The 57671-nt window shown below is 44.1% G+C and carries 47 protein-coding genes, 6 tRNA genes, 1 rRNA gene and 1 pseudogene (2 of these 55 running past the window's edge); 48 read left to right on the forward strand and 7 right to left on the reverse strand.

Translation table 11 applies throughout. From position 1 onward, the window contains the following. The 14 genes from BO18_RS10690 to BO18_RS10755 form a co-directional block, all read left to right on the forward strand. Positions 1-35, forward strand: a tRNA-Ala gene (locus BO18_RS10690) (it extends 38 nt beyond the left edge of the window). 267 nt (positions 36-302) lie between these two features. After that, a 23S ribosomal RNA gene (locus tag BO18_RS10695) occupies positions 303-3166 on the forward strand. 68 nt (positions 3167-3234) lie between these two features. Continuing rightward, a tRNA-Asn gene (locus tag BO18_RS10700) sits at positions 3235-3307 on the forward strand. Between the two features lie 184 nt (positions 3308-3491). After that, positions 3492-3563: transfer RNA gene (locus BO18_RS10705), tRNA-Glu, on the forward strand. 7 nt (positions 3564-3570) lie between these two features. Continuing rightward, positions 3571-3644: transfer RNA gene (locus tag BO18_RS10710), tRNA-Ile, on the forward strand. Between the two features lie 59 nt (positions 3645-3703). After that, positions 3704-3776 (forward strand) — tRNA-Val (locus BO18_RS10715). 53 nt (positions 3777-3829) lie between these two features. After that, positions 3830-3915 (forward strand) — tRNA-Leu (locus BO18_RS10720). Between the two features lie 100 nt (positions 3916-4015). Beyond that, complete coding sequence (locus BO18_RS10725; protein WP_026499344.1) at positions 4016-4408, forward strand: nucleotidyltransferase domain-containing protein; 393 nt, start codon at positions 4016-4018, stop codon at positions 4406-4408. Then, positions 4408-4770, forward strand: coding sequence for a HEPN domain-containing protein (locus BO18_RS10730; RefSeq protein WP_026514176.1), 363 nt, complete (start codon positions 4408-4410; stop codon positions 4768-4770). Before BO18_RS10725 ends, BO18_RS10730 begins: the two co-directional genes overlap by 1 nt. Before the next feature lie 70 nt (positions 4771-4840). Continuing rightward, a complete protein-coding gene (locus tag BO18_RS10735) occupies positions 4841-5860 on the forward strand; it encodes a TOTE conflict system archaeo-eukaryotic primase domain-containing protein (RefSeq protein WP_034446105.1) in 1020 nt (339 codons plus the stop codon). Between the two features lie 94 nt (positions 5861-5954). After that, positions 5955-7088, forward strand: a complete 1134-nt coding sequence (locus BO18_RS10740) for an IS110 family transposase (RefSeq protein WP_034445420.1) — start codon at positions 5955-5957, stop codon at positions 7086-7088. Positions 7089-7552: 464 nt separating this feature from the next. Next, positions 7553-9493, forward strand: a complete 1941-nt coding sequence (locus tag BO18_RS10745; RefSeq protein WP_081860986.1) for a DEAD/DEAH box helicase family protein — start codon at positions 7553-7555, stop codon at positions 9491-9493. Between the two features lie 285 nt (positions 9494-9778). Then, a complete protein-coding gene (locus BO18_RS10750) occupies positions 9779-10258 on the forward strand; it encodes a DNA-deoxyinosine glycosylase (RefSeq protein WP_034446107.1) in 480 nt (159 codons plus the stop codon). Positions 10259-10382: 124 nt separating this feature from the next. Beyond that, positions 10383-11231 carry an LD-carboxypeptidase gene (locus BO18_RS10755; RefSeq protein WP_034446110.1) on the forward strand — a complete coding sequence of 283 codons (849 nt, stop codon included), beginning with the start codon at positions 10383-10385 and terminating at the stop codon, positions 11229-11231. 163 nt (positions 11232-11394) lie between these two features. On the opposite strand, the gene BO18_RS34325 is transcribed toward BO18_RS10755, so the two are convergent. Then, positions 11395-11736, reverse strand: coding sequence for a helix-turn-helix domain-containing protein (locus BO18_RS34325; protein WP_034446112.1), 342 nt, complete (start codon positions 11734-11736; stop codon positions 11395-11397). A 105-nt stretch (positions 11737-11841) separates the two neighbouring features. On the opposite strand from BO18_RS34325, the gene BO18_RS10765 reads away from it, so the two are divergent. From BO18_RS10765 to BO18_RS10790, 6 genes are all read left to right on the forward strand, one after another. Continuing rightward, positions 11842-12213 (forward strand): hypothetical protein, encoded by a 372-nt coding sequence (locus BO18_RS10765; protein WP_034446115.1) that lies wholly within the window; start codon positions 11842-11844, stop codon positions 12211-12213. A gap of 256 nt (positions 12214-12469) precedes the next feature. Beyond that, positions 12470-13084 carry a PBECR4 domain-containing protein gene (locus BO18_RS10770; RefSeq protein ID WP_034446118.1) on the forward strand — a complete coding sequence of 205 codons (615 nt, stop codon included), beginning with the start codon at positions 12470-12472 and terminating at the stop codon, positions 13082-13084. Positions 13085-13311: 227 nt separating this feature from the next. Continuing rightward, positions 13312-13791 (forward strand): DNA-deoxyinosine glycosylase, encoded by a 480-nt coding sequence (locus BO18_RS10775; RefSeq protein ID WP_034446120.1) that lies wholly within the window; start codon positions 13312-13314, stop codon positions 13789-13791. Positions 13792-13904: 113 nt separating this feature from the next. After that, entirely contained in the window at positions 13905-15095 is a 1191-nt protein-coding gene (locus BO18_RS10780) for a MerR family transcriptional regulator (protein ID WP_242856553.1), read from the forward strand. A 2-nt stretch (positions 15096-15097) separates the two neighbouring features. Next, positions 15098-15646 carry an NUDIX hydrolase gene (locus BO18_RS10785; RefSeq protein ID WP_034446125.1) on the forward strand — a complete coding sequence of 183 codons (549 nt, stop codon included), beginning with the start codon at positions 15098-15100 and terminating at the stop codon, positions 15644-15646. A gap of 203 nt (positions 15647-15849) precedes the next feature. Beyond that, positions 15850-16872 carry a LacI family DNA-binding transcriptional regulator gene (locus BO18_RS10790; protein WP_034446127.1) on the forward strand — a complete coding sequence of 341 codons (1023 nt, stop codon included), beginning with the start codon at positions 15850-15852 and terminating at the stop codon, positions 16870-16872. Positions 16873-16874: 2 nt separating this feature from the next. Here BO18_RS10790 and BO18_RS32680 read toward each other — a convergent pair whose 3' ends face one another. Next, a complete protein-coding gene (locus BO18_RS32680) occupies positions 16875-17783 on the reverse strand; it encodes a helix-turn-helix domain-containing protein (protein ID WP_051688654.1) in 909 nt (302 codons plus the stop codon). 251 nt (positions 17784-18034) lie between these two features. Between BO18_RS32680 and BO18_RS10800 the strand changes: the two genes are divergently transcribed. The 15 genes from BO18_RS10800 to BO18_RS10870 all read left to right on the forward strand — a co-directional run bounded on the left by BO18_RS10800 (position 18035) and on the right by BO18_RS10870 (position 34220). Next, the gene (locus BO18_RS10800; RefSeq protein WP_034446129.1) at positions 18035-19480 is read left to right on the forward strand and encodes an ABC transporter substrate-binding protein; all 1446 of its coding nucleotides are present in this window, start codon (positions 18035-18037) and stop codon (positions 19478-19480) included. An 89-nt stretch (positions 19481-19569) separates the two neighbouring features. Next, a complete protein-coding gene (locus BO18_RS10805; protein ID WP_034447276.1) occupies positions 19570-20469 on the forward strand; it encodes a carbohydrate ABC transporter permease in 900 nt (299 codons plus the stop codon). Continuing rightward, the gene (locus BO18_RS10810; RefSeq protein ID WP_034446132.1) at positions 20466-21299 is read left to right on the forward strand and encodes a carbohydrate ABC transporter permease; all 834 of its coding nucleotides are present in this window, start codon (positions 20466-20468) and stop codon (positions 21297-21299) included. Before BO18_RS10805 ends, BO18_RS10810 begins: the two co-directional genes overlap by 4 nt. Before the next feature lie 22 nt (positions 21300-21321). Continuing rightward, positions 21322-22545 (forward strand): AGE family epimerase/isomerase, encoded by a 1224-nt coding sequence (locus BO18_RS10815; RefSeq protein WP_051688655.1) that lies wholly within the window; start codon positions 21322-21324, stop codon positions 22543-22545. After that, positions 22514-23689 (forward strand): glycoside hydrolase family 130 protein, encoded by a 1176-nt coding sequence (locus BO18_RS10820; RefSeq protein WP_034446134.1) that lies wholly within the window; start codon positions 22514-22516, stop codon positions 23687-23689. The genes BO18_RS10815 and BO18_RS10820 overlap by 32 nt, the downstream gene beginning before the upstream one ends. Further along, positions 23689-24708 (forward strand): glycoside hydrolase family 130 protein, encoded by a 1020-nt coding sequence (locus BO18_RS10825; RefSeq protein WP_034446137.1) that lies wholly within the window; start codon positions 23689-23691, stop codon positions 24706-24708. The genes BO18_RS10820 and BO18_RS10825 overlap by 1 nt, the downstream gene beginning before the upstream one ends. A gap of 8 nt (positions 24709-24716) precedes the next feature. Next, entirely contained in the window at positions 24717-25925 is a 1209-nt protein-coding gene (locus BO18_RS10830; RefSeq protein WP_034446139.1) for a hypothetical protein, read from the forward strand. Between the two features lie 71 nt (positions 25926-25996). Beyond that, positions 25997-26977, forward strand: coding sequence for a type I phosphomannose isomerase catalytic subunit (locus BO18_RS10835; protein ID WP_034446141.1), 981 nt, complete (start codon positions 25997-25999; stop codon positions 26975-26977). Continuing rightward, entirely contained in the window at positions 26974-28653 is a 1680-nt protein-coding gene (locus BO18_RS10840; RefSeq protein WP_034446144.1) for a phospho-sugar mutase, read from the forward strand. Before BO18_RS10835 ends, BO18_RS10840 begins: the two co-directional genes overlap by 4 nt. Before the next feature lie 86 nt (positions 28654-28739). Then, complete coding sequence (locus BO18_RS10845; RefSeq protein WP_034446146.1) at positions 28740-29366, forward strand: GDSL-type esterase/lipase family protein; 627 nt, start codon at positions 28740-28742, stop codon at positions 29364-29366. Between the two features lie 18 nt (positions 29367-29384). Beyond that, positions 29385-30767 carry an MATE family efflux transporter gene (locus tag BO18_RS10850; RefSeq protein ID WP_034446149.1) on the forward strand — a complete coding sequence of 461 codons (1383 nt, stop codon included), beginning with the start codon at positions 29385-29387 and terminating at the stop codon, positions 30765-30767. 122 nt (positions 30768-30889) lie between these two features. Continuing rightward, positions 30890-31561 (forward strand): helix-turn-helix domain-containing protein, encoded by a 672-nt coding sequence (locus BO18_RS10855; protein ID WP_066738233.1) that lies wholly within the window; start codon positions 30890-30892, stop codon positions 31559-31561. A gap of 38 nt (positions 31562-31599) precedes the next feature. Then, positions 31600-32781 (forward strand): CapA family protein, encoded by a 1182-nt coding sequence (locus BO18_RS10860; protein ID WP_051688656.1) that lies wholly within the window; start codon positions 31600-31602, stop codon positions 32779-32781. A 46-nt stretch (positions 32782-32827) separates the two neighbouring features. Beyond that, positions 32828-33262, forward strand: a complete 435-nt coding sequence (locus tag BO18_RS10865; protein WP_034446151.1) for a hypothetical protein — start codon at positions 32828-32830, stop codon at positions 33260-33262. 82 nt (positions 33263-33344) lie between these two features. After that, on the forward strand, positions 33345-34220 hold the full coding sequence (locus tag BO18_RS10870; RefSeq protein ID WP_034446153.1) for an SPL family radical SAM protein: 876 nt from the start codon (positions 33345-33347) through the stop codon (positions 34218-34220). A 48-nt stretch (positions 34221-34268) separates the two neighbouring features. Here BO18_RS10870 and BO18_RS10875 read toward each other — a convergent pair whose 3' ends face one another. Together BO18_RS10875 and BO18_RS10880 are read right to left on the reverse strand one after the other, a co-directional pair. Continuing rightward, a complete protein-coding gene (locus BO18_RS10875; protein WP_034446155.1) occupies positions 34269-35414 on the reverse strand; it encodes a pyruvate kinase in 1146 nt (381 codons plus the stop codon). Between the two features lie 5 nt (positions 35415-35419). Beyond that, complete coding sequence (locus tag BO18_RS10880) at positions 35420-36367, reverse strand: TrmH family RNA methyltransferase (RefSeq protein WP_034447280.1); 948 nt, start codon at positions 36365-36367, stop codon at positions 35420-35422. Positions 36368-36526: 159 nt separating this feature from the next. Between BO18_RS10880 and BO18_RS10885 the strand changes: the two genes are divergently transcribed. Continuing rightward, positions 36527-38827, forward strand: coding sequence for a hydratase (locus BO18_RS10885; protein ID WP_034446158.1), 2301 nt, complete (start codon positions 36527-36529; stop codon positions 38825-38827). Further along, entirely contained in the window at positions 38828-39850 is a 1023-nt protein-coding gene (locus BO18_RS32685) for a glycosyltransferase family 2 protein (RefSeq protein WP_051688657.1), read from the forward strand. Positions 39851-39918: 68 nt separating this feature from the next. Here BO18_RS32685 and BO18_RS10895 read toward each other — a convergent pair whose 3' ends face one another. Then, complete coding sequence (locus tag BO18_RS10895) at positions 39919-40425, reverse strand: acyl-CoA thioesterase (RefSeq protein ID WP_051688658.1); 507 nt, start codon at positions 40423-40425, stop codon at positions 39919-39921. 107 nt (positions 40426-40532) lie between these two features. Between BO18_RS10895 and BO18_RS10900 the strand changes: the two are divergent. The 11 genes and pseudogenes from BO18_RS10900 to BO18_RS10945 form a co-directional block, all read left to right on the forward strand. Further along, positions 40533-42652: pseudogene (locus BO18_RS10900) on the forward strand (TIM-barrel domain-containing protein); the annotation flags it as partial. A gap of 81 nt (positions 42653-42733) precedes the next feature. After that, on the forward strand, positions 42734-43213 hold the full coding sequence (locus BO18_RS36495; protein ID WP_242856575.1) for a DUF5110 domain-containing protein: 480 nt from the start codon (positions 42734-42736) through the stop codon (positions 43211-43213). Positions 43214-43318: 105 nt separating this feature from the next. After that, positions 43319-44239: a phosphate butyryltransferase gene (gene ptb / locus BO18_RS10905; protein WP_034446161.1), complete on the forward strand. Its 921-nt coding sequence runs from the start codon at positions 43319-43321 to the stop codon at positions 44237-44239. 2 nt (positions 44240-44241) lie between these two features. Continuing rightward, entirely contained in the window at positions 44242-45306 is a 1065-nt protein-coding gene (gene buk, locus BO18_RS10910; RefSeq protein ID WP_034446165.1) for a butyrate kinase, read from the forward strand. 915 nt (positions 45307-46221) lie between these two features. Then, on the forward strand, positions 46222-48786 hold the full coding sequence (gene secA, locus BO18_RS10915) for a preprotein translocase subunit SecA (RefSeq protein WP_034446167.1): 2565 nt from the start codon (positions 46222-46224) through the stop codon (positions 48784-48786). Positions 48787-48824: 38 nt separating this feature from the next. After that, entirely contained in the window at positions 48825-49967 is a 1143-nt protein-coding gene (gene prfB / locus BO18_RS10920) for a peptide chain release factor 2 (RefSeq protein ID WP_051688659.1), read from the forward strand. Positions 49968-50026: 59 nt separating this feature from the next. After that, positions 50027-51115 carry a GGDEF domain-containing protein gene (locus tag BO18_RS32690; RefSeq protein ID WP_051688660.1) on the forward strand — a complete coding sequence of 363 codons (1089 nt, stop codon included), beginning with the start codon at positions 50027-50029 and terminating at the stop codon, positions 51113-51115. 81 nt (positions 51116-51196) lie between these two features. Then, complete coding sequence (locus BO18_RS10930; RefSeq protein WP_034446169.1) at positions 51197-52216, forward strand: glycosyltransferase; 1020 nt, start codon at positions 51197-51199, stop codon at positions 52214-52216. Between the two features lie 100 nt (positions 52217-52316). Next, on the forward strand, positions 52317-53678 hold the full coding sequence (gene trkA, locus BO18_RS10935; protein ID WP_034446172.1) for a Trk system potassium transporter TrkA: 1362 nt from the start codon (positions 52317-52319) through the stop codon (positions 53676-53678). 140 nt (positions 53679-53818) lie between these two features. Further along, positions 53819-55270: a TrkH family potassium uptake protein gene (locus BO18_RS10940; protein WP_034446175.1), complete on the forward strand. Its 1452-nt coding sequence runs from the start codon at positions 53819-53821 to the stop codon at positions 55268-55270. Positions 55271-55397: 127 nt separating this feature from the next. After that, entirely contained in the window at positions 55398-55970 is a 573-nt protein-coding gene (locus tag BO18_RS10945) for a hypothetical protein (protein WP_034446177.1), read from the forward strand. Here the strand turns inward: BO18_RS10945 and BO18_RS10950 are convergent. Then, on the reverse strand, positions 55967-56776 hold the full coding sequence (locus tag BO18_RS10950) for a TraX family protein (RefSeq protein ID WP_034446179.1): 810 nt from the start codon (positions 56774-56776) through the stop codon (positions 55967-55969). The genes BO18_RS10945 and BO18_RS10950 overlap by 4 nt on opposite strands. A 21-nt stretch (positions 56777-56797) precedes the next feature. Further along, positions 56798-57671, reverse strand: the 3' portion of a protein-coding gene (locus BO18_RS10955) for a DUF3048 domain-containing protein (protein ID WP_034446182.1). Its footprint extends 281 nt past the window's final position; 874 of the gene's 1155 nt are visible here — the last part of the coding sequence; the start codon falls outside the window, past its right edge; its stop codon occupies positions 56798-56800.

The following is a 57671-nucleotide window of genomic DNA, read 5'->3' on the forward strand; positions in this document are numbered from 1 at the left end:
GCAGGGGGTCAAGAGTTCGAATCTCTCCATCTCCACTCGCCAACGAAAGTTGGCACTTTGTACCTTGAAAACCGAATACTGAAATGAAAGATTTCTAATCTAGATATAATCTACGATTAAGAATCGACATCGAAGATCCAGAATTAACAATCGAAAGATTAAAAAAATATCTCATAGATATAACGCTATATAGATATGAGATGAGAACGAAAGTTATCGAAAGATAATGGACAGTTTCTATATTGCTTGAACGAGGAAACAGACAGATTTTGATTTTAATATTGTCTGCGCAATCCTCAAATGGTTAAGCTATATAGGGCGCAGGGCGGATGCCTTGGCACTAAGAGCCGAAGAAAGACGTGATAAGCTGCGAAAAGCTGCGGTGAGCTGCAAATAAGCCTTGACCCGCAGATATCTGAATGGGGCAACCCGGCGGAGAAGACCTCCGTCATCCTTAACTGAATCCATAGGTTAAGGAAGGGAACCCGGTGAACTGAAACATCTAAGTAGCCGGAGGAAGAGAAAACAAAAGTGATTCCGTAAGTAGCGGCGAGCGAACGCGGAAGAGCCCAAACCAGGGAGCTTGCTTCTTGGGGTTCGGACTGTATAATCGATGGAACCTGTTAGTAGAATGCGAATGGAAAGTCGCAGCCAGAGAGCGTGAAAGCCGCGTATACGAAAACGGGCGAAGCGAGACAGTATCCAGAGTAGGACGAGACACGTGAAACCTTGTCTGAATGAGCGGGGACCACCCCGTAAGGCTAAATACTACTTAGTGACCGATAGCGTAGAGTACCGTGAGGGAAAGGTGAAAAGGACCCCGGGAGGGGAGTGAAAGAGAACCTGAAACCCTGTGCCTGCAAGCTGCGAAAGCCCCATACGCGGGTGATCGCGTACTTTTTGTAGAACGGTCCGGCGAGTTATGTATGGAGGCGAGGTTAAGTACTTAAGGTAAATAGCCGAAGGGAGACCGAGTCTGAATAGGGCGAGTAGTCTTTATACATAGACCCGAAACCGGGTGATCTATCCATGGACAGGATGAAGCGGCCGTAAAAGGCTGTGGAGGTCCGAACACACATCCGTTGAAAAGGGTGGTGATGAGCTGTGGATAGGGGAGAAATTCCAATCGAACTCGGAGATAGCTGGTTCTCCCCGAAATAGCTTTAGGGCTAGCCCTGTAGCATTCCTTTTGGAGGTAGAGCACTGAATATCCGCGGGGGCTTCACCGCTTACCAAAGATTATCAAACTGCGAATGCCAATAAGGATAAGCACAGGAGTCAGACTGCACGAGATAAGTTGGGTAGTCAAAAGGGAAAGAGCCCAGATCCACGGCTAAGGTCCCAAAGTGCGTGTTAAGTGGAAAAGGATGTGGGATTTCATAGACAGCTAGGATGTTGGCTCAGAAGCAGCCACACATTCAAAGAGTGCGTAATAGCTCACTAGCCGAGAGGTCCTGCGCCGAAAATTACCGGGGCTGAAACACGACACCGAAGCCTGGGGATGGTATGTATCTACGGGTACATATGATCGGTAGGGGAGCATTCTAAGCGGCGTAGAAACCGTACCGAAAGGAGCGGCGGAGCGTTTAGAAGAGAGAATGCCGGAATGAGTAGCGAGATGGAGGTGAGAATCCTCCAGGCCGAATATCCAAGGATTCCAGGGTAAAGCTGATCTGCCCTGGGGAAGTCGGGACCTAAGGCGAGGCCGAAAGGCGTAGTCGATGGACAGCAGGTTGATATTCCTGCACTTATGTATATCAGAACTGTGGGGACGCAGGCAAAAGGGATGAGCCGGAAAAGGAAAATCCGGTCCCGCAAGGGGGAGCGAAGATTAGTAGCGAAGCATCAGATATGACTGCCAAGAAAAGCCACTATTGCGTATGCATAACCCGTACCGTAAACCGACACAGGTGGATGAGGAGAGAATCCTAAGGCCGACGGGAGAAGCATTGTTAAGGAACTCGGCAAAATGTCCCCGTAACTTCGGGATAAGGGGAGCCCACCTAAGACGTGGGCCGCAGAGAAGAGGCTCAAGCAACTGTTTAGCAAAAACACAGGTCTATGCGAAACCGAAAGGTGAAGTATATGGGCTGACGCCTGCCCGGTGCTGGAAGGTTAAGAGGAGAGGTTAGCTAAGGCGAAGCTTTGAATTTAAGCCCCAGTAAACGGCGGCCGTAACTATAACGGTCCTAAGGTAGCGAAATTCCTTGTCGGGTAAGTTCCGACCCGCACGAAAGGCGTAATGATTTGAGCACTGTCTCGGCAATGCACCCGGTGAAATTGAAGTACCAGTGAAGATGCTGGTTACCCGCGCCAGGACGGAAAGACCCCATGGAGCTTTACTCCAGGTTGATACTGGGAGCCGGTATTATATGTACAGGATAGGTGGGAGACTAAGAAGCAGGGACGTCAGCCTCTGTGGAGTCGCTGTTGGGATACCACCCTTATGATGCTGGTTTTCTAACCAAGGATCCTGAATCGGGTCCGGGGACAATGTCTGCCGGGGAGTTTGACTGGGGCGGTCGCCTCCGAAAGGGTATCGGAGGCGCTCAAAGGTTCCTTCAGAATGGACGGAAACCATTCGTAGAGTGCAAAGGCATAAGGGAGCCTGACTGTGACACCGACGGGTGGAACAGATACGAAAGTAGGACTTAGTGATCCGGTGGTATGAAAGTGGGATTGCCATCGCTCAACGGATAAAAGCTACCCTGGGGATAACAGGCTTATCACTCCCAAGAGTTCACATCGACGGAGTGGTTTGGCACCTCGATGTCGGCTCATCGCATCCTGGGGCTGTAGCAGGTCCCAAGGGTTGGGCTGTTCGCCCATTAAAGCGGTACGCGAGCTGGGTTCAGAACGTCGTGAGACAGTTCGGTCCCTATCCGGCGCGGGCGTAGGATATCTGAGAGGAGCTGTCCTTAGTACGAGAGGACCGGGATGGACGGACCGCTGGTGTATCAGCTGCATCGCCAGATGCATAAGGCTGGGTAGCCACGTCCGGAAGGGATAAACGCTGAAGGCATCTAAGCGTGAAGCCCCCCTCAAGATGAGATATCCCTGCTTCGGCAGTAAGACCCCTTGGAGAGTACGAGGTTAGATAGGCACAAGGTGTAAGCACGGTAACGTGTTCAGCTGATGTGTACTAATAGGTCGAGGGCTTATCCAAAAAGCAAGATAGGTAAGGATCAAGAGATTTCAGTGTTCGGTTTTGAAGGTACAAAGATTTTTTTATAATCCTCCTTAGCTCAGTCGGTAGAGCATTCGGCTGTTAACCGAAGTGTCGTTGGTTCGAGTCCGACAGGGGGAGCGATAGTACCTAGCGAGGTATTTCACGAGCTTGGTACGTAGCCTGCACAGATACTTGGCGAGGTTCTTTTGAGTCTAGTAGAGTGGGCAGAGCGGAAGTACGGTATACTACTTACTTGATCGGTGTGGTCGGCTGAAGGCATAGGGCCTTAGAGTTTCGACCGCAACGCGGTCGCTAACTCTAAGGCTCCGTGGTCAAGCGGTCAAGACATCGCCCTTTCACGGCGGTAACACGAGTTCGATTCTCGTCGGAGTCATTTATCAGGAGCTTTAGCTCAGTTGGTTAGAGCAACCGGCTCATAACCGGTCGGTCCCGGGTTCAAGTCCCTGAAGCTCCACTTTGGTTTTTTAATATTATATTGAAAGACCGCGTAATACCCAGTATAATTTGTAAAGAGGGGTCTTAGCTCAGCTGGGAGAGCATCTGCCTTACAAGCAGAGGGTCACAGGTTCGAGCCCTGTAGGCCCCATCAACGCGATATGTACCAAATGCATATCGCGTATTTTTTACCAATATGGTAATGCCGGCGTGGCGGAACTGGCAGACGCCCGGGACTTAAAATCCCGTGGGTAGTAATACCCGTACCGGTTCGATCCCGGTCGCCGGCAGTAAGAGAGAAGCGTAAGATGCTTCTCTTTTTTTTACGATGTTTGTAAGGTATAATAAGGCTATAAATCATAGTTATTGATGGATAGGTGGTGATCATTTATGTGCAAACTTATCAAAGTTAATACAAATTATGATTCATCCGTAATGGTTGCGGATTATAAAGCTGAGATTATCAGGCACATCATTAGTACAGCAAAAAAGTGCCCGGATATTGATGCTATTATGCTGTTTGGATCCGTGTTGGAAGAGAGATGTAAAGAAAAATCTGACATAGATATTGTTATCATCAGTAAGAAAACAGTCAATGCGCTTAGTGATAGAAAATCCTTTAACGAATTTATGAAGGACTTGTATCTTTTGGATTTTGCCCAGGAATATGATTTCCTATATTTTAAATCTATTGATGAAATTTATCAGAAAAAAGAAAAAGCTCCTATCTGCAAGGAATTAGCGGAGAAGGGACAGATTATTTATAAAAGGCAGGCTGCGTAATGGGGAATACTTTGTTATCAATTGCAAAAGCTGATATAAAAACTGCTAAGAACCTTGTTAACAGTGATGATAAGTATCAAAAGCATCAGGCAGCCTATTTGACTCAGCAGGGTGTAGAGAAAACTTTAAAGTATGCTATTTCTCTAAAAACGGGAGGACAGCCTTGGGGACATGATATTACAAAACTTGTAATTTTAGCCCAACAAAATGGCGTTGATGTACCTGATTTTATTTGTAAAAAGGCTAAGATGATTACATCCTGGGAAGTGGTGTCCAGATATTATCCAACAAGCGTTATCAGGAGAGATACTATAGCGCATGTCATTAGGGTCGCTGATGAATGGCAAAAGAAATTAAAATGATATTTTGTGGGTATGGCTTATGCCGTACCCATTTTTGACAAATGGAAGGATACTTGAAGAGATTACGTATATGAACGAAGATCAATATATTTCACGAATCAATCAACTTGAAAAAGAGATAGGTTATTTGCATAGTTTGCTCGATGAGGCTGGTATTACTTATAGAAAAGAAGCAAAGAATATTGAAGATCTATCTCCTGACAAGAACATTCTATTTGACGATAATCAAGGTGCCAGAGTCAGACCTTTGGAAATAACCAAGCATCGAATAAAATTCTTCCGCAACTTGTTTAACGGACGAAACGATGTTTATAGTCTGCGTTATGGAAAGGTTAATAAGAAAACCGGAAAGCACAGCTACTATACTCAGTGTTGGTATTTTTGGAAAGATGGATTGTGTCCAAAGAGAAATAATCCCAAGTTTTCTTGTGGTGAATGTAGAAATCCGAATTATAAGGAATTGACGGATGAAGTGGTTTATGAGCATCTGAGAGGAAAGAAGGAAGATGCTTCGGATGTATTAGGGGTATACCCACTTCTTCTTGATGAAACTATAAACTTTCTTGTATTTGACTTTGATTGCCATAATGACGATGTTTGCGGCGATGACTGGGCAAATCCTGATTCTGAATGGATGACTGAAGTAAATACATTTAGAAAGATATGTGAAGACAATGATGTGCCTGTTTTGGTTGAGCGCTCAAGGTCGGGGAAGGGAGCCCATTTTTGGATATTCTTTGAAAAGCCGATCCCCGCATCTACAGCAAGAAGATTTGGAACAGCTTTGCTAACCAAAGGTGCCGAATCTGTTAATATGAAAAAATTCACATATTACGACAGAATGCTCCCAGCTCAGGACCATATTCCGATTAATGCAAAGACTGGGAGATCTGGATTAGGAAATCTGATAGCGCTGCCATTACAGGGACTGGCTTTACAGGCTGGGAATAGTGCTTTCATAGATGAAAACTGGAATGCATATCCTGATCAATGGGAGTGCCTCAAGAATGTTAAAAGAATCTCTAAAGAGATTGTTGAAGAAAAGATAAAGGCCTGGGGAGCAGATGGCTTATTAGATAATATGAAGTGACCTCACATTTGTAGCAACGTGGATTTACCTGTAAACTAATGATTTGACGAAAATCTAAGGTAACAGGAATTACCACATACAAAGGGAGGTCACCATGAATAGAATAATAAAAATCGGTATGGATGTCCATAGTTCAAACTACACACTATGTGCTATGGAGCCAGTAATAGGAGCGGAGGATCGTGTTTTTGCAAATATCCAGGTAACACCGGATTACAAGAATATCCTCATGTTTATAGAGAATCTTAAACACAAGCTGGGAGCTAAAGATACTTATGATATTGAGTGTGGATATGAGGCTGGCTGTTTGGGCTATTCACTATGTAACCAGCTTACATCTGCAGGAGTGAAATGCGTTATTCTTGCTCCAACGACAATGCTTACTCAACAGGGACAGCGTATTAAAACTGACAGCAGAGACGCGCTTATGATTGCTCAATGCTTATCATATGGCGGATACCATGCAGTATATATTCCAACAGAAGATGATGATTCAGTAAAAGAATATCTGAGAATGCGTGATGATCATAAGCAGGCATTAAAGAAAGTAAAACAGCAGATCAACGCTTTTTGCTTGCGCCATGGATATCAATACGAAGGAACAAAATGGACGATAGCTCATATCAAATGGCTTAAAAAACTTGAACTGTCATCAATGTATCAGGAAACCTTGAACGAGTATATGGCATCTTATGACGAACAGACAGCTAAGATAGAAAGGTTTGATGCAAGGATTGAAGAAATAGCATCTCAAGCCAGATATTCAGAGAAAGTTAAAAAGTTGGAATGTTTTCTTGGAATACAGACTCATACAGCGCTTTCGCTAATAGTTGAAACCGGAGACTTTAAAAGATTTGCAAAGGGAAATATTTATGCTGCATATCTTGGATTAGCACCTGGAGAATTCTCCAGTGCAGAAAAAATTAACCGATTAGGAATTACAAAAGCTGGTAACAGTCACCTGAGAAAACTGCTTGTAGAAGCATCAGGAGGCATTTGCAAAGGGGCTATAGGACATAAGTCTAAAGTGCTAAAGCAGAGACAACAGGGAAATAGTGCAGAAACTATCGCATATGCTGATAAGGCTAATACACGGCTGAGGAGTAAATACTATAGGTTGATACGGCATGGTAAAAAGAGAAATGTTGCCGTGGCAGCTATTGCACGTGAACTTGCATGCTTTGTGTGGGGAATGATGACTGATAACATAGGTGTAACAGTGGAATAAAGAATCATTCTTCTGCATGCCTGTCAAGGGTGCTACGCACCGCTTCGCGGCTAAAGCCCTGGACAGACATCCATCCGAATGATATAGGTAGTCAAGCAGAAATCAGCAACAGAGTGCAGATTTCTGCCCGATATAACAAATGAATAAGCTGATAGCATCTGGAAGGAGCCAATAAACATGACGGTTCGAGTTAATTGCGAACCCCCTATGTGCGCACAGGAAACTGTGATCCACGATTTTAGATAGCAAGACTCTCGGCGAACCATTAGCCTGTTGGTAACCAATCCACGAATAACAGAGTGGCTACATGCCGGAGACTGTTAAAATGGCTCTTTCCAGATGCTATCAGACAATAACAAATGTGGCTAGCCAAGGAGAAAAGTTAGAAATGTTTCCCTCTTGACAACGGTCACTTCATAACAGGGGGCCTATGTAATGATTTTGATGAAGATGCAGATGATACCATGGCGAGAAAACAGAAGCCTTGGGAAAAAGTGAAACTTTCTTTTTGTAAGGAAGATGCACCTTCCGTAGTAGAAATCATCATTTCTGATAAGATATACATTAATTCAAAAGGAATGCAATATAAAATGCAGAATGCTATAAGGAGAATGGCTGCATTTAGCAATTCGGAGTTCTATAAGACTGCAGGTATGGGCTTTTCAACGCAAGGTATGTCAAGAATCATTTCTTGTGGTTATGATGATGGAGATTATATTTGTATTCCGAGAGCTCTTTTAGATTCACTAATTGAAAAATTAAATGCATCTGGAATTCCATTTTCTCTTACTGATAACAGATGTAAGGGAACTCCTTTAGATGTTTCTTTCAATGGTGCTTTATATGAGGAACAGATGAGAGGTGCACAAGCAATTTTGGAGCACGACAACGGTGTACTAGCAGCCACGACATCTTTTGGGAAAACGGTTGTAGGTGCATATTTAATTGCCCAAAGAAAGGTGAATACACTAATTCTTGTTCATAACACAGAAATTCAGAAGAACTGGATTGAAGATTTAAGCAGATTCTTAGATATTAAAGCTGAATTACCTGAATATAAAACAAAAACAGGAAGAATTAAAAAGAGAAAAAACTTGATCGGAAAACTGTATGCCGGGCATGACTCGATGACTGGAATAGTTGATGTTGCTATTTTTTCTTCTCTTGGGAAAGGTGATGAAATCAATCCAATTATCGAAAACTACGGAATGGTAATTATGGATGAGTGCCATCATGGAGCAGCGCAGACGGTTGAAGATGTAATTGGGGCAGCAAAAGCAAAGTATGTATATGGATTAACAGCTACTCCTAAACGGGAAGATGGACTTGAAAAGAAAGTGTTTATGCAGTTTGGACCTATTCGGTTCAGATATACTGCTAAAGAGAGAGCGCAGAAACAAGGCATAGCGCATTTTGTATATCCTCGATTTACGAGGCTTGTAAGTTCTACAGATCTGAAGATAACAGACGCAAACCGGGCTGTAATTGAGTGTGATTCTAGGAATGATCAGATAATATCTGATGTGGAAGACTGTATTAAGGATGGTAGAACTCCGCTGGTATTAACCAAATACAAAGAACATGCGGAGCTGATTTATCAGAGATTGCAGGGAAAAGCAGATCATGTATACCTTCTGCAAGGCGGAGGAAGTAGAAAAGCTAAAGATGAAATGAGATTGCAGATGCGAGCTGCTTCTGATGATGAATCTGTAATACTCGTGGCAATTGATAAATATGTTGGTGAAGGGTTTAATTTTCCAAGACTTGATACATTGATGCTGGCAATGCCTGCAGCAGCTGAAGGCAATATTGAGCAATTTGCCGGGAGGTTACATAGAGATTATAAGACAAAGACGGAAGTAATAATATATGATTACGTAGATTCGCATATCCGAGTTCTTGAAAAAATGTACCACAAGCGCCTTAGAGCTTATAAGAAGATAGGGTATGAAATTTGGAATAATGCGATTATAGACAAGCAGGATGCAAATTCTATCTTTGACATGGATTCATATGAAAGTGTTTATGAGAAGGATCTTTTGGAAGCAAATAAGGAAATTGTTATTTCAAGTCCAGGCTTAAATCATTCTAAAGTTGAATCTTTTATTAGGCTTGTAAAGAAAAAACAGGAAGATGGGATCAGAATAACTGTTGTCACCCTTAACCCAGAAGGTTATCCGGAGGAAAGGATTAAAGATACCAAAGGAATTGTGCAGTTATTAAAGGACAACGGAGTAAACGTCAGAATACAGGATCACATGCATGAACACTATGCAATTATTGACAATGAGATTGTGTGGTATGGAAGTATGAATCTACTATCCAGAGCTAAGCCTGATGACAATCTGATTCGAGTTAAGAGTAAAGAAGCAGCGCTTGAACTATTGGAGCTTACTTTTGGATAATCAAAGATACAGATATGTTTTAAAGATTGATATCGCTGCTGTAAATATTGTTTGTTATTCAATAAATATGAATATCCTTTATCATACGAAAGTGGGTCAGAAAATGGACCAAAAAAGAAGGTGAGTCCGCAAGGCTCCTTTCCATGCGGGTTCCAAGACGTCACAAAAGTTCGATCCCGGTCGTCGGCAGTAAGAGAGAAGCAGTGATGCTTCTCTTTTTTGTTGCCATCTTGTACTATAAAAGAGTGTACATATATGTTGGATGGGTGAAGGGGAGACTTAATCATGGTTATACATCCAATTGAACCAATATATGATAAGAGTTCAAAAATACTTGTTCTGGGAAGTTTTCCCTCTGTTAAATCAAGAGAAGAAGGTTTTTTCTATGGGCATAAGCAGAATAGATTTTGGAAGGTGGTTTCCGGAGTGTTTGAAGAGGAAGAGCCAGGGACAATTGAGGAGAAGAAAGCTCTTTTGATAAGGAACAGGATTGCAGTATGGGATGTGATACAATCCTGCGATATTGAAGGATCATCGGACTCCAGCATCACTAATGTAGTACCGAACGATCTAAGCGTTATCTTAAATACAGCAGATATCAAGGCAATATATGTCAATGGTAAAACGGCACTTAAGTATTATGAAAAGTACACAGAGCCTGTGACCAAAAGACCTGCAATATGCCTTCCGTCTACAAGTCCCGCCAATGCTGCCTGGAATATGGAAAAGCTTCTGAGTGCTTGGAAGATTATAAAAAAGTATTGACCTTGCCCTTGGGGCAGCCTTTACCATTAAGTAAGTTGTAGAGGTCGCAGGAATGATAAGAGATTATTTTAAAAGGAAGGGATTCTAAAAATGGATAATAAGTTTTTTCCGGAGGGAAAAGATAATGAAAATTGGTATTTCAGCCTGTTCAAACGGACATTTGCCGGAGTGGCAGAATCAGATAACAGAACTTGAACAGGTTCTTAACAACATGAATATTGAGACAGTTCTTTCACCGCATATTATGAGAACTACAGACGAATACAGCGGGACTGATAAGGAAAGAGCTGAAGATCTAATGAAGTTTTATTCTGATGATGCGATAGATGCAATCTACGACATTTCAGGCGGAGACCTGGCTAATGGAGTGTTAAGATATTTAGACTATGATACCATAGCCAAGACCGATAAGGCTTTCTGGGGATATAGCGACCTGACTACGGTTATAAACGCGATATACACAATGACAGGCAAGCCGGGAGTTCTTTATCAGGTAAAAAACATGATCTGGTCATGCAGAGATGTTCAAAAGCAGAGATTTTCAGATTATGTCTCCGGAAAAAATAATGACCTGTTTGATATAGAATACAACTTTTTGCAGGGAACAGCTATGCAAGGCGTGGTTGTAGGTGGCAATATCCGCTGCTTTACCAAACTTGCAGGAACAAGGTACTGGCCTGATATGAATGGGAAGATATTGCTTCTTGAGGCACTTGGTGGAGAATCCGGACAGATAGGGACTCTTTTTAGCCAATTGGACGATATTGGTGTGTTTGACCAAATATCAGGTGTGTTGCTTGGGACTTTCACTAATTACGAAAAAGCAGGACTATCGCTTACTGTATATGATCTTTTGAAAATGCATATCTCAGAGGTGCTTCCCGTAGCATATACAAGAGATATAGGACATGGCCATGATGCTAAGGCTATCATGATTGGAAAAGAATACAGTATTCATGCGGTTACAACATAATGGGGAAACATTTGATGTATATCAATAACTAGGTTCAGAAGTGGGGTTAGTATATTAAGTGAAACCGCCAACCTCCTTTCCATCAGTGTTTGAGTGGCGCAGGAAAGTTCGATCCCGGTCGCCGGCATGAAGAGAGAAGCAGTGATGCTTCTCTTTTTTGTGATCATTTATCTTGCTGAGTCAGTTTATGAAAGTATTCTAATAACCTTTTTTCTAAGGATTTATCCTTCTGAAGAGAGTTTACAAATGAAAAGAGTTCTGGGTCTTCAGATGAAGAAATTGTTATTGAACTGGGAGATGGATCATCTGTTAAGCCATAAAGATAGTCAGAAGTAGTGTTGAACGTTGACGCTATGAAACATACTGTTTGGAATGATGGTTCCCTTTGCCCATTTTCATAACGCCCGTAACCCATTGCGGACATGTTGAGTTTTCTTGCTGCTTCAGCTTTGCTCATACCTAATTGTTCACGAATTTGGATTATTCTTTCAGATTTGAATTTCATGTGTACCCCATTTTACTATTGACAAATAACCATTGGTTATGTATCATACAATAACCGATGGTTATATTATAACCTAAATTATTCATTTATCAAGGAGGAATAAAAATGGGATGTTGGATGATTGGGGCAGGTGACTTAGAGATAATTCCTGCGCCAGATGAGACATTGATCAAGGAGTACATAAAGTTTTCAAATAGGATCAATCCATATGAAAAAATGGATGAAAACTTTCCAAATCCATGGTTTTTTAATGAGGATAATCGATTAGAGTCGATAGCTGGTAAATTTGCGGAACCTTCTGTCTGGTATGACTATATAAAGAACTTTTTTGAGGCGCTAGGTTATAAATTGGTTGGCGAAAAGCGAATAGTGGGCGAATGTGAACCTGGAGTAAATTTCTGGGAATTGGATGATATTCAGTATAAGAAGTATAAAAAATGGCAAGAGAGAATTCAGAATTATGAACTAGGAGCATAAAAATGTGTAATGAAATTTCTATGAATTATCTCTTTATATTCTTGACTTAAGGTTTTGGTTACAATACTATAATCTTAACAGCGGACACTTGAGGTTCGTTTGAACGTTGAAATCAAAGAGGGTTCTGGAACGCTTTCTTTGATGGAGTTCTAGGTGGGTTCGATAAATAACCACAAACCAGATAGGATTATCCGAAAGAAAATTATCTAAAAGACCTTGTAGCCAAATACAAGGTCTTTATTTTTTTGGAGATGGAATGGGAGTATTAGAATCTTTAAACTCATATGACAAACTGCTAAATACGGAATATCTTATAAAAATTGGCCGAAAAGGAAAGGCTAGCGTTCTTTGCCTGGTTTTTGATAAGGTTGATTGGTTCCACACGATGGGATTGCATTATCTGAAGGATCTTGAATTCTTAAACGTACATGGAGCTCAAACAGAATCTTTATATGATGAAATCATCTCAGGAACTTATGAAAATGATGACTTTGAAAAATCAAGGTATTATACAGATGAAATGGAATCAAGGGTAGAACTTTTCGGACAGCTTGCAGACATAATAGAAAAGCTGGATAACCAAGAGTACAGCTTTTATGGCTTTAGTAAAAAGAAGTGTCCTTGGACAAGTATCAATGCAGATTATCTGATAAACAATCATGAGAGACTTGAAAATCTTATGCTATATAAGAAAAGTGATAATTTGGCAGGAATAATATTTATCAGTGAAATGTCTATCTTTTCTTCTGAGGCAACCATGAATGACTACACAGTTGGACAGACGCAGTATACAGTTCTTAAGGTTGAAAAACGCGACAAGGTTACAGGTACTGTGACACCTGTATTTACGCATAGAAACTATAAAGAATAAAGTTGTTTAAGTACATTTGATGTATATCCATAACTAGGTTCAAAAGTGGGTTCAGAAATATAAGTGAAACCGCCAGCCTCCTTTCCATCAGTGTTTGAGTGGCGCAGGAAAGTTCGATCCCGGTCGCCGGCAGTAAAGAGAAGCAGTGATGCTTCTCTTTTTTGTTGCCATCTTGTACTATAAAAGAGTGTGCATATATGTTGGATGGGGGAAGGGGAGACTTAATTATGGTTATACATCCAATTGAACCAATATATGATAAGAGTTCAAAAATACTTATTCTGGGAAGTTTTCCCTCTGTTAAATCAAGAGAAGAAGGATTTTTCTATGGGCATAAGCAGAATAGATTTTGGAAGGTGGTTTCCGGAGTGTTTGAAGAGGAAGAACCAGGGACAATTGAGGAGAAGAAAGCCCTTTTGATAAGGAACAGGATTGCAGTATGGGATGTGATACAATCCTGCGATATTGAAGGATCATCGGACTCCAGCATCACTAATGTAGTACCGAACGATCTAAGCGTTATCTTAAATACAGCGGATATCAAGGCAATATATGTCAATGGTAAAACGGCACTTAAGTATTATGAAAAGTATATGGAGTCTGTAATCAAAAGAACAGCAATATGTCTTCCATCTACAAGTCCCGCCAATGCTGCCTGGAATATGGAAAAGCTTCTGAGTGCATGGAAGATAATAAAAAAGTATTGACCTTGCCCTTGGGGCAGCCCTTACCATTAAGTAATCACAGGATGAAGTACGTACGAATCAGCTGTATTACTTAGTTTCTGAAAATGCATTTACCTAAAAAGGAGGGCATCAGTATGAAGGAAAAAATGACATCGGGAGAAATTGCAAAGCAGGCAGGAGTATCTACAAAGGCGCTTCGTATATATGATGAAAAAGGGCTGCTTAAGCCTGTTGGGCTTTCTGAGGGCAATTACAAACTCTATGACAAAAGCTCACTGATAATTCTTGAAAAGATAATTGCTCTTAAACATATTGGATTTAGTCTTGAAGAGATTAAGAGCAGTCTTGAGAATGATGAACAGAGTTCTATCAGAGAAATCCTCGAGAAGCAGCTTGAAATGATGAATCAGAAAATATATGAGCTTCAAAAGGCTGCAAAGTGCATAGAATCAGCGCTTGCAAGGTTTGATGAAAATCCTGACTGGGACGACATTGCAGACATTATAAGAAAAATGGAAATGAGTCAGGGGGCGGATGAGCGCAGATGGTATGCTGCGGAACATGCTGCAGACGGAATTGAGTGGTATGAAAAGATTTTTAATTCTTTATCATTTGAAGAAAATGATACTGTTCTTGACCTTGGTTGCAGCTACGGCCTTTTGTGGAGAAAGAACTGGGATCGTATTCCCAAGGGCTTCAATGTATTAGGCGTAGACATTCACGGAAATTGGGCGGATGATCTCTACAATTATCTGGAGGATAATCGAGAAACGCTTCCGGAAGGATCTGATATTCAGATTTTTTTCAGTAATCTTGAAAAAGATGAGACGTGGGAAAAGATAAGAGAGAAGAAGTATTCAAAGATCATTGCACATTATCTATTATCTTATCTGCATGATGATGCTTACTTTATCCAAAATGTGGCGCAAGTGCTGGCACCAGGTGGTATGTTTTCTGTTAATCATTACGGAGAAGCAGTGAAGGAATACGATTTCTGGGAAAAATGTTTAACTGAAGCGGGGCTTGATATTTCTTTTGCCCTTAAAAAGAGACGAGAAAGAAGGCAGGCAGACGCAGAGTTTGAGGCGCTTTTATCAGAGAACTTCGATAGAGTAGAAAAGATAGCGCTTCCGGGGCCATTAGTATTTGATAGCACAGAAGCTCTTTTTGACAGAGTGCAAATGAAATACCCCGAGGGCGGGAAATATCTTGAGGACAACAGGGATGCTATAGAAAAATACTTTGAAACTGTGTTGCTGAAAGATGGCTCTGTTACTGTAGATATGGATAGCACATTTTATCATTGTTATAAGAGAGAGGGTTAAGGATGGATAATAAGCTCTTTCCGGAGAGGCTTGATAGAAACAAAGTATATGAATGTGGAATATTTTCGTTATATACAGATAAAGTCAAGCTTCCAAGTGGGTATATCATTGAAAAATATCACCAGATTCATCACCATCATGAGGGCGTTTCAATAGTTGTCTTTAATGATAAAGATGAGATATTGATGATCAGAGAAATGCGATATACTGTGGGACATCTGGAGTGGGAAATTCCTGCGGGCGGAGTAGAAGACGGAGAGTCAATAGAAGAAACTGCCAGAAGAGAGGTTATGGAAGAAACCGGATGCACAGTAAAAGACCTTAAGTTCTTGTGCTCTCAGAATCCGTCAAATGGTATGTCAGATCAGGTGATGCATGTTTTCGGTGCTAAGGTGGACTCTGAAGGACGGATCAAGGATACTGATGAAGTGGCGGATAAAGTATGGATGCCAATTGCAGAGGTAAAAGAGCTTCTTAGAAATAACCAGACAAAGGATGGCATTGCTATTTTGGCAATTCTGTATGCGCTCACATTTTACCACGAGTCTTAAAGACTATATTCAGAGACTACTAAAAGTTTGCCCCCAGTTGCCGTTAGTAAAAGAGAAGCGTAAGACAAAGGAAAATCTTGGACAATATATTTTAAATCCTCTATTATATATAAAAGGAACAATAGCAAGGTATGTTCGGGGGGGATAAGGAATGACCTCGATTTACACCAAGCTCTTAAATAAATCACCAAAGGATTACTTATATGGCTAAGACAGTTAAGATGGCAGATATAGCCAAAAAAGTTGGAGTGAGTGTTGTCACGGTATCCAAAGCCCTCACGGGACAGAAGGGTGTCAGTGAGAGTACCCGCCAGCAGATCTTAAAGCTTGCTGACGAGATGGGATACATTCAGCCCTCCGCTGCTATCCGCAGTGAAACAAAGGGCCACAACATAGGCATTATCATTCACGACAAGTATTTTAGTAAATACAATTCATTTTATCTGCAAATGTATCAGATGCTCACAAGTCAGCTTGGTGCTCAGGGTGACTTTACTATTTTAGAGCTTGTAACCCATGACATGGAAAAAGAGCTGACGGCTCCAAATCTGCTTAAGGAAAACAAGATTGATGCCCTTGTGATGCAAGGCGAATTTACAAGGCAGTACTGCGTGTTTATAAAGAGTGTGGCAGGAGATATTCCTTTAGTATATCTGGATTTCTGCGATGAGTCCAGAGATGAAGTGTCTGTTATATCAGACAGCTTCTACGGTTCCTACTACATGACCAATTATCTGTTTGAAAAAGGTCACAGAGATATTGCCTTTGTCGGATCTCTTTTGCAGACAACATCCATTACCGACAGATATCTTGGATATGTAAAGTCCATGATGGAGCATGGCATTCAGGTAAGACCTGACTGGCAGATTGAGGACAGAGATAAGAATACCGGAATCATCTTCGAACCTGATAAGCTCCCGCTTCCGTTGGAGCTTCCGTCAGCTTTTGTATGTAACTGTGATCTTACAGCAGGAGTACTTATTAAGAGGCTGGAGAAAGAAGGATACAAGGTTCCTGAAGATTTCTCGGTAGTAGGATATGATAACTTTATCTTCCCGGGAGTATGTGACGTGGAGATAACCACTTATGAAGTAGATGTGCTTGTTATGGTGCAGAAGGCAGTTTCCTATCTGACATCTCTTTTAAAGGGAGAGGATGTGAAAATGGGAACACATATTATTACGGGACATCTCATAGAAAAAGACAGTGTGAAAGCTCTTAGCTGATGCTAAGAGCTTTTGTTTTTTCTGTATTCGGCAGGTGTCTGAGAGGTTTCTCTCTTAAAGAGCTTGATAAAATGACTGGTGTTGGCGATGCCAACGTCGTACCCAACGGCATTTACCGTTATATCTGTCTGCTCAAGAAGTGTCTTGGCCTGCTGGATCCTGACGTTGTTGAGATACTGAAGAGGTGAGCGGCCGTAGTAGTTTTTGAACTCACGACAGAGCCTGTATTTACTTACAAGGAGCCTCTGCTCAAGGTTATCTAAAGTAATAAAGGTGTTATATTCCTGATCCAGAATGGACTTCATCTCCTGGATATAACTCGGTATACCGGGAGTGGCTGAGGGGGCAAAGGCCTTTGAACCTGCCAGATAACCTTCTGTGAGAATGTCGGTAAGGATTCTTGCTCTTAGAAGCTCTGAGTCCGCGCCCTGTCTTAGCAGCAGCCTTTGCAGGTAGGAGAGCTGCGTTCCTATATGCTTTTCTTTAAATTCTATAACCTTAGATGAATGTTCTGTATATAATCTTAAGGATTCCCCCGATAACAAAAACAAGTGAAAATAGCATGGAGTACTTTTTGTGTCAAAGCGGAAATTCTCGTAGGGTCTTAGAAGGATCATGCTTCTTTCGGGCATTGTTATGCTGTCTTTAGTCTTGATCAAGGCATCCCCTTTTTCGATATATAATAATAAATGGAATGGATTATCGATACATTCAAAGGTGGTTGGGATACCGTAGGTAATGGCTCCTCCAAAGACTGCCCGGAGGATAAGAGGATCTAAAGACTCGCAGCCACAGGCCATGAATCTCTTGGTGTCAAGAACATCGGTAAAAGACGTACCACTCCCGAAGAGTCTGTGGAAACGGAAGATATTATTCAGTTCATCGATCGTGGTGTATTTAGCCGGTGTCATGATATTACTCCTGTTTATGGGAACATTATAGTAAGTAAAAAGGGAAATATCAACCTGAAATCAACTAAAACGTTTAAGCTAGTTAGGTAAAAAGAGCTAAATAATTAAGTAAAAAGCTCAAAAAACGGCAGATAAATCCATAATCGCAATAATGAGTTACAAAACGCAAGAATAGTAGATGATTAAAAAAAGTAAATAATGTATTCTTCAATCAGTAAATGAAACAGGAGCTCAATAAAAGGAGGATGAATATGAAATTGAAAAGAGCTTTAGCGGTTACACTTATCACAATCATGGCAGCAGGTACGGTTGCCTGCGGGGAGACAACCTCATCTGAAAGTGGTCAGGAGACAGGTACAGTAGCACAGGCAGAAGACGATCAGGCAGCTGCAGCAGATGCACCTTCATCTGAAGCAGAAGGCATTAAGTCTTATGCCGATCTTGTTCTCGGTGAAGACTTTACTGATCTTAATACAGAGATCTCTTTCTTCAGCAACAGAACAGACCTTGATTCAGAGGATTATGGCGGAGTTACATGGAAGGAATACATTGAGGCCTTCAATGTAGTTTATCCTGATATCACAGTAAACGTGATCACAGATACAAACTACGCAGAGGATGCCAAGACACACCTTCAGTCAGGAGACTATGAGACAGTAATCCTCATTCCTGCAATAGATAAGGCAGACCTTTCTTCGTACTTTGAGTCATTTGGAACTCTTGATGTTATGAACGGACAGATCAACTATGCTGATCACTGGGAGTACCAGGGTGAGGTTTATGGAGTACCTTCAACAGCAACAGCACAAGGTATCGTATACAACAAGAGAGTGTTTGAGGAGGCAGGTGTAACAGAGCTTCCCAAGACTCCTGAGGATTTCATCGCCGCTCTTAAGAAGATCAAAGAGCACGATTCTTCAATTATTCCTCTCTACACCAACTACGCTGCTGGATGGACAATGGGAAGCTGGGATGATTACACAGGAATCAGTGCAACAGGTGATGTAAACTACACCAACGGAACACTTCTTCATGAGAAGGATCCTTTCAGAGATTATGGCGATTCGACCCACCCTTACGCTGTATACAAGATTCTCTATGATGCAGTTGCACAGGGACTTACAGAGGATGACTATTCAACAACCGACTGGGAGGGCTGCAAGGGCATGATCAACAGAGGCGAGATTGGATGCATGGTCCTTGGATCTTGGGCTTACCCTCAGATGGAAGCTGCAGGAGATAACGCAGCAGATATCGGATATATGCCATTCCCTGTAACAGTAGGTGGCAAGCAGTATGCACTTGCAGGTCCTGACTACTGCTACGGTATCAACAAGAATGCTTCTGATGATGAGAAGCAGGCAGGAATCATCTTTGTAAAGTGGATGACTGAGCAGTCAGGCTTTGTATATAACGAGGATGGTCTTCCAATCAAGGCAGGAAGCACTGAGACAAAGCTTTCATTTGACAATGTTGAATTCCTTCAGGAAGCACCTGCAGCAGAGGGAGAAGAGGATCTTCTCAACGAGCTCAACTCAGAGTCAGAGCTCAACTACAGAGCAGGTGGTGACAGAAGAATCCAGCTCATCATCGAGCATGCATCAATGGGCGATATGGAATTTGATGACATCATGAACGAGTGGAACGAGAAGTGGACACAGGCTCAGGAAGTTCTCGGCGTATCAGTAAATGAGTAATCGTGCCGGTATATATTAACGGAAGTGTCTGACCTAAGGGATCCACCCCAAGCGGTACCCCTTAGGTCGTATACAAGGAGGATGGGACAATGAAATGGCTTAAAAGTAGAAAGGGACAACAGACTGTAATAATAATCAGCTTTATCACTGTCCCATTACTTCTTCTTGCTATCTTTACCTACCTGCCATTTGCGCAGATGGTACAGTTTAGCTTCTATAAAATGAAATATCTTACCCCACCGGACAAAAGAGTCTTTGTGGGATGGAAAAACTATATTGATGTATTTACAAGAGACGACTGTTTCAAAGCGTTAAAACTTAGTTTTTATTACTGTGCCGGAGCACTGTTCCAGCTGGCACTGGCACTGTTTCTGGCAACGATCTTAAGCTTTGGGGTAAAGGGCGGAAATGTCTTTAAAGGAATGATGTTCTTTCCTTACCTCATAAGCGGAATTGCTATCGGTTTTATTTTCAAGTTCTTTTACACAAGAGGATTTGTCCTTGATTCAATATTGGGGATTATTGGAGTGAACAAGGACATTCTTCCCTACTGGCTAAAAGATCAGAGTGTAAATAACTGGTCCCTGGTGGCGACCTCTGTATGGCGCTACTTTGGACAAAACATGGTCCTTTTTATCGGAGCAATCATGTCGGTGGATGCTGAACTCTATGAGGCAGCTTCCCTGGACGGGGCAAATCGCTTCCAGCAGTTCTTCCACATAATTCTTCCGAGTATCAAGACCATTGTCACCTTAAACGTGATCCTTTCAATAACCGGATCCTTAAGTGCTTTTGAACCTCCGTTTGTAATAACGGGAGGTGCTAACGGAACAGGAACCTACTTCGTTATCATGAACGAGATAGCTCATGTCACGCAGAAGGTTGGACTTGCAAGCGCCATGGCGGTGGTACTTCTGGTGATCATATTCATAGTCACCATATTGCAGAAACTGTTCTTTAAATATGTTTTCAGAGAGGCAGACGCATGAAGATAAGAAAGTTTTTCATAAACATAATTAAATACCTGATCCTTGTATTCTTTGCGTTTGCAGCTGTGGTACCAGTAGTATCCTGCATATTTACAGCATTCAAGACATCGAAAGAGTATCAGACGACAAACGTAATAACCCCTCCATCAAATTGGTTTTATTTCAGCAACTTCGTCAAAGCCTTTCAGACAGCAAACATGGGCAGGGCATTTATGAACTCCCTCATAGTAATGGTGGTTGTTCTTGTGGTCTCTGTCGTAGTTGGAACGCAGCTTGCTTATGTACTGAACCGCTTTGAATTTTTGGGGAATACCCTCATAAGAAATCTGTTTTTGTTTGCTTCACTCCTTCCGTCAATTGCCATGCAGGTTACGGTGTACAAGATCATGAGTACCCTGGGGTTTGTAAACCACCTCTATGGCTACATCATCATGATGTGCGGAACCGACGTCATCTCCATATATATCTTCATTCAGTTTATGGAGAATATATCAAATTCAGTGGATGAATCGGCAATCATAGACGGTGCTTCCTACTGGACGGTTTACTGGAAAATAATCCTTCCGCTTCTTAAGCCGGCAGTTGTTACCGCCTGCATATTAAAAGGTGTATCGGTCTACAACGAGTACTACTGCGCCAATCTTTATCTTATGGACAAGGAGATAAGAACCATGTCCACCTCCCTTTACACCTTTGTAGGTCCCATGGGAAGCCAGTACAACCTGATCTGCGCAGGCGTTCTTATATCGATCTTCCCAGCGTTTTTGGTATTTATCCTTTGCCAGAAGCAGATTTACAGCGGAATCACGCAGGGTGCGGTAAAGGGATAAAAGAGTTTTTTGAGGTTTTGAAATGTATCAGGAAATACAAAAAGAATTAACGGAACATATCATACCCTTCTGGAGAGGGCTTAGAGATAATGAACACGGTGGCTACTATGGCCTTATGGATTATGATCTTAAGGTAGATAAAAAAGCCGAGAAGGGTGCAATACTGAACAGCCGCATTCTCTGGTTCTTTTCAAGGGCATTTAATGAGTTAAAAGACATATCGCTTCTTGAAGAAGCAGACCATGCCTACAGGTTTATGGTCGAGAAAATGCTTGGCGATGGCAGCAAGGGAATCTGCTGGTCTGTAACCTATGACGGCAAGATTCTTGATAGTACAAGACATACATACAATCAGGCTTTTGCTATATATGCTCTGTCAGAGTATTACAAGGCATCCGCTGAGCCACAGGCGCTTTTTCTTGCTCACAAGCTCTTCTTTCTGATAGAGGAGATGTGCAGGGACAATGACGGGTACCTGGAGGCATTTGATGAGGATTTTAATCTGCTGCCAAATGACAAGCTCTCCGAGAACGGAGTGATGGCTGACAGGACCATGAATACAGCGCTTCACGTACTTGAAGCCTACACACTTTTATATGATGTGACGGATGATCCTTCCATCAAAAAGTGCATTGGAAAGAAGCTCTCAGACCTGCTCCTTATCTTTAAGGACAGAATCTACAACAAAAAGAAACACAGGCAGGAGGTCTTCTTTGACATATACTACAACTCTCTTATAGACCTTCACAGCTTCGGCCATGATATAGAAGCATCCTGGCTTATCGATCTTGCGCTCGATACTCTTGGCGGTGAGTACTTGAGGGCAAAAGATGCAGAGGAGATCAGGAACATGACTCTTGCCATGGTGGAGAACACCTATAACAAAGCCATGGTTGACGGATCTTTTGTAAATGAATGCGAAGTCGGAGTAAGGGATGATACCAGGATCTGGTGGGTGCAGTCGGAGGCTATGGTAGGTTTTGTAAATGGCTACTTAAGAAGTGGAAAGCCTGAGTATTTGCAGGCTGCAAAGAGCATATGGCAGTACACAAAGAGCTACATCATCGACAAGAGAGAGGGCTCGGAGTGGTTCTGGCAGGTTGATGAAAATAGGAATCCGGGCAAAAGACCTATAGTAGAGCCCTGGAAGTGCCCCTACCACAACGGCAGAATGTGCTTTGAAATTATAAACAGACTTAAAAAAGGAGCAGCAGATGATTCACGAAAAGTATTACGAGGAGCTTGAAAGGCAGGAGAGGCTTATCACAAGGAAGAATGAGCCATCTGATTTTTATAACGGCCTCTATAACAGATATAAATATCCTGTTCTTACAAGAGAACATATTCCGCTTACCTGGAGATACGATCTTGATAAAGACACTAATCCCTATTTCATGGAGAGACTTGGAGTAAATGCAGTCATGAATTCGGGAGCTATCTATCTGAACGGGAAGTATTACCTTGTTGCGCGGATTGAGGGAAATGACAGGAAGTCATTCTTTGGAGTTGCAGAGAGTGAGAATGGAATAGACGGCTTTAGATTTTGGGATCACCCGGTTCTTTTGGAGGATACCTGCAAGGAAGAGACAAATGTCTATGACATGAGGCTTACACAGCATGAGGATGGCTATATCTACGGAGTTTTCTGTTCAGAGAGTAAGGATACATCAGTAAGTGATCTCTCTGCAGCTGTGGCATCAGCCGGAATAGTAAGAACAAAAGATTTAGAGAACTGGGAGAGACTTCCTAACCTTGTTACATTAAGAAGCCCTCAGCAAAGAAATGTTGTGCTTCACCCGGAATTTGTCGATGGAAAGTATGCCTTCTATACAAGACCCATGGATGATTTTATTGAGACGGGAAGCGGTAGCGGAATCGGCTTTGGACTTTGCAGTGATATCACTCAGGCAGTGATCGACGAGGAGAAGATGACGAGCCTCCGCAAGTACCACACCATCACCGAGGCCAAGAACGGAGCCGGTGCTGTGCCGATTAAGACAGCAAGAGGATGGATACATATAGCTCACGGAGTAAGAAATACAGCAGCGGGGCTCAGATACGTCCTCTACTGCTTTGTGACAGATCTAAAGGATCCGTCTAAGGTTATCGCTGAGCCATCAGGTCTTTTAATAGGACCCAGAGGCGATGAGAGAGTAGGGGATGTCTCCAATGTTGTGTTCACAAACGGAGCGATAGTTAATGAGAAAGAGGAGGTATTTATTTATTATGCATCATCAGATACACGAATGCATGTTGCAACAACCACAGTGGACAAGCTTCTTGACTACTGCTTTAACACACCGCAGGATCCCGGCAGGTCGGTCCTGTGTGTAAGACAAAGAGACGATTTGATAAACAGAAACCTTGAACTATTAAGGAGAGTAAATTAATGAAGTACGAGATTTTGGGACCCGGAACAGAACGCATGCCATGGCAGGATAAGCCCGAGGGACTTAAAGGAGCTCCTATTTGGAGATACAATGCCAATCCTATAATTGACAGAAATCCTGTGGAGGGAGTTGCAAGAATATTTAACAGTGCAGTAATGCCCTATGAGGACGGATTCATAGGAGTCTTCAGAGGAGAGCAGACAAATGGTATTCCTGCAATCTATATGGGCAGGAGTGCAGATGGAATCAAGTGGGATATAGACAGTGAAAAGATTCCTTTTACAGATGAAGACGGAAATCCCTTCATGCCTCAGTACGCCTATGATCCGCGCCTTGTAAAAGTTGAAGAAGAATACTATATCATCTGGTGCCAGGATTTCTACGGCGCATCCATAGGAATTGCAAAGACAACAGACTTTAAGAAGTTTGTGAGAATTGAGAATCCTTTTATTCCCTTTAACAGGAATGCAGTTCTTTTCCCAAGAAAGATAAACGGAAAGTATATGCTGCTCTCAAGACCGTCAGATTCAGGTCACACTCCTTTCGGAGATATCTTTATAAGTGAGAGTCCTGATATGACTTACTGGGGAAGGCACAGACATGTCATGGGACCAAACGAGAACTGGTGGGAATCGCTTAAGATAGGCGGAGGCGCAACTCCGATAGAGACAAGCGAAGGCTGGCTTTTGCTTTACCACGGTGTTACCGGAACCTGTAACGGATATGTGTATTCCATAGGAGGAGCAATCCTGGATATAGACAATCCTTCTGTTGTTAAGTACAGGTGTGAGACATTTCTTTTGACTCCGCAGGAGTGGTATGAGGAGCGAGGCTTTGTGCCCAATGTCTGCTTCCCATGCGCGACGGTACAGAACAGGGAAACAGGTCAGATCGCCATCTATTACGGAGCTGCCGACAGCTATGTTGGGCTGGCATTTGGATATACCGATGAGATCATCGACTATATTAAGGAGCACAGCAAAACTTCCGAGACAGACCGTGAGATCGGAAGGCGGTGATCGAAGCGATGAGAGAGAAACCAATCATCACTTATTCAAAAGAGCCTGTGCTGGAGCCAAAAGAAGGCTGTGCCTGGGCGGATACGATGGTGCTGAATCCTGCACTGGTTCTTGATGAAGATGGAAAGACCATTCATATGCTCTTCAGGGCAACAGGCCCCTGGCCCTCGGCAAATCTTAGGGGTAAGTCAGATCCATATCCGATATTCCTAGGATATGCAAAGAGCACCGATATGGGAGAGAGCTTTGAGGCTGATTTTGAAAGACCTGCTCTGGCCCCGAAGCTTGCTTATGACGAGCAGGATATGTACGTGATAAATGACAAGGGAGAGAAAGTCATCAACTACGCCAACGGGTGTATAGAGGATCCAAGGCTCTTTTACATAGGAGAGCAGCTCTATCTGACCGTTGCCTGCAGACTCTTTCCTCCGGGACCATACTGGGAAGGGGATAAGAGAAAAGACAACCTGCCTGACTGGGTGATGGATCCGGACTCTCCGGTGGGAGTGCTTGCAAGGAGAAATGACACTGTCACGGTCCTTTACAAAGTGGATCTTAAGAAACTTAAAGAGGGCAGTTATGAAGAGGCGTTTTCCTATGTCGGCCCACTGACGGACGGGAATCTTAGTGACAACAGGGATGTTTTCTTTTTCCCAAAGAGAATGAACATAGGCGGGGCAGAAAAGCTTGTCATGCTTCACAGACCTGAGAGAAGCTATGAGTTTCCGACAGGTGAAAGTGTAAAAACTCCGGCAATCTTCCTGGCAGCAGCGGATGATTTTGAAGATTTTGTCACGGCGGATACTACACACAAGCTGCTGGCAAAAAGTGAATTTGACTGGGAAGAGGAGAGAGTCGGAGCAAGCTTTCCTCCACTGGATTTAGGAGATGGAGAGTGGCTTGTGTCCTATCACGGAAAAGAGCTTCCGAATTATGGCTACACTCAGTCTTTCATGATACTTAAGGAAAGAGACGGTGATTTTCCCGAAATAAAACACCGTATGTCGGAAAGACTGATCTATGCAAGGCAGAAGTGGGAACTTCCCGATAAATTCCCATGTCCCTGCATCTTTACAACCGGAGCGGTGGTAGCAGGTGATGAACTGATCATGGGCTATGGGGCGGCTGATCAGAAGATCGGGATAGCTAAGGTAAATCTAAAGAATCTGACGGACTATGTTCGCAGATTTGACGCATGCGGAAACAGGACGGATTGACCAAGTAAACAGCGATTAACTTTGCGGTTTTGCAATCGCTGTTTTTTTGTTGCCCAAAATTGGAGGAGAGAATGAAAGAAAACAATCTTGAGATACTATTTTTGGAGCCTGTCTGTAAGCACACCATCTGGGGTGGGACAAGGCTAAAGGATGAGTTTGGATGCAATGAAGAAGGAAATGATATAGGAGAGCTGTGGGGAATATCGGCCCATCCAAGCGGTGATGTAACGGTTAAGGCAGGAAAGTATAAGGGCATGCATTTATCTGAACTGTGGGAGAAGCACAGAGTGCTCTTTGGAGATGAAGAAAGTGATGTGTTCCCGCTCCTGGTTAAGATCATTGATGCCAGAGATGATCTCAGCATACAGGTTCATCCCGATGACAGGTACGCTGCAGAACATGAAAACGGGGCTCTTGGAAAGACTGAGTGCTGGTATGTCCTTGATTGTCCACCGGAAGCAAGTCTTGTCATCGGGCACAGCGCAAGAGACAAAAGTGAACTGGATGAGCTTATAGATCAGGGCAGATGGGGACAGCTTATAAATAGGGTTCCCGTAAAGAAAGGTGATTTTTTGCAGATAGATCCCGGTACGGTGCATGCGCTTACGAAGGGCTGTCTTATTCTGGAGACTCAGGAAAACAGTGACATCACCTATCGCGTCTATGATTACGACAGACTTGAAGACGGGAAGAAGAGAGAGCTTCATCTTGAGCAGAGTAAGGACGTCATTATGACTCCGGCAAAACCTATAGAGGAATGCCTGGTTCCTGCCTGCAAAAGGGACAGGAGAGCAAACGCCCTTCACAGTATTTATGGGTGTGAGTATTACCACGTCTATGAGATGAAGGTTGAAGGACGGACACAGATTCTGGGACTGTCCGAATTTATGCTGGTAAGTGTTGTGGAAGGATACGGAGAAGTGGATGGATGCGCTATCTCAAAGGGAGATAGTTTTATCATACCAAAGGGATATGAGAAGGCGAGCCTTAAAGGCAACATGAAGATCATAGCTTCAACACCGGGGCAGAAGGAGCAGAGGAGAATAGGATGAAAAGAGATTACAGAGATGAATTCAGGAGATGGAAAGAGGCGGAACTGATTGATGCGGATCTTAAGGCTGAGCTGAAGGTGATGGAAGGCGATGAGGCTTTGATGGAGGATGCCTTTTATAAGGATCTGGCTTTTGGAACGGGAGGCTTAAGGGGCGTTATAGGCGCCGGTACAAACCGTATGAATGTTCATACTGTCATAAAGGCTAGCAAGGGAATAGCTGATTATTTAAATGATGAATTTGGTGATGAGAAAAAGAGTGTCGCTATCTCTTTTGACTCAAGGATAAAGTCAGAGCTATTTGCTAAGACAGCTGCAAAGGTTTTTGCCGGATGTGGGATTGATGTTACAATATATAAAGAGCTTATGCCAACTCCCTGCTTGTCTTTTGCAGTGAGAAAACTTGGGTGCAAAGTCGGAGTCATGATCACTGCATCACATAATCCCGCTAAATATAACGGCTACAAGGTATACGGCTCTGATGGGTGCCAGATAACCACGGAGGCTGCGGAAAAAATCCAGGGTTATATTGATAAGGCAGATGCACTTGATACAGGCGCGATTAGTGAGAATGATGAGAAGATTTCTTTAGTGCCCGATGAAGTCTATGAGTCATTTACCAGTGAGGTGCTTGGGCTTTCGCTCATCGGTGAAGAAGACGGTGATAAAAGCGCAAAGATAGTGTACACACCACTTAACGGAACCGGAAGAAAGCCTGTTACAGATGCCCTAAAAAGTGCAGGATTTATGGACGTTAATGTGGTGAAGGAGCAGGAAAAACCTGACGGGAATTTTCCTACATGTCCTTATCCCAACCCCGAGATTCCTGAAGCCATGAAGCTTGGAATGAACTGTGCAAAGCAGATTGGAGCAGATCTTCTTTTGGCAACTGATCCCGATTGCGACAGAGTGGGCGTGGCGGTAAGGGATAAAGATGATTTTGTCTTGTTCACCGGAAATCAGGTGGGATGTCTTTTGTTAAACTACGTATGTGAGCGCAGGGCTAAATTGGGAACAATGCCAAAGAACCCTGTTATGGTCAAGACCATTGTCACCAGTGATCTGGGAGAGAAGATTGCAGACGGATACGGTGTAAAAACGATAAATGTTCTGACGGGATTTAAGTTTATAGGAGAGCAGATAGGTCTTTTGGAATCGCAGGGCAGAAAAGATGATTATGTCTTTGGCTTTGAAGAAAGCTGCGGATATCTCTCGGGAACTCATGCAAGGGACAAGGACGGAGTTAACGCTTCTCTCCTTATTTGTGAGATGTTTGCATATTATAAGAAGATGGGGAAGAGCCTTACGGATGTGCTTGGCGAGCTCTATGAGAAGCACGGATATTTCCTGAACACCCTCTACAGCTTTGAGTTTGAGGGCTCTAAGGGACAGGATAAAATGAAGAATATCATGGAGAAATTCAGAAATCTGGGTGGAGAGCTGTGCGGTCAAAAAATAGCAAGTGAGCGCGATTATCTAAAGAAAACAGACGACCTTCCAAAGTCTGATGTTTTGAAATTTATACTGGAGACTGGGAATAGTATAGTTGTAAGACCATCAGGAACCGAGCCCAAGATCAAGATATACCTTTCTGTTTCCGGAGATAACAGGGCTCAGGCTGAGGTTATTGAAAAAGAGCTTTCAAAGAGATTAAAGGATATGGTGGAAGAGTCGTAGTTTATTGGATTTCCTTGACAATACGGTTTGAAATAAGGGGAGTGTTGGAAGGCCTTTTGACAAAAGTATAAAAAGCGGAGGCTGTCATGAACGTATATGCTGTAACAAGATACAGATATTTAAATAAGAATGCTGTTAAAGGGGAAACTCTTTTTGTGGGTTCATCATTGATGGAACATTTTCCTATTAACGAGATTCTGATGAGCAGAGGGTTATCCAAGGTCATTTACAATCGGGGGATCAGTGGCTATACTATTCCCGAACTTCTTGAATCCATGGATGAGCAGATATTTGACCTAAAGCCCTCGGTGATCTTCATAAATATCGGCACCAATGATATAAGCCGTCAGGAGGAAACTTCCGAGATTTTCGAGGCGGATTACAGGAAAATTCTTATACAGATTAAAGATAGGCTTCCTGAAACTAAAGTGTTCATGATGGCTTTTTATCCGGTTAATCAGAAGGTGGCGGATAAAGAGATGGCATGGTCCGAGGCACCTCTTGCGGCAAAGCTTCGTCTTGAAAGGCTGGATAAGGCCAACGCCATTGTCGAAAAGCTTGCGACTGAGTTCGGCTACAGGTATATAAATGTGAACGAAGGACTCTTTGGTGAGAACGGGCAGATGCTTGAGAAGTACACCACCGACGGCATTCACATGTGGCCCTGCGCATATGAGCTCATCTTCGACAATATGAAGAAATATATTTTTTAGTAATAAGGTCGTACTTAAATGAAACGTGTTGATTTCGAGAACGGAAGAACATTTACCAATATCCTTGCCACAGCGATTCCAATGCTGGTGGCGCAGATCATAAACCTTTTGTACAATATTGTTGACAGGATCTATATTGCCAGGATTTCCAATATAGGGACAGTGGCTCTGGGGGCAGTGGGACTTTGCTTCCCCCTGATTATCCTGACCACGGCTTTTACAAATATGTTTGGGAGCGGCGGAGCTCCATTGTTTTCCATAGCAAGGGGACAGAAGAATGACGACAGAGCGAGGCAGATCCAGAACACCTCGTTCTTTATGCTGATCGTTACGGGAATTGTGCTGATCCTGGTGGGAGAAATCTTCGGAAGGCCGATACTTTCTTTGTTCGGAACTTCGGATTCCGCCATGATCTATGCGCTTCCCTATCTTAGAATATATCTTCTCGGAACAGTCTTTTCCATGATTGCCACCGGCATGAATCCCTTTATAACGGCACAGGGCTATTCCATTGTGGGTATGACCACCATTGTTGTGGGTGCGGCAGCCAACATTATCCTTGATCCCATATTTATCTTTGTCCTGGGGATGGGCCCGGAGGGAGCGGCCATTGCAACGGTTATATCCCAAGGACTGTCAGCCCTTTACGTACTTGGATTTTTCTTTGGAAAAAAATGTTCCTACAATCTTAAGATCATGTCCTTTTCGGAGATAAGACAGTGCGGCAGGACTGTAGCTAATATTATCGGTCTTGGCAGCGCCGCCTTTATAATGCAGTTTACCAATGCCATGGTTTCCGTATCCTGCAACAGTGTTCTTGCGGATGTGGGAGGAGATTTCTACGTATCCATCATGACCATGGTGAATTCCGCCCGTCAGATGATGGAGACACCGATCCTGGCCATTGCCGAAGGGACATCTCCTGTTATCAGTTACAACTATGGGGCCCACAGATTTGACAGGGTTAAGCGCTCCATTGCCATAATGGTGGCCATGGAATTCGGATACACCTTCCTGGTGTGGATGTTTATCAGATTGTTCACGGCAGCAGTCATCGGGGTATTCAGTAATGACAAAACAATCCTTGCGGATGCCATACCTGCCTTTAGTCTGTATTTCTCAACCTTTATATTCATGACCTTCCAGCATTCGGGTCAGGTGGTATTTAAGTCTTTAGGAAGAAAAGGCCACGCCATTTTCTTTTCTCTCTTCAGAAAAGCAATGATCGTGGTTCCTTTAACCTATATATTACCGTATCTGTTTAACATGGGAACAGACGGTGTTTTTGCAGCGGAGCCCATCAGTAACGTTGTGGGTGGAACTGCCTGTTTTGTGACCATGCTCCTTACCGTAAGGAAAATGGATCCCAAAAGAGCCCGCCTCACATACATCCATTTTTGAGTATTCATAGGGACACTGGGTTCCAACGACCACAGTGATCCCTTTCCCAAGCGCATCTCTACTTAGCGTAGGTACCAAAAAGCAGCTTGACGATTTACAATCTGAACATGGAGGTGATAAATATGAACCAATATGTTACAGGTGCAGTTATTAAGGAACTACGTGAAAAGAATAAGATGACACAATTGCAGCTTGCTCAAAAGCTAGGTGTCACAGATAAAACTATCTCAAAGTGGGAGACGGGCAAAGGGTATCCGGATATTACCTTGCTTGAGCCAATTGCTGATGCATTCAGGATTTCCGTTACAGAACTTATATCAGGAAATCCAATACACAATGCCAATGTTTCAGCCAATATGATGCGCTCAAAGTTTTATGTGTGCCCTGTTTGTGGAAATGTGATCCACAGTATGGGGGAGGGTGTAATTGGATGTCATGGAATTCAACTTTCTCCTTTATCTGCAGAGCCATCAGATGAACAGCATATGATATTTGTTGAGCGTTCTGATGACGAGTATTACGTGAGGATTGACCATGTTATGACAAAAGATCACTATATTTCTTTTGTTGTTGCAGCAGGGGTAGATGAAATCCAAATGGTAAAGCTTTATCCTGAAGGAAAGTCAGAAGCCAGGTTCAAGATTCGCGGCGTAAAGAAAATCTTCTTTTACTGCAATCACGACGGGCTCTTTTATCTGGATGTTGTTAAGGGTATCGATGATAAAGAAAATGGCTATGACAATTATCGCGAACGAAAAGAACTTGAGGAAACTGCAGATAAGCTGTTTGGATGAACTTGAGTGGTAGGCAAAAGGAAGTAGTAAATGAAAAGATGAATGCAAAGCTTTTTATTCAGGCAATAACAAAATTTATGATGGGACTTACAATCCTTGTGGCGGGCGTAACGTTATCAGGTTTTTCTTTTGATGCCTGCGCAGCTTCTGGGGAAGAAAAGTCTACAGTTACCATTATCATGGTGGGTGATGTGCTGCTGCATACTCCTGTGGAGGAGGCTGCTAAGGACGAGGACGGGAATTATAACTTTGACGCGATTTTTTCCAAGACAAAAAGCAGCATAAGTCAGGCAGATCTGGCCATTGTGAACCAGGAAGTTATTATTGGTGGACAGGAGCTGGGAGTTTCAGGATATCCTGCTTTTAATGCGCCTTATGAGATCGGTGATGCGCTAAGTAAAGCAGGATTTGACGTGGTGTGTCATGCCACCAATCATGCGCTGGATAAGGGGAAAAGAGGTATTCAGAACTCTCTAAGTTACTGGTCTAGCACTCATCCGGAGATGGCAGTTCTTGGGATAAACGGAAGCGAAGAACAGAAGAACACTGTGGATATCATAACGGTGAAGGGGATTCGTATTGCAATTCTGAACTACACCTATGGCACCAACGGGATATCCGCGCCAAAGGATATGCCCTACGCTGTGGACATGCTTGAGGAGAGCAAGGTGAAAAGAGATCTGGACTTCGCGGAGGCTAATGCGGATTTTACCATTGTTTGTCCTCATTGGGGCACAGAGTATAACCTTGGGATTGATAACAGTCAGAAGAAATGGACAAAAATTTTCAGAGAGGGTGGGGCTGATCTGGTTTTGGGAACACACCCTCATGTGATAGAACCTATTGAATTTGTAGAGGATGATAATCCGGGACACACCAATAACCATGGCGGTGGAGATATGCTTGTTTACTACTCTTTGGGGAACTTCGTAAACTGGACTTCAGGTAAAGGTAAGGGTACCACTAATCGAATGGTGGGTGGAATGGCCCAGGTAACTATTTCGAAGAATGCTTCAGGGGAAGTGGTTATCTCAGATAACTCGGTCCGGGCTCTGGTCTGCCACGTATCTCCGGGACAGAACGGCGTTACGGTTTATCCGCTTTCTCACTATACGGAAGAGATGGCAGCGGGGAATGCAATAAAAGCGCAGGATAGCTCTTTTACCAAGAAGCAGTGCGCGGAACTGTGCGATAAAGTTTGGGGCGGCGGATGGAAATGAACTGAGTATTGGTATCGTGAAAGTATACGTGTTAAAATATTTAATTATGGGATTATTTTTTAATGCGAACAAATATATCAAAAATGTTGAGAGACCACGAGTAGACAGGAATCTTCCCAGAAGGGAACAGATCCTTAAATATATTGATAAGTACTTTGATGCATATAATCACGATTATCTGGAAAATGTGAAATCTGCCTGTGTGAAGTATATCAATGATATGTTTGAGGAACAGGATACATCGGCTAAAAGTGGTATCGATCCTGAGATCCAGGCTATTACTACCATGATCAAGGGCCTTCAGGGGTTCGTGTCAGGTGGTGAACTGGACAGGCTGAATTACATGCGCCTTCTTGGTGCCAGAGAAGCCTTTACTTTGTACTGCGCGATGATCTCCAGATCAATGGATCTTGGAATCATAGATCTTAAGCAGGCAAAGAGAAGGATCACTAAGTTTTATAAGGATTGTAAATTAGATTGAGACGGAGCTGTTTCTGCAAAGCGCAGGGACAGCTCTTTTCCAAAAGTACACCGGGCCAGCACAAAGCAAGGAGTGAAAGACTATGCATTTTGTGGACGCAAAGGGGATTCTTACGAGCAATAACGGCTTTGCAGGGATGAACATATATCGCGGGTGTACCCATGGGTGCATTTATTGTGACAGCAGAAGCAAGTGTTACCAGTTTACCCATGCGTTTGAGGATATTGAGGTTAAGCAGAATGCGCCGATTTTGCTGGAGCAGGCATTAAAGTCAAAGCGCAAGAAGTGCATGATAGGAACGGGAGCTATGTCGGATCCGTACATGCACTGCGAGCAGGAGCTGGAATTAACAAGGAAGTGTCTGGAAGTGATTTCCAGGTATGAATTTGGCCTGGCTATACAGACCAAGTCTGACAGGATTTTGAGAGACATTGATCTTTTAGATGAGATCAACAGGAAAGCCAAGTGTGTAGTGGAGATCACTCTTACCACCTATGATGATGAGCTTTGCAGCATAGTGGAACCAAATGTATGCAATACGAAGCGCCGCATTGAGGTCCTTGAGGAGATGCAAAAGAGACACATACCAACTGTAGTATGGTTGACACCTCTTTTACCTTATATCAATGATACTGTAGAGAATCTTACGCCAATTCTGGATGAATGCGTAAGGGTCGGAGTGAAGGGGATTATTTCCTTTGGAATGGGGCTGACACTTAGGGAAGGTGACAGAGAGTACTATTATGAAGCCCTGGACAAGCACTTCCCGGGACTTAAGCAGAAATACATCGATACTTTTGGAAATTCCTATGAGCTCCCAAGCCCCAATACAGGGGAGCTCACAAAGCTCTTTCAGGAGGTGTGCAGGAAGAACGGAATTCTTTATAAGCCCCAGGATTGCTTCGCCTTTATGAATGATCTGCCTGAGAAGTATCAGCAGATGAGCCTGTTCGACTGAGGTACCTGGGAAAAGAACTATCGGTGCGGGAAAAGAGTTGTCGGTGCGTTACAGGGAATTGGCTGTCCTGCTCAGGTACCTGATAACATCCATAGGGTACTGGCCGATGGCGGTTTCGCCCGTAACCATGACTGAAGAAGCACCATCGCAGACTGCGTTGTAAATATCACTAACCTCAGCTCTTGTGGGAACCTTGCTGTGTTCCATGGAAGAGAGCATCTGGGTCACCACCATAAAAGGCTTATTATTCTCCCGGCAGGTCCGGGAGATTTCTTTTTGTACTTTTGGAAGTTCCCAAAGGGGCATGGAATTTCCTAGGTCTCCTCTTGCGATGATGATCTCATCTGCGTAGGGGAAGAAGCTTTTGAGGTTTTCTATGCCTGCGCGGTTCTCAATTTTGGCGTAGATCTTAAGGGAAGAGCTGGAATTTGACTCTGGGGCGTGGTTTCCGGATGCAGCTGTAACGCTGTCAGGGATGGAGGTGCTGTTACGATTTTGCGCTTCAATAACGCTCCTAAGGTGTTTGAGATCTTCGCTGCTTCTTACGAAGGGCTGCATTACGCCTGTGATACCAAGCTTTGTTGCGATGGCGATGTTCGCCAGGTCTGCTTCTGTCAGGGCAGGCATATCTATAGTTGCTCCCTCAATGGCGATACTCTTTCTGGAAGAGAGGATTCCGCCGCGAAGGATTTTTAGCTCAGCGCTTTTACCGTCGCAGGCTGTAACTTCTGCCTTAATTTTTCCATCATCAAGGAGAACTTCAGTGCCAACGTGTAAGGCATCGAGGATTTTCTTATTCACCGGTACGCTGTTAAATTCATGGGTTTCCCTTGCGCAAGAAATGGCACGGTATTCATGGCTTTTCTTGTCCGATGCAATGGGTTCAGCATTTGAAGTGTTCCTGTATGTAGGAGCGTCATTACATACAAGGGAAAGAGATTTTTCCTCTTTGAGAGAGAGCGGTGCATCAAGGTCATCGATGCGAAGTTCCGGTCCTTGAAGGTCGATAAGGATCTTGGGAGTGACACCTGCTCTTTTTGCAGCGCTCTTTATTCTTTCAATCTTGTCTGTACAGTCTGCGAGCATGACATGAGAGAGGTTGATCCTGATTCCGGTCATCCCCTCTTTAAACATTTCATATAAAGTGTCCTCTGCCTCGCAGGAAGGACCAAGTGTTCCGAAAATGTCTACCATTCCTATTACCTCCCAAGTTCCCAGAATGCCAGGGCACTGGCGGCTGCTACGTTCAGAGAATCTACTTCGTGGGCCATGGGGATCTTCACTACGTAGTCACTCATATCGATGGTTTTGGTCAAAAGGCCTTCACCCTCCGAGCCCAGAGCCACAACAAGCCTATCTTCACCTTTAAGTCTCAGGTCTCCGATGGATATGGACTCGTTCCGAAGGGCCATGGAAGCCAGCTTAAAGCCATGCTCATGAAGAAGAGATATGCCTTCCTCAGGCCAGTTAAGCTCACGCCATCCGGTCCCGGATACATTCCAGTAGTCAACAAATGCCCACGGAATCTGGAACACTGTTCCCATGCTGACACGAATGGCACGCCGATACAGAGGATCAGAGCAGGACCTTGTCAAAAGAACTGCGTCCATACCAAGGGCAGCAGCTGAGCGGAAGATGGCTCCGACATTGGTGGGATTCATTATATTCTCAAGCAGGGCGATTCGCTTGGAGCTTCTCAAAATCTCGATAGGAGATGATAGCTCTTTTCTCTTCATGGCACAAAGACATCCGCCGGTGAGATGGTACCCGGTTATGGAATCCAGGACGTCGCTTGAAGCAGTGAAGACAGGGAAATCTACTGGAAGAGTGTTATGAGAATATGCATTCACAGCGCTGGCAGCAGGTGAAGAAACAGCAGATTCCATGCCTGCTAGAGCATTCGGACCAGATATCCTGGAGTGCATCTTGGAAATCAGCGCCTCAAATTCCTCCAGACACTTGTCCTCAACCACCGCGGAAACTGGCTTGTATTCTGCATTCAACGCCCGCTCAAGAACCTTAAAGCTCTCCGCAATAAATAGTCCCGGAGCAGGTTCATTGATGGTCAGTAGCTGCCTTTCAGGAATCCGCGTGTAAATATCAAGTTCAGGTATGTTTGTATCAGTAATCTTAATTATGTTCATGATATTAAATTTTATCAAAAGCTCTTTTCTCGGGTCTACATTAATTTTGTAATGTTGTAATAGACCTAAAATGATATATAATAAGGAAAGATTGCATGACTCGAATGAAATAGAAGCAGCAAGGAGCGCAATTCGCATAATTCAAGTACAAGGAGAAAAACTATGATCAAGTTGTATGATAAGGGCGCGTATCTGGTGAATGGAACCGATCTTGTTCCTGAGGGGCAGGAGGAAAAGCTTGAAAAGGTCTACGGCAAAAAGACCACTAAAGAAGAGGCTTTAAAGGGCACAATTGCCTACTCCATCATGGAGGCTCACAACACATCAGGAAACATGGAGAATCTGAAGATCAAGTTTGATGCAATGACTTCCCACGATATTACTTTCGTTGGAATCGTGCAGACAGCAAGGGCTTCAGGCATGGAGAAGTTCCCAATTCCCTACGTTCTCACCAATTGCCACAACTCACTTTGCGCGGTTGGCGGAACTATCAATGACGATGATCACATGTTTGGACTTTCAGCTGCCAAGAAGTACGGCGGAATCTACGTTCCACCTCACATCGCAGTTATCCATCAGTACATGAGAGAGATGATGGCCGGCTGTGGCAAGATGATCCTTGGTTCAGACTCCCACACCAGATACGGAGCGCTGGGAACAATGGCCATCGGAGAAGGCGGCGGAGAGCTGGTTAAGCAGCTCCTTCAGGATACATATGACGTGGCTCGTCCAGGCGTTGTGGCTGTTTACCTGACCGGTAAGCCACAGCCCTTCGTTGGACCACACGATATTGCAATAGCCATCTGCGGAGCAGTTTTCAAAAATGGCTATGTTAAGAATAAGGTAATGGAGTTCGTGGGCCCAGGTGTTGCATCAATGACCACCGACTATCGTAACGGTGTTGATGTTATGACTACAGAGACCACCTGTCTTTCTTCAATCTGGAGAACAGATGAGGACACTAAGGCTTACCTTGCAGAGCACGGAAGAGCTGCGGATTACAAGGAGCTTAACCCTGCAGATGTTGCTTATTATGACGGTGTTATCGAGCTTGATCTTAGCACAGTTAAGCCAATGATCGCCCTTCCATTCCACCCAAGCAATGCCTTTACCATTGATGAACTCAATGCTAACCTCAAGGATATCCTTGCGGATGTGGAAAAAGAGGCACAGAAGGTATCTCAGGGTAAGGCTGAGTTCCACCTTCTTAACAAGATCACAGATAAGGGACTTCAGACCCAGCAGGGTATCATCGCTGGATGCGCAGGCGGTAACTACACAAACGTTGTGGAAGCTGCCCATGCACTTAAAGGAAAGAACACAGGATGCGACCAGTTCAATCTGGCAGTTTATCCTTCATCACAGCCTGTTTTCATGGAGCTGGCAAAGCAGGGGCTTGTTACAGACCTAATGGCTTCCGGAGCGATCGTGAGAACAGCCTTCTGCGGACCATGCTTTGGCGCAGGAGATACACCTATGCACGACGGTCTTTCAATCCGTCACACAACTCGTAACTTCCCTAACCGTGAGGGCTCAAAGCCAGGAAATGGTCAGATGTCAGCAGTTGCTCTTATGGATGCACGTTCTATCGCAGCAACTTCAATCAATGGAGGAATCCTTACTTCTGCAGAGACTCTGGATTGCTGGGGAGATGTGCCTGAGTATCACTTTGATGACAGCTCATACAAGGCTCGCTGCTACTATGGTTTTGGCAAGGCTGATCTTTCAGAAGAACTTGTCAGCGGACCAAACATCAAGCCATGGCCTGCAATGAGCAGACTTACAGATAACATCGTCCTTAAGGTTTGCTCCAAGATCCTTGATCCTGTAACCACAACTGATGAGCTTATCCCTTCAGGCGAGACCTCATCCTTCAGATCAAATCCTCTGGGCCTTGCAGAGTTTACTCTTTCAAGAAGAGATCCTGAGTACGTTAGCCGTTCAAAGGAAGTTGATAAGGTTGAGAAGGCCCGTGTTGCTGGCGAGGATATCTTCAAGGCAGATCCTGAGCTCAAGGGAGTATTTGACAAGATCAGAACTATTCCTGGACAGGAAAACATAGTGGAAAAAGATACTGAAGTGGGCTCCATGATCTATGCTAAAAAACCTGGTGATGGTTCAGCCCGTGAGCAGGCAGCTTCCTGCCAGAGAGTAATCGGCGGACTTGCCAACATCTGCGAGGAGTACGCCACAAAGCGTTACCGTTCAAACGTTATGAACTGGGGCATGATCCCATTCCAGATGAAGGAAGCTCCGGACATGTTCGATATCGGAAGCTACATCTTTGTGCCAGGCATCAAGAAGGCTCTGGCCGATGGAAATACAGACAGCATCAAGGCATACGTTATAGGTGATGAGGTAAAAGAGATATCTCTTTACACCACACCAATGACTGAGGATGAGCGTAAGATCGTTCAGGCTGGATGCCTTATCAATTACAACAGGGAGAGAAAAGGCCTGTAAATGTCATTAATCAGCGTAATCATACCGGTTTACAACACAGCTGAATATTTGGATGAGTGCATGACATCGGTTCTTGACCAGAACTTTAAGGATCTTGAGATCATGCTGGTGGATGATGGCTCCACCGACGGGATAAGCCCCAGAAAGTGCGATGATTACGCTGCCAGGGACTGTCGTGTCAAAGTCATCCACAAGGAAAATGGCGGTCTTATGTCTGCATGGATAGAGGGCGTGGTGGAAGCCACTTCCGACTATGTTTCCTTTGTGGACAGTGACGACTGGATCGATCTGGACATGATGGAGAAGCTCTATAAGCGCACCAACAGCTCTTTTGTCCGTTACGAGATAATCGCCGGAAACTATATTGTGGAGAAAGCGGGAGAGAGAAGAAAAGAGACGCAGGGGCTTAAGCCTGGAGAATACACAGGGAAGGCTCTTCAGGACCTTCGGGGGAATCTTCTTGGAAACGAAGTAAGACCCGTGACAATGTCCCGATGCATGAAGCTGATCTCCAGGCAGCTTGTTCTTGAGAACATCAAGTACTGTGACCCTTCCATCACCATGGGAGAGGATGTGAACATAACTCTGCCCTGTCTTTGCGATTGCAGAAGGCTGGTGATACTTGAAGAGGCGTACTTCTACCATTACCGCCTGGTGACAGGATCAATGGCCCATGCCTATAATCCTAAACTCCTGCCTAATCTCGAGCTTACGGATAAGACCTTTCGCGAGATACTGAAGGAGAAGAAGGTACTGAACGCAAATCATCAAATGGACAGGGAGTTTGTGATCATGCTGATGGTCATCATGAAGAATGCGCTCAGATGTCAGGATCAGGATACGATCAGTCTGATAAAAGATATATTCCTGCGGCCGGATATCAGAAGCAAGATAAAAGATACCAAAGTGACCATAAGCGGTAAGGCAAACAAGCTGATGTACTTTACTGCAAAGCACCCGAATGGTTGTACAATTTCCTTTGCCAAGGCGGTTATAACAGCCTTTGATAAGAAGACAAATTGAGAGATAAAAAACACCATGGAACCGAATGACATCGATTCCATGGTGTATTTGTTTGCTATTAAACTGGTTTAGAATCCTTCCATTCTTCTCTGGCGTCTTAGCTCGCGGCGTTTCTCGGCGCCTTCCCATTCGGCCTTTTCGCTCTCAGTCCTTACGTTAAGACCATAGGGCACAAGTACAGGTGTGTTGTCATCGTCGATGCACACCTCGGTGAAATATGCACGGTTCATCACGTGCCTCATTCCGTTTCTTCTGTCCTCTACGTAGGTGTCAACTCGAACTTCCATTGAGGTTTTGCCCACGTGGGTGATCTTTCCAATTATTACAATGATGTCGTCAAGCTTTGCCCCCTGCTTGAACTGCATATTGTCGATGGCTGCTGTAGTAACAGGGTTTCCTGAGTGCCTTGTGGCAACGATTCCTGCAACCTCGTCCAGCCAGGACATAAGTGTTCCCCCAAAGAGTCTGTCCTCGCTGTTGATATCAGAGTATCTTACAACTCTGGTCCATTCAGTGATGGAGTCCTCTACGTTCTTGTTCGCGATCTGGTGATCAACATGAAAGACTTTACCCATAAGTATCCTCCGTTCTCTAAAAAAGATATATCTATTTTACCATGCTGAAGTTGCGCCGTCATCCACATTCCAAGGTGATATAATGATATGGTGCAGGAGGTATTCCTATGAATATTCTTAATAGAATAGACAGCAGTGAGAGAGGCGAGGGCTCGTTCATTCTTCACGGCGATAATGCGGATGTGCAGATACATTTTCTTACTGATGAGATCATTAGGGTAAGGTGCTCCTTTGAGCGGGAGTTTCCGCAGGAGTCCTATGTGCTGATGACTACGGCCTGGGAGGATAGGCTGGACTTCTTGTTTGAAGGCGAGAGGACCAGGGTAAAGCCTGTGGAGCCGGCAATAGAGGAAAGTGACGGCGATATTTCTTTTGCCACAAAGAGTCTTACATTAACTGTGACAAAAGAGCCTTTCGCGTTGGAACTAAAGGACATGGAAGGAGATGAGCTGTACTCAACAGCAGGGCTCATGGCCTTTACAAAGGATTCCAATAACAGGCTGACTTCTTATACCCGCATGAATGAAGGGGATTTCTTCTATGGCTTCGGGGAGAAGACCGGGCCTTTGAATAAGAACAAGTCCTTCCTTCGGGAAAGAGCTACTGACAGCTTTGGGTACGATGCCTGGAGCGCGGACACTCTCTACAAGCATATTCCCTTCTATATAAGATTGGATCAGGCATCCAAGAAGGCTGTTGGAGTTTTCTACCACAATTTCTACGAGTCTGAGTTCAACATGGGATGCGAGAAATCCAACTATTTCCCAAGATACAGCTACTTCAGGGCAGACGGGGGAGACCTGGATATCTTCCTTATCGGTGGCAACAGGATTTCAAGGATTATTGATAACTATACCCTTTTGACCGGGCGCCCGGCTCTTTTGCCAAAAAGAGCTTTAGGCTATCAGGGGTCATCCATGTACTATGCGGAGCTTCCCAAGGACTGTGATGAAGCGCTGTTGGAATTCGTGGACACGGTCCGCGAGGAAGGCTTTCCGATAGATGGATTTCATCTGTCATCAGGCTACACGACGGTGGATTGTTCCGGGGCTGGCGCGGCTTCTGATGGCGGAAACAAAGACAGATCAGCTGTTGGATCTGGCGGTAAGCGCTGCGTATTCTGCTGGAACAGCGAAAGATTTAAGGATCCGGAAGGCTATTTCAAAGCCATGGCAGAAGCTGGCGCACCTAATGTACCAAACGTAAAGCCCGGCGTGCTCCTTGAACATCCGCGGTTTAAAGAATTCGAGGATGCAGGCGTTTTCGTGAAGACTGCGAAGCAGACAGATGACATGAATGTCTGCAGACAAGATGAAAAAACAGGCATACTTGAGAATGGGCGGACATGCGCCGATGATACTACAGCTTTGGGCCGCTGGTGGGGCGGCGAAGGGGCATATTGGGATTTCACTAATCCTAAGGCACGGGAACTTTGGAAGAAGTGCCTTAAGGAGGCGCTCATTGAAAAAGGCGTAACCTCAATCTGGAACGATAACTGTGAATATGATGGACTTCTTGATAAAGACGCAGAAATCTCTTTTGACGGAAAAGGCTCTACCATTGGGGCGCTGAAACCCATTATGGCTAATCTCATGTGTAAGCTTAGCAACGAAGCAATCTGTGAGCATAACAAAAACGCACGTCCATATTCAGTTTGCAGAGCCGGGGCAGCAGGAATACAGCGCTACGCCCAGACCTGGTGTGGCGACAACTATACAAGCTGGGCGACTCTTCGGGCAAACCTTCCTACCATATTGGGGATGGGGCTTTCGGGGCAGCCCAACGAAGGAGCGGACATAGGCGGATTTGCAGGACCTGTGCCATCAAAAGAGCTGTTCATAAGATGGATACAGAACGGAATTTTCCAGCCAGGTTTTCCATTCATTCTGCTTCCGATGACAACACGGTGACTGAGCCTTGGATGTATCCTGAGGCAACAGAGCTTATCAGGGAGTTGATCCTGTTCAGATATCGCATGTCGCCTTATCTGTATTCGTTAGAGTATGAGGCGTCAAGGAGCGGAGCGCCCATCATGAGACCTTTGGTCTACGAGTTCCAGGGGGACGCCATTGCACCGGCTATAGATGATGAGTTTATGTTTGGTCGTGATATCCTTGTGGCCAACGTTCTGGAGGAGGGGGCTGATTCCCGAAATGTATACTTGCCTTCAGGATGTTGTTGGTACGACATGAATGATGATTTCACCTGCCATGATGGCGGACAGATTGGTCCGGTTCATGCTGATCTAGAGACTATACCTATGTTTATCAGGGAAGGTGCCATTATTCCTTTTGCCCTGAATCAGCCCATGAATCTGGAAAAAGACAAGGTCACAGGACTTCACCTGTATCTGGCACCATTTGAGGGCGAGAGCCGCTTCACTCTCTACGAGGATGACGGAGTTTCCAATGATTACCTGGCTGGAAAGTTCTGCAAGACCCACATTACCATGAAAGGCTTTGATGTGGTGGACGTGGACTTTAAATTTGAGGGAAGCTACGAAAATCCTGTGAAGGACATGCTGGTGGAGATGAACCGAAAGGATAAGGCGCCGGTAAATGTCTGGCTCAAGTGCGCTGAGAGCAGCGGCGGAAAAATGGCCCCTGCAGGGGAGCAGTCTGCATCGGAAGAGCTGCCTCATTTCCTGAATTTCAACAAGTTTGAAGCTGCGCAGGAAGGCTGGTACTACCACATGTCCAAACGAACTGTCCTTATCAAGTACAGAAATCCGGAACGGGATTACAGACTTATAGTTTCCTTCAAGGCTTTTGACCTGGTGGGAATGTAATAACGTCATTGCATTATCGGGTATGTAGTGTTAAAATTTTATCATATGGCGGCCGGGATAAAAATGGTCGCAAGTACACTTGTTTTTATGGAGGGTATTCCAATTATGAGTAAGAACTTTGATGACATTTTAGCTAAGCTTAAGACTGCATCAACCAAGAAGATGTCAGTAGCAGTAGCTCAGGATTCTCACGTGCTTGAGGCCGTTAAGGTTGCAAAGGAGAGAGGAATCGTTGAGGCTATTCTTGTTGGCGACAAGGAGAAGATTGAGGAGATCATGGCTCAGCTTTCCATGAATCCTGCTGATTATGAGATCATCGATGTGAAGGATACAATCGAGGCAGCTCGCACAGCAGTATCACTTGTACACGATGGCAAGGCTGACATTTATATGAAGGGTTCACTTGAGTCCAAGGACTTCCTTAAGAGCGTTCTTGATAAAGAGGTTGGACTTCGTACAGGCCGTCCACTTTCACACGTTTGCGTATTTGAAATCCCCGGCATTGACCGTCTTCTTTTCCTTACAGACGTTGCTTTCATGCCATATCCAACACTTGAGGACAAGAAAGTTATCATTGAATATACAGTAGATGTAGCAAGAGCTTGCGGCGTTGAGTGCCCTAAGGTTGCTCCTCTTGCAGCAGTTGAAGTTGTTAATCCTAAGATGCCTGTTACCGTTGAGGCAGCAGAGCTCACAAGACTTAATGAAGAGGGCGAGATCAAGAACTGCATCGTTGACGGACCTCTTTCCATGGACCTTGCCATCGATCCTGAGGCTGCAAAGCACAAAGCAGGCGCTGAGGACAGGAAGATCGTAGGCGACGCGGATATACTTCTTTTCCCTGATATCCACGCCGGAAATCTTACATACAAGACTATCGTTCGTCTTGCACAGGTAAAGAACGGAAACATCCTTACTGGAACAAAGGCTCCGGTTATCCTTACATCAAGATCAGACTCTGTAGAAGTTAAGGTTAATTCAATTGCACTTGCAGCTGTAGTAGCAGCAAACAATAAAGGAGAATAATCATGGTAAAGAGCTTAATCATCAATCCCGGTTCAACATCTACAAAGATCGGTATCTTCGAGGACGAGACACTTACAAAAGAAGAGACTCTCCGTCACAGCACAGAGGAGATCGAGTCCTATGCTACAATCATTGACCAGAAGGACTTCCGCAAGAATATCATCCTTGATTTCCTGAAGAAGGAGAACATTGATATAAAGAGCTTCAACGTTATTGTGGGTAGAGGCGGACTTCTTCGCCCAATCCCTGGCGGAACTTACGAGTGCACAGATGCACTTTTAGAGGACCTCAGAAAGGGCGTTCAGGGACAGCATGCTTCTAACCTTGGCGGAATCCTTGCCAGAGAGATCGGCGACGAGATCGGCGTTCCTTCATTTATAGTTGACCCTGTTGTAGTTGACGAGATGGAGCCTGTAGCAAGAATCTCTGGTGTTCCAGAGATCGAGCGTGTTTCTATCGACCATCCTCTTAATCAGAAGGCTGTTGCCAGAAGATATGCAAAAGAGATCGGAAAGAAATATGACGAGATCAGCGTTATCGTTGTTCACATGGGCGGCGGTACATCAACAGGCGTTCATAAGAACGGCAAGATGATCGACGTTTACGCAGCTCTTAACGGAGACGGTGCTTTCTCACCAGAAAGAGCTAACGGAATTCCCGCAAAGGCTCTTGTAGATATGTGCTTCTCAGGAAAGTACACCTACGACGAGATGAAGAAAAAGATCGTTGGTTACGGCGGACTTAACGCTTACCTTGGAACCAACGACATGAGAGAAGTTAACAAGATGTGCGAGGAAGGCAACGAGAAGGCCAACCTTGTACGTGAAGCTTTCATCTATCAGATCTGCAAGAACATCGGTGCCTGCGCAACAGTTCTTAAGGGCAAGGTTGACCAGATCATCCTTACCGGCGGAATCGCTTATGGCCAGGTCATCACCGACAAGATCAAAGAGCGCGTTGACTGGATCTGCCCAGTTACAGTTTATCCTGGAGAGGATGAACTCCTTGCACTTGCTCAGGGCGCACTACGTGTACTGAACGGCGAAGAGAAAGCCCAGAACTATTGATAATATGTTTGTCAGAAAGCCAAAGGACAGTGTTGCTGTCCTCTGGCTTCTTTTTTCGTGATGTTTTAGGCCTGGGGGGCCACCTTGGTTACCATTCACGGTTTGGGGAAGCGATGCCCACAGGGAAGGGGAGAGTCTGGGAAAGCCGCGAGCAACAACTAAAAACACAAAATCTGAGCGTAGCAGCAAGCTGAAGAATTCATGTGCCATAAGCATTAGCACCTTCCAGCCTGCCCACGGACCCCAGGACGGCTCCTGAGTTTTCTCAGCTGTTATTTCCATTTCCTCACCGTACGCAAACGAAACGTTTCTTTAGCATTCCTGCAGTTTTTATAATATTACGCATGCTCGCTTGCAGGGCTCTATATGTTGCATGCCTCAAATGGTCATGGGGGTGCATTGCACCCAAGAGGGTCATGGAGCTACTCTCTCAAGGCGCGTTGGAAAACTATAATCTCTTACAGGTGACGAGCGCGCTTTGAAGAGATGGCTCCATAACCCTCTTTGTGCTCGCCTTGCGAGCCATGACCATTTTAATATACGTATATGAACAGCCCTGCTTCGGACATCTCTCGCATGCGAGTTAAAAACTGCATTGGAATGCTAAGAAACTGACGTTTGCTATTTGGAGGACTCGGAAATGAAAACAAGCAGCTTCAAAAGCCAATGAGCCGTCGGTCCGTAGGATGGAAGGTGCTAAGACTTACGACCATGAATTCCAGCGAGCCGGTCCGGGAAGATTTTGGTTTTTTTGTTGCGGGAAGCTTTCCCAGACTCTCCCCTTCCCTGTGGGCATCGCTTCCCCAAACCGTGAATGGTAACCCGCCTTGAATTTGCAGCGTGAATCTGCTACAATGTCCTTTGGATTTTGCTTATTATAAAGGGTGGACTATGCCCTTTTTTAGGAGATTTAACATGGGTATATTAGATAAGATCATAGGAACACATTCCCAGAGAGAGCTTAAGCGTATCAGGTCAACAGTTGATGCTATAGAGGCTCTGCAGCCTAAGATGCAGGCTCTCTCCGACGAGGAGCTTAGGGCTAAGACTGATGAGTTCAAAAAGAGACTTGCTGAAGGTGAGACTCTTGATGACATCATGCCTGAGGCTTATGCGGTAGTTCGTGAGGCTGGTAAGAGAGTTCTTGGAATGGAGCACTTCAGGGTTCAGCTTATAGGTGGTATTATCCTTCATCAGGGCAGAATTGCCGAGATGAGAACCGGTGAAGGTAAGACCCTTGTTGCTACACTTCCTTCATATCTGGAAGCTCTGCCCGGGAAGGGCGTTCACGTCGTTACAGTCAATGACTACCTGGCTAAGCGTGACGCTGATCAGATGGGACAGATCCATCAGTTCCTTGGTCTGACTGTAGGCTGCGTTCTCAACAGCATGAACAGTGAGGAGAGAAAGGCAGCTTATAACTGCGATATTACATATGTAACCAATAACGAGCTGGGATTTGATTACCTTCGTGATAACATGGCTATCTACAAGGAACAGTGCGTTCTTCGTGGCCTTAACTACTGTATCATCGACGAGGTAGACTCAATCCTTATTGATGAAGCCCGTACACCTCTTATCATTTCAGGTCAGAGCGATAAGTCAACCAAGCTCTATGAGGCCTGCGATATTCTGGCTAAGCAGATGACCCGTGGTGAGGACATGGAAGACCTTTCCAAGATGGATGCCATCATGGGTGTTGAGAGAGAAGAGACCGGTGACTTCATCGTCAACGAGAAGGATAAGATCGTTAACCTTACAGCACAGGGTGTTTCAAAGGTTGAGAGATTCTTCAGGATTGAGAACCTTGCTGATCCTGAGAACCTTGAGATCCAGCACAACATCATCCTTGCTCTTCGTGCTAATAACCTTATGCAGAAGGATCACGACTACATCGTTAAGGATGACGAAGTCCTTATCGTAGATGAGTTCACAGGTCGTGTAATGCCCGGACGTCGTTATTCAGATGGTCTCCATCAGGCCATTGAGGCGAAGGAGCATGTTAAGGTTAAGAGAGAGTCCAAGACTCTTGCAACTATCACTTTCCAGAACTTCTTCAATAAGTTTGAAAAGAAATGTGGAATGACCGGTACTGCTCTTACTGAGGAGCAGGAGTTCCGTGATATCTATGGAATGGATGTAATTGAGATTCCAACCAATAGACCTGTTCAGCGTATTGACCATCAGGATGCTGTATATAAGACCAGGAAGGAGAAGCTTAACGCCATCTGCGATGCAGTTGTTGCTTCCCATGAAAAGGGTCAGCCTGTACTGGTTGGTACCATCACTATTGAGGCTTCCGAAGAGCTTTCAAAGATGCTCAGAAAAAGAGGCATCCAGCATCAGGTACTGAATGCCAAGTTCCACGAGCTTGAAGCTCAGATCGTATCAGAGGCAGGAAGACACGGCGCTGTAACCATTGCAACCAACATGGCCGGTCGTGGTACTGATATTAAGCTTGATGAGGAATCAAGGGCAGCAGGCGGACTTAAGATCATTGGTACAGAGCGTCATGAATCAAGACGTATCGATAACCAGCTCCGTGGACGTTCAGGACGTCAGGGTGATCCGGGTGAGTCCAAGTTCTATCTGTCTCTTGAAGATAACCTTATGAGACTCTTTGGATCAGAGAGACTTATCTCCATGTTCAATGCCCTTAAGATTCCGGATGGACAGGAGATTGAACACTCATCTCTTTCAAGGGCGATTGAGTCAGCTCAGAAGAAAATCGAGTCCAACAACTATGCAATCCGTAAGAACCTGCTTGAGTACGACCAGGTTAACAATGAGCAGAGAGAGATCATCTATGCAGAGCGTAAGAAGGTTCTTGATGGAGTTTCCATGCGTGATTCCATCTACAAGATGATCACTGATATTGTTGAATCCTCAGTTGAGACAGTTGTGGGCGAGGAAAACAATGCAGACAACTGGGATCTTAACGAGCTGAATGAACTTCTTTTGCCTACAGTTCCACTTAAAAAGGTAACAAGAGGTAGAATTGATAATCTCACAAAGGCAGGTCTTACACAGCAGCTTAAGGAAGAGGCTGTGAAGCTCTATGAGTCAAAAGAGGCTGAGTTCCCTGAGCCTGAGACAATCCGTGAGATCGAACGTGTCATCCTTCTTAAGGTCATCGACAGAAAATGGATGGATCACATCGACGATATGGATCAGCTGCGTCAGGGTATTGGACTTCAGTCCTACGCCCAGAGAGATCCTAAGCTTGAGTACAAGCTTGCAGGATACGAGATGTTTGATGACATGACTAAGAACATCGAGGAAGAAACAGTAAGACTGTTGTTCCATGTTCATATAGAAGAAAGAGTTGAACGTGAGCAGGTTGCAAAGGTAACCGGCACTAACAAGGATGATTCTGTGGCAAAGGCTCCTGTAAGGAGAATGGAAGCCAAGGTTTATCCAAACGATCCATGCCCATGCGGAAGTGGCAAGAAGTACAAGAACTGTCACGGCAAGGCATAAGTGAGCGATATCGCGAATTTGTTTATTAAGGAGATAAAATGGTAGTTTTAGATCAGATGAAGGTTGAGATCCAGAACCTTCAGGATACACTTAAAGAAGTAACAGCATCTTTGGATCTTGATTCAAAGAAGAAAATAATCGAGGAACTTTCCCGTGAGATGGAAGAGCCCGGATTTTGGGACAATGCGGAGAAGGCCAACAAGAAGACCAAGGACCTGAAGAATATGCAGGACCTGGTGGCAAGCATTGAGCACCTTAACACCCAGTATGGCGATATCATTGATCTTATCGATATGCAGAATGCTGAAGGTGTTGATGATGATGACATGGCAGCAGAGATCAGATCAGAGCTGGATGATTTCGAGGCAACACTTGAGAACATCAGGATCAGCAATCTGCTTAACGGACCATACGATAAGAACGACGTAATCCTTCGTCTTAATGCCGGTGCAGGTGGAACAGAGGCCTGTGACTGGGCAAGCATGCTCTATCGTATGTACACAAGATGGGCTGAGAGAAAGGGCTTTACAACTGAGACTCTTGACCTTCTTGACGGTGATGAGGCAGGTATCAAGTCAGTAACCTTCCAGATTTCCGGAACAAACGCTTACGGTCTTCTTAAGTCAGAGCACGGTGTTCACAGACTTGTTCGTATCAGTCCATTCAACGCACAGGCTAAGCGTCAGACATCCTTTGTATCCTGTGATGTAATGCCTGATATTGAGGAGGATGTAGATATCGACATCAATCCTGATGACCTTCGTATCGATACTTACCGTTCAAGTGGAGCCGGTGGACAGCATATCAACAAGACTTCATCAGCTGTTCGTATCACTCATATCCCTACAGGAGTTGTAGTTGCCTGCCAGAATGAGAGATCACAGTTCCAGAACAAGGACAAGGCTATGCAGATGCTGAAGGCAAAGCTCTTCATCATGAAGCAGGAAGAGCAGGCAGCAAAGCTTGCAGGTATCAGAGGTGAGGTTATGGATAATGCATGGGGCAGCCAGATCCGTTCCTATGTACTTCAGCCTTACACAATGGTAAACGACACAAGAACAGGCTTTAAGGCATCCAACGCAGAAGGTGTACTTGATGGAGACCTTGATCCATTCATCAATGCATATCTTAAATGGCTTGCTACAGGCGGAAAACCTGTTGGAGAATCCGAAGAAGCTTAAAATTTATACTTTTTTTATAATTTAATATATTGTACAATGTAATTTGAGGGGTAACTATAATGAGATTAATAGAAAGCGCCAAATCGCTAATTGCATTGTACAAAGATTACCGTACAATGGACAAAGACGAGCGTGCCGACTTTTATCAGTCTAAGTGCGACTACTATCAGAAGTATGTCGAGCTTACACTAGTGGCATGCTCTTTTGTTTCCGTTGGTTTTCTTTTCTTTGACTATCTTATAAATGGTACTATTCTGCCTACACTTATTCCCAGGCTGTCCATAGTCTTCTTTTTGGCTGCCTATATTTTCGCTATCCATTTCTTCAGGGAAAGATCTGCCATTGTCTTCATGGACTATATGGTTGGCCATTCTTACATGCTGATCACCATCTGGAGTATATATTATCTTTCTACCAATGAATATTCTGCAGAAGGCATTATGATGCTGAACCTTATCTGGATGGTCATTGGCTTTGTTTCAAAGCCGCGGGAGGTTCTATTATCCACACTTGTTTTCTTTGCAGAAATCCTTATTTCCCACAGTTTTATACATTACCAGAATCTTGAGATCATCATTGCACTGGTATTTCCAAGCGCAATAGGTGTTGTGTTGTCACATTGTCTTTTGATGCTGTATTATCTTGATCACTATCGCATCCGTCAAAAGCTTGAACTTGCTATGGTCACTGATCCCCTTACCCAGGTTTACAACAGGCATCTGCTGGAAAAGATTGTATCCAGAAACACCTTAAAGGATGTGGCCCAGGGAGAACCTATCGCTGTTGCTATGCTGGACATTGATTACTTCAAAAAGATAAATGACGAGAATGGACACTACACTGGGGATCTGACTCTTTTGTATATTGGACAGAAGCTTTCAAATGAGACCCACGACAATGATTATGTTATCCGCTATGGTGGCGAGGAATTTGTCATTATTTTCAGGAATTGCGATGTGAATAATGCATGTGCAAGGATGGAGCAGTTCAGGATTGATATTGAAAATGCAAAAGACACACCGGTTCCATTTACAATATCCGTGGGAGTTTCCAGGTATAACGGAGACTATTCCAAGACTATCCAGAACGTGGACACAGCTTTGTACAAGGCAAAGAACGCAGGACGTAACCGGGTTGTTGTGGTTTGATAGAACAATCCTTAGCTAAATTTCCAATAGAGTGGTAAAATTAAATTGACGCAATAGTGATAACTCTTTGGAGGGAATATCATGGTTACGATCAGTTTATGTATGATAGTTAAGGATGAGGAAGATTGCCTTGGAAGGTGCCTTGATTCCTTGAAGGACCTGGTGGACGAGATGATAATTGTGGACACGGGATCCACAGACAGGACCAAGGAAATTGCAAAAAGCTACGGCGCAAAGGTCCTTGATTACGAGTGGAAGTGGGATTTTGCAGATGCCAGGAACTTCGCTTTTGCCCAGGCCACCTGCGACTATATCTATTCTGCCGATGCAGACGAAGAGCTGGATGAGGAGAATCAAAAGAGATTTCGCGCTCTGAAGGATGATCTTTGTGAGTTTGATATCGACATCGTCCAGATGTACTACTGCAATCAGCTGTCCTTCAGAACAGTATATAACTACGACAGGGAACTGCGTCCCAAGCTCTTTAAGAGGGTAAGGCCCTTTATATGGGAAGATCCTATACATGAGCAGGTCTGCATCGATCCTGTAATCTGTAACAGCGAGATTGAGATTATTCACAGACCTAAGGAGAATCATGCGGGCCGTGATCTCCACTCCTTTAGAAGGGCTATAAATCAGGGAAGAAGGATCTCCAAAAGACTCCATAATCTGTATGCCAGGGAGCTTTTAATGGGAGGAACTCCGGAGGATTTTATTAAATCAAAGGATTTCTTCCTGCGATCTGCCCTTGATAATAACCGAAGCCTGGATGAGATTAAGGAAGCTTGTTGCATTCTTACTCACATCGGAGTTTTGGAAAATGATCCTCTTCTTATATTGAAATATGCCCTTAAGGACGCCATTACAGAGATGTCCAGTGAAATGTGTTATGAACTGGGTGAGTTCTATTTTGGCCAGGGAGACGTGGATGAGGCTATAGTGTGGTACTACAATGCAGCCTATGAATGTGAGAGCATCCTGGATATAAAGAGAAGTGGAACAATGCCAAGACTGGCCCTGGCAAAATGTTACAGAGCACTGGGGAACGAAGAACAGGCATTGGACTACGAGAGAGAAGCTGCTGAACTTGATGAGGCATAAATAAGAAAACTTAACCAGCCGTCAGACATATATTTTGTCTGACGGCTGTCTTGGTGCTATAATGTAATGCGTATTATTATGTATAAATTCGGAGGATCTTATGCAAATTATTGTTGTGGGCTGTGGCAATGTGGGATCAACACTCACAGAGCAGCTTAGCAAGGAAGGACATAACATCACTGTTATCGAGGAGAAAAGCAGTGTAGTTCAGTCTGTTGTAAACAACCTGGACGTCATGGGCATTGTAGGAAATGGCGCCAGTTACTCTATTATGAAGGATGCAGGTATTGAGTCTGCAGATCTGATGATCGCGGTTACCAATTCTGATGAGCTCAATCTTCTTTGCTGTCTTATAGCTAAGAAGGCAGGTAACTGTCATACTATCGCCAGAGTAAGAAATCCCATCTACAAAAAAGAGATCAATTTCATCAAGGAGGAGCTGGGGCTTTCCATGGTAATAAACCCTGAGGAAGCAGCTGCTACTGAGGCTGAGCGTCTTTTGAAGCTCCCATCAGCCACCAAGATTGAGACCTTTGCAAGGGGCAGAGCAGAGCTTGTTAAGCTCATTATTGATGAGAATTCAAGGCTTTCAAACCTTGCCCTTAAGGACATTCCTTCAGACCTTAAAAAGCAGGTCATTGTGGCTGTTGTTACCAGAGGAAATGAAGTATATATCCCTGACGGAAGCTTTATCTTAAGACCGGGGGATGAGATCACAATCTTTGGTTCAAGTAAGAGTACCCTTAGCTTTTTCAAGAAACTGGGACTTCCTTCTGCCAAGTGCCACTCCACAATTATCATCGGAGGTGGCGAGACAGGCTACTACCTGGCTAAACAGCTTATTTCCCTTGGCATAAAGGTTACAATCTTTGATAAGAATCCTGTACGTTGCAAGGAGCTTACAGATCTTTTGCCCCAGGCCCTTATCATAAACGGAGATGGAACCGATAAGGATATGCTCCTGGAGGAAGGTGTTACAAGGACCGAATCCTTTGTATCTCTCACTAATCTTGATGAAGAGAATATCATGCTCTCTATGTATGTAAAGAGCATTAACCCTAAGGCCAAGCTCATAACAAAGGTCCACAGGGTTAATTATGGTGACATTATCGGCTCCCTTAATATCGGAAGTATAATCTATCCCAAGAACATCACAGCAGACAGGATCGTTCAGTTTGTCCGCGGAATGGATGCTTCAAAGGACAGCAATATAGAGACACTTTATAAGCTCAATGATGACAGGGTTGAGGCCCTGGAGTTCATTGTAAGGAACGGAAGTCCTGTTATTGGAATTCCTCTTTCAAAGCTTAAACTCAAGAAAGGAATCCTGATCGCCTGCATAAATCACTACGGTGAGATCATTTCTCCAACCGGTGACAGCGTAATCAGGGACAGAGACTCGGTTATCGTAGTCACAACCCTGACAGGTCTGAAAGATATAGGCGACATTCTGGAGAGGTAAAGTTTAAATATCAAAAACAAGAATTACAGCCCGAATCACATGCTGATGAGGGCGTGAGAAAGTGAAGAAATAGTGAGCATGCCCCTTTGCTGTAGGCAACTTTAATGGGCATGCGAATAATCTATTGAGGAACGAAATAGATGAATTACGCAATGGTAAGATATGTGCTGTTCAAACTCCTTAGAGTCGTTGGATGGCTTTTAGTGCTGCCACTTATAGTAGCACTGATCTACAAAGAATATGACAGCGCCATTTCATTTCTGGTGCTGGTTATTATATGTTCCGTGGCAGGAACTGTTGGTGCGCTTTTTAAGCCCAAGAGCAGAGTTATTTATGCAAAAGAGGGATTCGCCATAACTGCAGTTGCCTGGATTGGTGTAAGTATTATGGGAGCTATTCCCTTCGTGATAACAGGCACCATTCCTAATTTTATTGATGCTATGTTTGAGACTGTCTCAGGCTTTACCACAACAGGAGGAAGTATCCTTACCTCTGTCGAGGGCATAGAAAAGAGCGTTCAGTTCTGGAGAACCTTTACCCACTGGGTAGGCGGAATGGGAGTGTTGGTGTTCCTTATAGCAGTTGTTCCCATGGCTGATGGCTACAGCATGCACCTTATGAGAGCAGAAAGCCCGGGGCCTGTTGTAGGTAAGATTGTTCCCAAGGTAAAAGACACAGCGAAGATCCTCTACCTTATTTACTTTGGTATTACAGTTTTGGAGACCCTTTCTCTATGGGCCTCCGGTCTTTCACTTTATGAAGCCATGACGATTACCTTTTCAACGGTAGGTACCGGTGGATTTGCTGTCACCAACAGCGGAATAGGTGGCTACTCCACACTGTCACAGGCCATAATCATTTTATTCATGGCTCTTTGCGGTGTTAACTTTACAGTGTATTACTTCCTGATCCATTTAAAGCCCAAGGAGGCCTTTGCTATTGATGAGGTGAAGTACTACTTTGGAACCATGTTCGCAGCAGCAGCTCTTATAGCCTTCAATATCTATAGGGCAGGAGTTCTTGATTCTGCAGGAATGTGCTTCCATCATGCACTTTTTGCAGTAACTTCCATTATGACTACTACAGGATTTGGAACATTGGACTTTGACCAGTGGCCTACTTTTTCAAGGATCCTTTTGATGGCGCTAGCATGTATCGGAGCCTGTGCAGGATCTACAGGTGGTGGATTTAAGTTTTCAAGGGCTCTTATCGTCATCAGAAATGCAAGGAACGAGCTTAACTTCCTGGTACATCCAAAGGCGGTAAAACGAGTGTACATGGATGGACATACCGTTGAAGGAACAACTGTTAAATCCGTTTCTGCTTACCTGGGACTTTACGTTATTACGTTTTTGGTATCAACCCTTTTAGTGTCCTTTGACAATTTTGACTTCCAGACCACTGTGACCTCAGTAATTGCTACCTTAAATAACATTGGTCCCGGACTTGGCAAGGTGGGTCCAATGGGCAATTATTCTGAGTTTTCCTACCTTTCAAAGATTGTTTTGATGTTTGATATGCTGGCAGGACGTTTGGAACTTTTGCCTATATTTATAGTCTTAAAACCGAAAACCTGGAAGCGTAAATTATAAAAAAAGTATAAACTTTTTAAAATAATTATAAAAAGTTATTGAAATTTAGTCTTGAAAATTGTGTCCAAACTGTGATAGACTTATCTAAGTTTCGAAAACTGGAAGAGAGAAAAAGGTAGGACGATTTATGACTAAGGCAAGGAAGATTGGCATATCACTCCTTGTCACGTTCTTGATAAGCTGTATAGTTTTTGCTGGCTGTTTGATATATACCAAAAGTGGGGATGTGGATACAGAGTCCGTTGAGAATGTCACCATGGGTGTCTCTGATGCACTGATAGCTCTTTTGGGGGATACGGCGGAGGACGCTGTTGGCACGGGGGAAGTGCTTTCAGGTAGAAGATTATCTCAGAAGCTTACAGTTACAACTGATGAGGGAGTTTTAGCAGTTAGTGGAACAGTGACAAAAGTACCGGATGCATTTTATCCCGGTAGTTACGAAGTGACATTTTCAAGAAATGCAATCCTGTCATATACAGCACAGGTTCATGTGCAAATGAAGGTCAACAAGGGTGAGGAAGTACATGTACTTGTTGGAGACAGGGATAACGGTTATACAGAATTTACTTCTGTGACTGCCACAGAGGACAACAGGATTTCTTTTTATACCAATGTACTGCAGGATTACACATTATCCACTACGGATGTTATGGGTGCTCAGGCAGCAATGGCGAACATCTTTGAATCAGCCGGTTATTAACCGTATATGAGACACCGGGCTACATATATCAGTAAGATATGTACGGGGTAGAATGCGTAGAAAGCATATTTCAGCTTTCCCAGTCTTCTGCCTCGTTTTTTGTTGTAGAAATAAATGAGGATAAACGCGGGAAATGCCAGATATTCTGTGCTGAAGCTGGCAAGGAAAAGATATCCTGCCACAAGATTTATGGGCTCAAAGAATCTGAAGATATAGAAGATTGCAATCAGGACCACGCCGAACCAGTGGTAGTCACTTTCAATCTTCTGTGCTATAAAGGCTCCAAGAAATGTTGCCATACCCGATAGAAGATATGCAAAAATGTTATTGGACTGAAGCTTTTCTACCAGTGTAAAAGAGCTTTGGATTGCCCACATGACCAGAAGACCTATAAAAAGGGTGAAATACACATTGCTGTGGTCTGCCAGGATGCTGCGGTTTTCACGCAGGACCTGAAGGATATTGATATTGTAGATATCGTTCCGGCAGTAGAAGGTTACATCGAAAAATGGCTCAGATATAAGGCCAAAAATTAACAGGCTAAGAGAGTATCTTAGCCTGCTTTTTGTATGAACGAATCCCTCCACCAGGAGAAAGCAGAAGATAGGGAAAGCTGTTCTGCCAACGCCTCTGAGGATCTTATATACAAACTCTACTGTTCCGAAATCGATGCCGTCAGGAAGAAGTCCGTCTCTTGCAATAGGAACAATTATCCCGGCAGCTGCGTGGTCTATAAGCATTGATATGCAGGCGATTATCTTAAGAGCGTTTCCGTTTATTCTTCTGAAGTCGCCTGATTCCTGCATATAAACCTCAATAAAATGTTATTACTCGAAGATTACCTTGTCCCAAGTATCATCAGGGATAAGAGAGATGTAGGTCTTACCTGTGTTGATCTCAAGCTCTGCGCCTGTCTCATCATAATACTTTGTAACTCCGGTCTCGCTGGTCTTTGACCAGGTAATGTCCTTTGCTACGCCGTTTGTGATGTACCAGCCAACTTCGCTTCCGTTGATGCAGTTGTAGATAAGATAACCGTTCTCATCAAGCTCAGCAAAAGAGCATTTCTGAAGGATCACATTCTTGAAGGAAAGAGGCTGCTGGTTTGAAGCATCGAAATACTGCTCGCCATACTCATAGTACTCATACAGTCCTGTGTCTGAGTTATAAACAAGCTGTGAAGAGTTGTGAGTAAATGGAAGAACGATCTTGTTTGCTGAATAGGAGCGATCGTACTTCTCGTCCAGCTTTATCTCTTTTCCGTATTCAACGAAGTTGAAGTGGCTGCCTTCGTTGGCAAACTGGTTATAGGTGCGGGAAATATTGAATCTCTCAAGGTCAGACTCCAAATCTCCGCTCAAGATGTACTCTGTAAACTCCCTTGACTTTCCGTTATCAACACGGGAGAAATATCCTGAGATATGATCCTTAGCCCAATCCTTTGCAAAGTAAGCATCGTTGTGGTATGGACCACCGTCGTGACAAAGGATTGCATTCCACTCAGATGCAAGAAGAATGTTGGTAGGTCTTGTGCTTCGGATACTACCAAGCTGTTCAATAGCGCCCCAGTCCTTAACAACGCACATAAGTCTAGTGATGCGGTCGTTCTTGGTGCTGTTCATAAGCTCGTAAACAACGTCTGCTCTGGTGGTCTCAAAGTGAGGAAGAGCAGTGATCTCGTTATCAACCATTGCTGCGATA

It is taken from the genome of Butyrivibrio sp. AE2032 (genome assembly GCF_000702965.1).

Excerpts from the sequence above, each read along its gene's own strand:
- BO18_RS10850 (WP_034446149.1), top strand. The coding sequence starts at position 29,385 with ATGAAACGTGTTGATTTCGAGAACGGAAGAACATTTACCAATATCCTT.
- BO18_RS10730 (WP_026514176.1), top strand. The coding sequence starts at position 4,408 with ATGGGGAATACTTTGTTATCAATTGCAAAAGCTGATATAAAAACTGCT.
- BO18_RS10940 (WP_034446175.1), top strand. The coding sequence starts at position 53,819 with ATGAATTACGCAATGGTAAGATATGTGCTGTTCAAACTCCTTAGAGTC.
- BO18_RS32680 (WP_051688654.1), bottom strand. The coding sequence starts at position 17,783 with ATGACACCGGCTAAATACACCACGATCGATGAACTGAATAATATCTTC.
- BO18_RS10765 (WP_034446115.1), top strand. The coding sequence starts at position 11,842 with ATGGGATGTTGGATGATTGGGGCAGGTGACTTAGAGATAATTCCTGCG.
- BO18_RS10830 (WP_034446139.1), top strand. The coding sequence starts at position 24,717 with ATGAGAGAGAAACCAATCATCACTTATTCAAAAGAGCCTGTGCTGGAG.
- trkA (WP_034446172.1), top strand. The coding sequence starts at position 52,317 with ATGCAAATTATTGTTGTGGGCTGTGGCAATGTGGGATCAACACTCACA.
- ptb (WP_034446161.1), top strand. The coding sequence starts at position 43,319 with ATGAGTAAGAACTTTGATGACATTTTAGCTAAGCTTAAGACTGCATCA.
- BO18_RS10780 (WP_242856553.1), top strand. The coding sequence starts at position 13,905 with ATGAAGGAAAAAATGACATCGGGAGAAATTGCAAAGCAGGCAGGAGTA.
- BO18_RS10785 (WP_034446125.1), top strand. The coding sequence starts at position 15,098 with ATGGATAATAAGCTCTTTCCGGAGAGGCTTGATAGAAACAAAGTATAT.
- BO18_RS10865 (WP_034446151.1), top strand. The coding sequence starts at position 32,828 with ATGGGATTATTTTTTAATGCGAACAAATATATCAAAAATGTTGAGAGA.
- BO18_RS10950 (WP_034446179.1), bottom strand. The coding sequence starts at position 56,776 with ATGCAGGAATCAGGCGACTTCAGAAGAATAAACGGAAACGCTCTTAAG.
- BO18_RS10775 (WP_034446120.1), top strand. The coding sequence starts at position 13,312 with ATGGTTATACATCCAATTGAACCAATATATGATAAGAGTTCAAAAATA.
- secA (WP_034446167.1), top strand. The coding sequence starts at position 46,222 with ATGGGTATATTAGATAAGATCATAGGAACACATTCCCAGAGAGAGCTT.
- BO18_RS10820 (WP_034446134.1), top strand. The coding sequence starts at position 22,514 with ATGATTCACGAAAAGTATTACGAGGAGCTTGAAAGGCAGGAGAGGCTT.
- BO18_RS10805 (WP_034447276.1), top strand. The coding sequence starts at position 19,570 with ATGAAATGGCTTAAAAGTAGAAAGGGACAACAGACTGTAATAATAATC.
- BO18_RS10945 (WP_034446177.1), top strand. The coding sequence starts at position 55,398 with ATGACTAAGGCAAGGAAGATTGGCATATCACTCCTTGTCACGTTCTTG.
- BO18_RS10770 (WP_034446118.1), top strand. The coding sequence starts at position 12,470 with ATGGGAGTATTAGAATCTTTAAACTCATATGACAAACTGCTAAATACG.
- BO18_RS10860 (WP_051688656.1), top strand. The coding sequence starts at position 31,600 with ATGAATGCAAAGCTTTTTATTCAGGCAATAACAAAATTTATGATGGGA.
- BO18_RS32685 (WP_051688657.1), top strand. The coding sequence starts at position 38,828 with ATGTCATTAATCAGCGTAATCATACCGGTTTACAACACAGCTGAATAT.
- BO18_RS10740 (WP_034445420.1), top strand. The coding sequence starts at position 5,955 with ATGAATAGAATAATAAAAATCGGTATGGATGTCCATAGTTCAAACTAC.
- BO18_RS10745 (WP_081860986.1), top strand. The coding sequence starts at position 7,553 with ATGGCGAGAAAACAGAAGCCTTGGGAAAAAGTGAAACTTTCTTTTTGT.
- BO18_RS10930 (WP_034446169.1), top strand. The coding sequence starts at position 51,197 with ATGGTTACGATCAGTTTATGTATGATAGTTAAGGATGAGGAAGATTGC.
- BO18_RS32690 (WP_051688660.1), top strand. The coding sequence starts at position 50,027 with ATGAGATTAATAGAAAGCGCCAAATCGCTAATTGCATTGTACAAAGAT.
- BO18_RS10870 (WP_034446153.1), top strand. The coding sequence starts at position 33,345 with ATGCATTTTGTGGACGCAAAGGGGATTCTTACGAGCAATAACGGCTTT.
- buk (WP_034446165.1), top strand. The coding sequence starts at position 44,242 with ATGGTAAAGAGCTTAATCATCAATCCCGGTTCAACATCTACAAAGATC.
- BO18_RS10810 (WP_034446132.1), top strand. The coding sequence starts at position 20,466 with ATGAAGATAAGAAAGTTTTTCATAAACATAATTAAATACCTGATCCTT.
- BO18_RS10835 (WP_034446141.1), top strand. The coding sequence starts at position 25,997 with ATGAAAGAAAACAATCTTGAGATACTATTTTTGGAGCCTGTCTGTAAG.
- BO18_RS10885 (WP_034446158.1), top strand. The coding sequence starts at position 36,527 with ATGATCAAGTTGTATGATAAGGGCGCGTATCTGGTGAATGGAACCGAT.
- BO18_RS10755 (WP_034446110.1), top strand. The coding sequence starts at position 10,383 with ATGAAAATTGGTATTTCAGCCTGTTCAAACGGACATTTGCCGGAGTGG.
- BO18_RS10825 (WP_034446137.1), top strand. The coding sequence starts at position 23,689 with ATGAAGTACGAGATTTTGGGACCCGGAACAGAACGCATGCCATGGCAG.
- BO18_RS10790 (WP_034446127.1), top strand. The coding sequence starts at position 15,850 with ATGGCTAAGACAGTTAAGATGGCAGATATAGCCAAAAAAGTTGGAGTG.
- BO18_RS10735 (WP_034446105.1), top strand. The coding sequence starts at position 4,841 with ATGAACGAAGATCAATATATTTCACGAATCAATCAACTTGAAAAAGAG.
- prfB (WP_051688659.1), top strand. The coding sequence starts at position 48,825 with ATGGTAGTTTTAGATCAGATGAAGGTTGAGATCCAGAACCTTCAGGAT.
- BO18_RS10855 (WP_066738233.1), top strand. The coding sequence starts at position 30,890 with ATGAACCAATATGTTACAGGTGCAGTTATTAAGGAACTACGTGAAAAG.
- BO18_RS34325 (WP_034446112.1), bottom strand. The coding sequence starts at position 11,736 with ATGAAATTCAAATCTGAAAGAATAATCCAAATTCGTGAACAATTAGGT.
- BO18_RS36495 (WP_242856575.1), top strand. The coding sequence starts at position 42,734 with ATGAATCTGGAAAAAGACAAGGTCACAGGACTTCACCTGTATCTGGCA.
- BO18_RS10815 (WP_051688655.1), top strand. The coding sequence starts at position 21,322 with ATGTATCAGGAAATACAAAAAGAATTAACGGAACATATCATACCCTTC.
- BO18_RS10875 (WP_034446155.1), bottom strand. The coding sequence starts at position 35,414 with ATGGTAGACATTTTCGGAACACTTGGTCCTTCCTGCGAGGCAGAGGAC.
- BO18_RS10845 (WP_034446146.1), top strand. The coding sequence starts at position 28,740 with ATGAACGTATATGCTGTAACAAGATACAGATATTTAAATAAGAATGCT.
- BO18_RS10750 (WP_034446107.1), top strand. The coding sequence starts at position 9,779 with ATGGTTATACATCCAATTGAACCAATATATGATAAGAGTTCAAAAATA.
- BO18_RS10840 (WP_034446144.1), top strand. The coding sequence starts at position 26,974 with ATGAAAAGAGATTACAGAGATGAATTCAGGAGATGGAAAGAGGCGGAA.
- BO18_RS10725 (WP_026499344.1), top strand. The coding sequence starts at position 4,016 with ATGTGCAAACTTATCAAAGTTAATACAAATTATGATTCATCCGTAATG.
- BO18_RS10895 (WP_051688658.1), bottom strand. The coding sequence starts at position 40,425 with ATGGGTAAAGTCTTTCATGTTGATCACCAGATCGCGAACAAGAACGTA.
- BO18_RS10800 (WP_034446129.1), top strand. The coding sequence starts at position 18,035 with ATGAAATTGAAAAGAGCTTTAGCGGTTACACTTATCACAATCATGGCA.